This is a genomic window from Staphylococcus sp. GDY8P45P, from assembly GCF_017892745.1.
GTDB classification, from domain to species: Bacteria; Bacillota; Bacilli; order Staphylococcales; family Staphylococcaceae; genus Staphylococcus; species Staphylococcus cohnii.
In genome coordinates this window covers 119,979-177,649 of the sequence record NZ_JAESLS010000005.1, presented here as the reverse complement: position 1 = coordinate 177,649, position 57,671 = coordinate 119,979, and the positions used below count along the sequence as shown (strand labels likewise).

Sequence of the window (57,671 nt, the reverse complement as noted above, 5' to 3'; positions counted from 1 at the left end):
ATATTGAAGCTTTAAGCGCATCTGCCGATATTGACATACCTTGTTGTTCATATATTTGATTTAATGCTTCCTTGGATTCGGGAAAATTCAATAAAATTAGTCCCAAAATCATGAGTATTAAAAATAATAAACTAAGACCGTTTGCAATCCAAGCAAGGATTTTTTCTGCTTTCCGATTCATCATTTTTCCTCCTATTCATTCATTATCACTATCATAGCAAATTTAACAAAATTACAAAATTACAAAGTGTTATTTTCTATATTTCAAAATATTAATTTACTAATTAAAAAATAAAAACAGTAAAACTTTATCTAAGCAATTACCTGTTATTAGGTTGACCTAATATTTTTTTTGGAGTAACCTATAAAAAGTTAGTTAGAAGTATAGGAGGTATCATTATTGGCTAATAATATAAAAATGCATAATAAAAGTTTAGAAGAAATCAACAATACGGTTTCTATTAATAGTAATGGTAAATTTAGTCAAAAGTTATTATCTTATTTAGGTCCAGGGTTATTAGTAGCAGTTGGTTACATGGATCCAGGAAATTGGATTACTTCAATGCAAGGTGGTGCACAATTTGGATACATTTTGCTATTCGTAATTTTACTCTCTAGTTTATCTGCAATGTTACTACAAAGTATGACGGTAAGATTAGGAATAGCGACAGGTATGGATTTAGCACAAGCTACAAAATATTACTTAAACAAACCATTAGCTTTTGTTTTTTGTATAATTGCTGAATTAGCAATTATTGCAACTGATATCGCAGAAGTTATCGGGAGTGCGATAGCATTAGATTTATTGTTTGGCATTCCACTACTTGTCGGTGCACTTATCACGGTATTGGACGTATTTTTATTACTCTTTATCATGCGCTTTGGATTCCGAAAAATTGAGGCGATTGTAGGTACGTTAATTTTTACAGTACTTGTGATCTTTATATTTGAGGTGTTTATTGCCTCACCTCATGTTAATGAGGTTTTAACTGGTTTTGTACCAAGCAAAGAAATAATAACGAATAACAGCGCATTGTTTATTGCTCTAGGGATTATTGGGGCTACGATTATGCCACACAATCTATATCTACACTCTTCAATTGTTCAATCAAGAATGTATGATAGAAATAGTTTAAAATCAAAAGCACATGCAATTAAATATGCTACGATGGATTCTAATATTCAACTTTCAATTGCATTTATCATTAATTGCTTATTACTCGTTTTAGGTGCAGCTTTATTTTATGGTGTTAATACTGATCAATTGGGTGGTTTCTACGATTTATATCACGCTTTACAAAATCAACCTGTATTAGGAGCTTCTATGGGTGCAATTATGAGTACCTTATTCGCAGTTGCTTTATTGGCATCAGGCCAAAATTCTACAATTACTGGTACGATGGCTGGTCAAATTGTAATGGAAGGTTTTTTGCATCTTAAAATTCCAAACTGGTTACGTAGACTTGTTACGCGTCTACTTGCAATTTTACCTATCATATTCTGTATCATTATTTTCAAAAGTGATGAAGCAAAAATTGAACAATTGCTAGTGTTCTCACAAGTGTTTTTAAGTTTAGCTTTACCGTTCTCATTAATACCTTTACAACTGGCTACAAATAATCGTTATTTAATGGGACAATTTAAAAACAGAACCTGGGTTAATACTATTTCATGGCTATTAATCATTATTTTAAGCATATTAAATGTATACTTAATATTAGAAACATTTAAAGAGCTCATGTAGACATATTACTGAAACTCAAATATTTACAGAGAAACAAAATTGACGATTTCTTTGCGAAATTGCGATTTTGTAATGTGCTGACGCCCGGGGAAATGATATGAGCGAGAGACTACAGGCTCTAGCCATATCCCCAGGCAAGCATGCACGATCAAAATCTTAAGTTTTTTTATATAAAATGGACTCATCCATCATGTGTATTCATATTAAGTTATATCTTTTGGTTAATTAAAAATATGACTTTCTATTAGTTGTATAAGTTAAATAATATGAAGCTTTTTTCTATTGTATTAAAACACATCTTTTATAGAGATTTTGCATCGTGCTGACGCCCGGGGAAATGATATGAGTGAGAGACTACAGGCTCGAACCATACCCCAGGCAAGCATGCACGATCAAAATCGTAAGATTTTAAATATAAAGAGGACCAATCCATATTAAGGATTGGCCCTCTTATTTTGCGTATAGGATAGAGAAAATAAAATCTTTATTTTTCTTTATCTGAATCTACTGCTTCATTTTGTTTAGTTTTACTTGATTGACTTTTTTCTTCATCAATCTCTGATGATTCAGCAGTTTGACTTGTGATTTTCTTTCGTTCTTCAAAGTTCATTCTTCTCTGACTAACTGCACTTGGTTGTTGTTTACGTTTTTCTTTTTCACGCTGTTTACGTGCTTTCTTTTCTTGCTTAATTCTAGCTTTTTCTTCGGCTTTTTCTTGCTTCAATCTAGCAGCTTCCTCAGCCTTTTCTTGCTTGATTCGCTGTTGTTCTTCATAAGCTTCTTGTTGAAGTTGTTGTTCTTTTTCAAAAGCTTCTTGTCTTTGTCTAGCTTCTATTTCAGATTCTTCACTATCGATATTTGAGTCCTCTTGTTCATTTTGAAGATTTTCATCAAAATCATTTGGCTGCTTTCTTGATTTATAATTGTATTTAGCCTGTCGAGATAATACTTGAGGTTCTTCCTCTTTTGAATTAATATCCGAATTTACTTTGTCTGCAATTTCGGAACTGTACCCACCTCTTCTTAATTGTTGTTCTTGGTTTGAAGGTTGTTCTAAGTCAGAAGTATCTTGTTGTACATTATATTGAGGGTTTGGTTCAGATTTTGGCTCAGGTCTCGGTTCAGGTTTTGGCTCAGATTTTGGTTCTGCTTCTCTTTCTTGACCATAGTCATTATAACTACCTTGATAACCACCAGAATAATAAGCTGGTATCATTTCTACTTTATCTTTGCGTGCAAACATCATAATTGCAACTATTAAAAATAGAATCGGTATAATGAGTGGTACAAATAATAGAACTAAAGGTAAAGTGACGATGGTAGCTATTAAAAATAAAAATCCAGATAATATTCTAATATTCATTGAAATTAACGCTAAAAATGATATTAATAAACAAACAATGAAATATACAATAACTGCCCATATACCATTTTGTAACCAAATAACAAATTGAATCGTATTTAATCCATTATTCGCCAATATTTGCTGAATAAAATCATTACCATTTAACGACGTTTCTAAATTTTGAATAGAACTTTCACTACTAAAAGAAACTAATGCAATAAACATTGTGATGATTGTTAGTAATAGTAAGAATATCCAGCTCAACCAACCCAATACCTTTTCTGCTAGTCGACTCACTGGACGCCTAACTTGAGTATATTGTTCTCCTGACATTTCTATACAACTCCTTATACTACTTATCAAACTATTATATCGAATAAACGATAAAATAACTACTATACTACGCTTTAATTTAGCGACATTTTAAAATTTAAAAAGCGTTCATTATATTCACTAAGTGTATCTTTACCTAAATCTTTATAGACTTCTAAACGTGCTTGTGTACGCTTTGAAGGATAAAAACGTTCATCATCTTTGATGTCTTTTGGTAATTGTGCTCTTGCAGCCTTATTAGGTGTTGCATAAGCTACCCACTCCGTATTTTGTTTACTATTCTGTGCATCTAACATAAAATTGATAAACTTATGTGAACCTGCTTTATTTTGAGCTGTCTTTGGAATTACCATGTTATCAAACCATAAGTTTGATCCTTCTTTTGGAACGACGTAATCAAAATCACTATTATTTTGCACAATTGGCGCTGCTATACCACTCCACACAACCGCAATATTAGCTTCGTGTTGTTCAAGCATCATAGTTATTTCATCACCGACAACACCTTTAATATTAGGGCTTAATTGTTTTAAATCTTGTTCAACTTCTGCTAAATGTTTTGATTGCTTATCATTTAAACTGTAGCCTAATTTGTTTAAACTTAAACCCATAACTTCTCTTGCTCCGTCTACTAATAAAATATCATTTTGATATTTTTGATTATATAAACTTTCCCACGAATCAAAGTTATCTTGTGAATATACATTTTTATTATATAAAATACCTACTGTACCAAAAAAGTATGGCACTGAATAATGATTTTTCCTATCAAATGACATGTTCATATAATCTTTATCTAAATTTTTCATATTTGGTATTTTCTCATGATTTAAAGGTAATAACAAACCTTCCTTTTTCATTTTTTCTATCGTATATTCACTTGGAAAAGCAACATCATAATTTGTACCACCATTACGTATTTTTGCCTCCATAGCTTCGTTTGAATCGAATGTTTCGTACACAACTTCAATACCAGTTTCTTTTTGAAATTTTTTTACTAAACTCGGATCAATATATTCTCCCCAGTTATACACATAAATTTTTTCACCTGAAGCAGAATGCTCTTTTTCAGTGAGTTTTTGGCTTACCAATAAACATAGTAGTCCAACGAAAATTGAAAGCACGATTAATTGTAAAAATCGTTTCATTATTGTGTCACCTGCTTCAATGCTTTATTTCGTTTGATAAGTTTTTGTATCAAATAATAACCAAGAATACCTATTATGATCGTTATAAAAAGTATTGTCGATATCGCGTTAATTTCCATACTTATACCTTTTCTAGCCATAGCATAAACTTCTACTGATAATACACTAAATCCATTTCCTGTAACGAAAAAACTAACTGTAAAATCATCCAAAGAATAGGTTAGTGCCATAAAAAAACCGCCAAGTATTGCAGGAAACAAATGGGGTAACATCACTTTATTTAAAACTTGTAATTCACTGGCACCTAAATCTCTAGCAGCATCTAAAGTATGCTCATTCATTTCATATAACTTAGGTAACACAATAATCACTACAATTGGAATGCAAAAAGCAATATGTGAAATTAATACAGTGATAAAACCAAGCCCTAAACCTGTAAAATGACCTATTGCCGTAAACATAATCAAAAATGATGCACCAATAACTACATCGGAAGAAACCATTAGCACATTATTTAAAGTGAGTAACGAAATTTTTAATTTTTTGTTTCTTAAATGATATAAAGCAATGGCCCCCATTGTTCCAATTACCGTTGCAATTGCAGCAGCTAATAATGCCACCGCAATCGTATTAAAAATAACTGCTAATAATCTGTCATTGTTAAATAAGGATAGATAGTGCGCTAATGTAAAATGCTCAAAGTGAATCATATTACCTGCTGAATTAAATGAATAAAACATTAAAAACAGTATAGGGATATACAACACTGCAATTAATATACCGATATATAGTTTGCCATACCATTTCATATGATTCACCCTTTTCCATTTGTAGATTTTTTATTTGTAATGATTAGGACAAAAGCCATGAAGAGAATGAGAAACAACGCAATAGTTGAACCCATCCCATAGTTTTGAATTACAAGAAATTGTTCCTCAATCGCTGTTCCAATATTAATGACTTTATTACCAGCAATTAACCTTGTGATCATAAACAAAGAAAGCGCAGGAATAAATGTAACTTGCACCCCTGTTAATACGCCACGTTTTGTCAAAGGCATAATTACTTTTTTAAATGTCATTAGTCGACTAGCGCCTAAATCACTTGAGGCTTGTAATAAATTATTTGGTATGTCCTTCATATTATTAAAAATTGGTAAAATCATAAATGGTATATAAATATAACTGGCTACAATTATAAAGGCAGGACCTGTAAATAAAAGTTCCGCTTTAGGTAAATGCAAACTATATAATATTCGGTTGATAATACCATCATGACTGAACAAGCCAATAAATGCATAGGTCTTTAGAAGTAAATTAATCCAAGTGGGTATAATTAATACCAATAACCATAAATTCTGATATTTTGCTGTACGAATAAAGTATGCTGCTGGATAACTAATAAGCAACGTAGTCATCGTAATTAACACAGCGTACAATATAGAGTCCCATATCATCAAAAAATACTTTGGTGTCAGCATTTGTTTATAATTATCTAAACTAAAATGACCATGTATATCAATCATTGAGAAATAAATTAGCAAAATGACTGGCACAACGATAAATAAAACCATCCATAAGATATATGGTATAAATAAAAATCTGTTTATTTTACGCATTATCATTAACCTCATAGCTATTAATACGTTCATCAAACTCTGCTTCGGTTTCGCCCGGCACCATAATATGAATCGCTTCTGGTTCAAAAAACAAACCTACTTTGCTACCTACTTCAGTTTTCTTTGTAGAATGCACCATCCACTCATAACCTTTTCTATCTACACAATTGATTTCATAGTGTACACCTCTAAATAACATGGAATCAACAGTCACTTCAAATAATCCTTCATTAGGGGTTACTAACGCAATGTCTTCTGGTCTGATTACGACTTCAACTTGTTGTTGACTAGGAATTCCCATATCGACACACTTAAATGCTTGGTCGTAAATATTAACAATATAATCTTTGACCATTGTACCTTTCAAAATATTAGATTCTCCAATAAAATCAGCAACAAAACGATTTACTGGTTCATCATAAATATCAGTGGGTGTACCAAATTGTTGTATTTTCCCATCTTTCATAACAAATATATAATCACTCAGTGCCAATGCTTCTTCTTGATCATGAGTCACAAAAATAAAAGTAATACCTAATCTAGATTGAATCTCTCTTAATTCATATTGCATTTCAGTTCTTAATTTTAAATCTAATGCCGATAATGATTCATCTAAAAGTAAAATCTCAGGTTCATTTACGATAGCACGCGCAATCGCAATTCGTTGCTTTTGTCCACCACTCATGCCATCTATCATTCTATTTTCAAAACCAGTTAATTTCACTAATTTCAAAGCTTCTTGCACTTTAGCTTTAATTACTTCCTTATTTAATTTTTTTATTTTTAATCCAAATGCGATATTATCAAATACAGTCAAATGCGGAAATAAAGCATAATCTTGAAAAACAGTATTTACTTTTCTCTTATTAGCAGGAACTTGATTAATCGATTTTCCTTGATAAACGATTTGTCCATGATCAACTTGTTCAAAGCCTGCAATCAATTTCAGAATTGTAGTTTTCCCACAACCAGAAGGGCCTAATAATGTGTAAAAATGTCCAGACTCAATATTCAAATCTATATTATCTAATATTTGTGTTCCATCATAAGCTTTACTTACTGATTGGAATGTCAATAAAGGGTTCATGTATTGTCCTCCTATAAATATGATGCTGTAGCAACAACCAGAACTTTCACATCCTGTGACGTAAGGTTCTTTAATCTATGTATTTGGTTTGCTTTAAAATATAACGCATCCCCTTCTTCAGCGTGATAATAATCACTTCCTAATAAAAGCGAAACTTCACCTTGTAGACAATATATAAATGTATCGGAATCTGATGGATCAAAACTTTTATATGACGCATTAGGTTTTAAAGTAAGTATTAATGGTTCCATTTCAAAGTTATTCGATTGTGTGATTGGCCAGTTTAGTAAATATCCTTTATCAGATTCATCATAATGAATTTGTTCATTTTTCTTATATAACACCTTAGTATTTGCTGAATCGTAAAAAAATTCACGAGGGGTAGTACCTAATACTTCTAAAATATTAAAAAAAGTTTCCATGCTTGGCGAGGCATGTTCACTTTCAATTTGAGAAACATATCCTTTAGATAAATTTGTACGCTCTGCCAGCTCACCTTGAGTGAGTTGCTTAATATTTCTAAGATTCTTTAATTTTTTTCCAATCTTCATTCTGTCACCTTATTTTATAATTTCTTATTTTGCACATTAAAGGAACAATAGTTAACCAAAACGTGAGCATTATTTATACAAAAAAACTATATTTTGTTTACTTTTATCAAACATTTTGTTTAGTGCTTAATAAAAATATCAAAATATAGCTAAGATGACAATAGTTAAATTTGTTTTGAACTAAAATATTTTTGATTTGACGCATCTTTGACTGATTTTACTACTTTGTAACTATTGTAGCCGCTTTGTTTTTCAAATTCTTTAAATATTTGCTTTTCTTGAGCTTTACCTGGAACTATTTTTTTAAATTGATTGTAACGTTCTAACAGTACTTTACCTTCAACTTTTGATTCATAGTATTTTTCAATAGCATTAAAAAAAGCAACCACTTGCATCATTTCTTCATTTGTCCATTCAAGATCAATCGGATATGAATATTCCATATACTTATCCTCCCTTTAATTAACAAATAGTTACCAAAATTTTAAAAGATGTAAAAAAAGAGCGGGACAGAAATCAAAATATAATAAATTGATTCCTTATTCCCGCCCCTATATATTTGTTGTAAGCTTTAAACATTTATACAATGATTTGAAAACACTAGAACAGTAATATCGTTCATTACTTCCATAACCATTTAAGATAAAACATCTAAAGTGTAACTATTTATACTTATTAATTTATTACATTGTATGAATTGGTAATCCTAAAGCTTTTTCAGCAGCTTCCATAGACATTTCACCTAATGTTGGGTGAGCATGTACAGTTAATGCTAAATCTTCAGCATTCATACCAGCTTCTATTGCTAAGCCTAATTCAGAGATAATGTCAGAAGCACCAGTACCAACTACTTGTGCACCAACTAGTGTATTATCTTCTTTAAGTGTTAACAATTTAACGAAACCAGTTGTGTCATCTAATGATAATGCACGACCGTTTGCTGCGTAAGGGAATTTAGAAGCTGTAACTTCTAATCCTTCTTCTTTCGCTTGCGCTTCAGTGTAACCTACTTGTGCTAGTTCTGGTTCTGTGAAACATACAGCAGGCATACCAATGTAATCCACTTCTGATGCTTCTCCAGAAATAACCTCAGCAGCTACTTTTGCTTCATAGCTCGCTTTATGAGCTAATGGTAGCCCAGGAACGATATCACCAATTGCAAAAATGTTGTCGATAGAAGTACGGCTTTGTTTGTCTACTTCTAATAATCCACGATCTGCGAATTTAAGACCTAATTCTTCTAAGCCCAATTCATCAGTGTTTGGACGACGACCAACAGTAACTAATACATAATCAGCATCAATCGTTTGTTCTTCACCTTTAACTTCATAAGTTACTTTAACACCGTTATCTGTTTCTTCAGCAGATTTAGCCATTGCTTCAGTAACAATTTCAACGCCTTTTTCTTTCATGCCTTTTTTAACAGGTTGTGTCATTTGTTTTTCGAAGCCGCCTAAGATATCTTTAGCACCTTCTAAAATCGTAACTTCTGAACCAAAGTTTGCAAATGCAGTACCTAGTTCTGAACCGATATAACCGCCACCAACTACTACTAATTTACCAGGAACTTCTTGTAAATTTAAAGCACCAGTTGAATCAATAACACGGTTACCGAATTCGAAATTAGGAATTTCAATTGGTCTTGAACCAGTTGCAATGATTGCATGTTTGAAGTTATAAGTTTGAGCACTCTTCTCGTCCATAACACGTAAACTATTGTTATCTACGAAATAAGCTTCACCTTTAACGATTTCTACTTTATTTCCTTTTAATAATCCTTCAACACCACCTGTTAATTTCTTAACAACTGATTGTTTGAATTCTTGAACTTTGTCAAATTTAAGTGAAACACTTTCAGCAATAACACCTAAATTTTCAGAGTTTTTAGTTTCATCATAACGGTGAGATGCGTGTAATAATGCTTTTGATGGAATACATCCAACGTTAAGACATACACCGCCTAATTCGCCTTTTTCAACGATTGTTACTTTTTGACCTAATTGTGCTGCACGAATTGCTGCAACATATCCTCCAGGTCCTGCTCCGATTACAATAGTATCTGTTTCAATTGGGAAATCTCCAACTACCATGTTTTACCCCTCCATTAATAATAATTCTGGATTATTTAATAAACGCTTGATATGGTTCATTGCATTTTGTCCAGTAGCACCATCGATTTGTCTATGGTCAAAGCTTAATGATAATGATAATACTGGCGCAGCTACAATTTCTCCGTCTTTAACGATAGGTTTTTGAGCGATACGACCAATACCTAAGATAGCTACTTCTGGGTGATTTATAACTGGTGTGAACCATTGTCCACCTGCTGATCCAATATTACTAATAGTACAAGTAGCACCTTTCATTTCATCTGAAGTTAATTTGCCATCGCGTGCTTTTACAGCTAATTCATTAATTTCATCTGAAATTTGGAACATAGATTTACGGTCAGCATGTTTGACAACAGGTACTAATAAACCTCTGTCTGTATCAGCTGCAATACCAATATTCCAATAATGTTTGTGTACAATTTCTCCAGCTTCTTCATTAAATTCTGTGTTTAGTGCTGGATATTTCTTAAGTGCAGAAACAAGAGCTTTCACTACATAAGGTAGGAATGTTAATTTAGTACCTTGCTCAGCCGCAACTTCTTTGAATTTTTTACGATGATCCCATAATTCTTGAACATCAATTTCATCCATTAAAGTTACGTGAGGTGCAGTGTGTTTAGAATTAACCATTGCTTTTGCGATTGCTTTACGCATAGCAGGGATTTTTTCTGTTGTTTCTGGGAATTCACCTTCACTAGAAACTGGCGCTGATTGTGCTGTGCTCGCAGAAGTTTCTTCTGCAGTTTCACTTGCACTTTCAGTTGAAGCTGCACTTGCATCTCCATTTAAGTATGCATCAATATCTTCTTTAGTTGTACGTCCATTTTTACCTGAAGCTACAACTGCTTTAATGTTTACGCCATTTTCACGTGCATATTTACGCACTGAAGGCATAGCTTTAACACGTTTATTTTCATCTACATCTTCATCAGCTGATGATTGTGTAGTTGCCGCTGCTTCAGAACTTTCTTCTTTAGCAGGTTCTGCTTCAGCTTCATCTGTAGATTCACTACTATCGCTACCTTTAAATTCCATATCTTCTGCATCAGGCGCGTCAATTTTAACAATTGTATCTCCGACAACAGCAACTGTACCTTCATCTACAAGTACTTCTTCCACTGTACCTGACACAGGTGATGGAATTTCTACTACAGATTTGTCATTTTGAACTTCAGCTAAAACATCATCTTCTTCGATAGTATCTCCAGCTTTAACAAACCATTTTACAATTTCACCTTCGTGGATACCTTCACCAATATCGGGTAATTTAAATTCAAATGCCACGTTATTATCCTCCTAAAAATTCATATTTAGTCAAAAATTAGAAAATGAGAACGAAACTTATGATTCGCAATCTCATGCTGTTTTATTATTAATCAATGAAGTTGGGATAACATTTTAAAAGCTATCCCAAACTTATTAATATTTATTAGAATTCTAATGTTGCTTTTGCTTTTTCAACGATATCGTTTTTGTTTGGTAACCAAACATTTTCAGCTTGAGTAAACGGATAAACGGTATCAGCAGCAGCTACACGAGCAATTGGTGCTTCTAATGATAGAATTGCGCGCTCTGCTAATTCTGAAGCAACTGTAGCTCCAACACCAGCTTGACGTTGTGCTTCTTGAACTACGACTGCACGTCCAGTTTTTTCTACTGAAGCAACTAACGTTTCTAAGTCGATTGGTTGTACCGTACGTAAATCAATAACTTCCACTGAATGACCATCTTTTTCTAATTCTTCAGCAGCTTTTAATGATTCTTGTACCATGGCACCATAAGCGATTAATGTAATGTCATTACCTTCTTGTTTGACACTCGCTTTGCCGATTTCAATTGTATACTCTTCATCAGGCACTTCTTCACGGAAAGAACGATACAATTTCATGTGCTCTAAATATACAACTGGGTCGTTACTTCTAATTGCAGAAATTAATAATCCTTTTGCATCATAAGGACTAGATGGGATGACTACATTCAATCCTGGTGATTGAGCTAAGATACCTTCTAAATTATCTGCGTGTAATTCAGGTGTGTGTACACCACCACCAAATGGGGCGCGGATAGTTACTGGTGCTTGTTTTGAGTTACCAGAACGGAAACGTGTACGCGCAATTTGACCTGCAACAGAGTCAAATACTTCAAATACGAATCCTAAGAATTGGATTTCCATAACTGGACGGTAACCTTGTGTAGTTAAGCCTAGAGCTAAGCCACCAATTCCAGATTCTGCTAAAGGTGTATCAAATACTCGGTCTTCACCGAATTCTTTTTGTAATCCTTCAGTTACACGGAATACACCACCGTTAACACCGACGTCTTCACCGAAAAGTAAGACATTTTCATCATTTTGTAATTCGGTTTTAAGCGCATTATTAATCGCTTGAACCATTGTCATTTGTGCCATCGGTTACTTCGACTCCTTCTCTTTATAGATTTCATATTGTTCTGCTAAATGTTGAGGCATTTCTTCATACATATTTTCCATTAAGTCTGTAACTTTTTGTTTTTCTGTATTATCCGCTTCTTTAATAGCAGTTTTAATTTCAGCTTTCGCACGATCGATTACTTCGTTTTCTTTCTCTTCAGTCCATAGACCTTTATTTTCAAGATGTTTTCTGAAACGAACTAATGGATCTTTTTTCTCCCATTCAGAATCTTCGTCTGAAGTTCTGTATTTCGTTGGATCGTCTCCAGCCATTGTATGTGGACCGTAACGATAAGTGATTGTTTCAATAAGTGTTGGACCTTCACCGTTTACAGCACGATCACGCGCTTCTTTAGTCGCTTGATATACTGCAAGTGCATCCATTCCATCTACTTGTATACCAGGAATACCTACTGAGATAGCTTTTTGAGCTAAAGTTTCAGCAGCTGTTTGTTTACTACGTGGTGTAGAAATCGCATAGTTATTATTTTGAATTACAAAAATTGCTGGCGCCTTGTAAGCTGAAGCGAAGTTAATACCTTCATAGAAATCACCTTGTGAAGAACCACCATCACCAGTATATGTGATTGCTACAGCTTGTTTCCCACGTTTTTTAAGTCCAAGTGCAACACCAGCTGTTTGTACGTATTGTGCGCCGATAATAATTTGTGGGCTTAGTGCATTAACACCTTCAGGCATTCTATTTCCTTTAAAGTGACCTCTAGAGAATAAAAATGCTTCAGTTAATGGCAGACCTTGCCAAATTAATTGTGGAACATCACGATAACCAGGAAGAATAAAGTCTTCTTGTTCTAATGCATATTGAGAAGCTAATTGTGAAGCTTCTTGACCAGCAGTAGGTGCATAGAATCCTAATCTCCCTTGTCTATTTAGTGAAATAGAACGTTGATCAAGAATACGTGTCCAAACCATTCTTTCCATTAATTCTACTAATTGCTCGTCTGATAAATCAGGTACTAGATCTTTATTAACGATATTACCGTCTTCATCCAAAATTTGGATCATTTCAAATTGAGATTCAGTATCTTTCAATACTTTCTCTGCATCGAATTGGGCTTTCAATTTCGGAGCCATTCAATTCACCATACCTTTCCCGTATAATAGAAATTCATTTTATCCTTTAACATTGTATCACAAAACTGTTTCACTGTTAAACAAATATGAAAAGTTCTGTAATACAGTAAATAGGTACAGTTTTAAAACTGTATCACTATTTTCAAACATGCTGTACTATCTTTTTTACAAGGTTCAAAGTGTCCACTCCCAAAAGAATGTAAGCGTCCTCATTTAATATGCTATAGTTATTTACCTTAAATTTCAAATTAATAGCATTTTAAGTTAGTTTAAATTATCTACATCTTGTTTTTCTTTATTTACTTTTTCCATTGCATCTTTGTATTTATTAAAAGATTTGTCCATAGTTTTATATGATTTGGATACAGCTTCTGTCTTTTTATTCATTTCTTCTTGGTTAGCTTGATCACGAGTTCCATATTCAAATAAATCTTTTTCTTTGTTCATAATATTCTTGTATGCATTTGCATAGTTATCATGTGCTTTATATTTATCTTTTAAAGCATCATTTAATTCTTTCACTTCTTTTTTCTTATCTTCATCACTAATATTATCTAAATGTTTTTGTGCTTTTTTAAATTCTTTTTCTGAATTATCTAACGCATTTTCTTCTTTTTTAAATTCTTTTTGTCTTTCTTCAACATTATCTACAATTTTTTCAGAAGTTTGTTTGGCTTCTTGTTGGTCTTTCCCATTGATTTTTTTCACTAGCTTTTGTTTCTTTTGCTCTAGTTCATTAAGTTTTTTGCCTACTGATGAAACAGGCTTTTCTTCATCGAATGCTTGTTGTATTTTTTCATTATAATCTTTTATTTCACCTTTATCAGTTGTACATCCAGCTATAAGTACTGTGGAAGCTAGTATGGCACCAATACCATATTTAAATTTCATTTTGAGAAATCCTCCTTTTTCGTGTGCTATATTATATAATAAATTTTAATAAATCAAATTTATTACTGTATTTTATTTGGTAATCTTTGGTATATTTTATATTAAGGAAGGTGTATGAACAAATGTTAACAATGAAAGATATAATTAGAGATGGACATCCAACACTACGTGAAAAAGCTAAAGATGTCGAAGTCCCATTATCAGATGAAGATAGAGAGACATTAAAATCTATGAGAGCATTTTTAATAAATAGTCAAGATGAAGAAACTGCTAATAAATATGGTCTTCGTTCTGGCGTTGGACTTGCAGCGCCACAAATCAATATTTCTAAAAAAATGATTGCCGTCTATTTACCAGATGATGGAGAAGGTAAAAGTTATGACTTGATGTTAGTAAATCCTAAAATTATGAGTCATAGCATTCAAGAAGCCTATCTACCTACTGGTGAGGGTTGCTTAAGTGTAGACGAAAATGTACCAGGACTAGTACACCGTAAATATAGAGTTACAGTTAAAGCGAAAGATATAGATGGTAATGATGTTAAATTACGTTTAAAAGGTTATCCAGCTGTTGTAGTTCAACATGAAATAGACCATATTAATGGCATCATGTTTTATGATCACATAGATTCAGAACATCCACTGCAACCTCATGAAGATGCAGTAGAAGTATAAAAAAAGAACTGTTAGTAGATGTGGCAATTGCACACGTTTACTAACAGTTCTTTTTACATAAAATCGTCTCTTCTTTCATGGTACATGATGTTCAATTCTTGTAATTCTTTCTTCAAAGCATTTAATTCTTGAATATCAATAAATACCGGATCATGATTGTGCTTTACATAATTTTGATCTTCATTCACAGTATCAATGATTTCATTGTAATTGAAAAACATGATAACTTGTTCCGCACGTATTTCAAATGTGATATCTTGAAAGACCTTATCAGTTCGTTGTTTTTCATTTTTAATATCTTCAACAATACGCTTCACTTTATCCATAGCAACCACCTTCATTTCATCTCTATTACTTTTTCACTTTATATTATTAATTATTATATTTCCTTTTAATCATAATTAATTTTTATTATCGACTCAAGCTATTTGATAATTCATTTAATATTTCAAAATGATTTGTTTAAATTTACTAAGTTAAATACCTTATATATAGTGAATCACTTTTTTCTACATATTAAGTATAAGCAGAAAATAAAACTGCTTTATTTATTCTACTACATCATGTAAAATGAGAAATAACTGAAAACATACAAATGCTTTCTATTTGTATTTTTCTATACGAACGAATTTAAAATGACCCTAGAAACATACTGGGCAAATGCTCGTATGTTCTCTTTATATAAAACGTAGTTTCAATACACTTTTAGTAAATATCATTTTATTTAAAATTAAGAAGCTCACAAAATAATATACATTTCAGGGTTTATATAAATAATTTAACCAAAATTTAGGAGGAAATAGATATAATGGCAGTATTTAAAGTATTTTTTCAACATAACAAAGAAGAAGTAGTTGTTAGAGAACACACACAAACTATTTATGTTGAAGCTCAATCAGAAGAACAAGTAAGAAGATATTTGAAAGACCGTAATTACAATATCGAGTTTATTACTAAACTTGAGGGCGCACATTTAGAATATGAAAAACAATCCGATCACTTTAATGTGGAGCAAGCTGAGTAATGAAACAAATTCATAAAAATGAAGTTGCGGTTTATGCCCTTGGTGGCTTAGGTGAAATTGGAAAAAACACTTATGCCGTAGAATATCAGGATGAAATCGTAATTATAGATGCAGGTATCAAATTCCCTGATGATAACTTATTAGGTATTGATTACGTGATTCCTGACATTACTTATTTAGAACAGAACCAAGACAAAATAGTTGGTCTGTTTATAACACACGGCCACGAAGACCATATAGGTGGTGTGCCCTACCTATTAAAACAAATAAACGTGCCTATATATGGTGGACCATTAGCTTTAGGTTTAATCAGAAATAAGTTGGAAGAACATCACTTGTTAAGAACAACAAAACTTATTGAAATTGAAGAAAGTTCCGTTATCAAATCTAAACATTTCGAAGTTTCTTTCTATTTAACAACACATAGTATTCCAGAATCATATGGTGTTATTGTTAATACACCAGAAGGTAATATTGTTCACACTGGAGATTTCAAATTTGATTTTACGCCAGTTGGTGAACCAGCAAATATAGCGAAAATGGCGAAACTCGGAGAAGAAGGTGTACTTTGTTTACTTTCAGACTCTACTAACTCACTAGTTCCTGATTTTACATTAAGTGAACGTGAAGTGGGCCAAAATGTTGAAAAGATATTCCGTAATTGTAGTGGTAGAATTATCTTTGCAACTTTTGCTTCTAATATCTATCGTGTTCAGCAAGCAGTCGAAGCTGCAATTAAACACAACCGTAAAATTGTAACTTTTGGTCGTTCAATGGAAAACAATATTAAAATTGGTATGGAACTCGGTTATATAAAAGCACCACCTGAAACTTTTATAGAACCAAACAAAATTAATAGTGTTCCTAAACATGAGTTACTCATTTTATGTACAGGTTCACAAGGTGAACCAATGGCAGCTTTATCAAGAATTGCTAACGGTACACACAAACAAATAAAAATCATTCCAGAAGATACTGTAGTATTTAGTTCTTCCCCTATTCCAGGTAATACTAAAAGTATCAACCGCACCATAAATTCATTATATCGCGCTGGTGCTGAAGTAATACACAATAAGGTTTCAAACATTCACACATCTGGACACGGATCTAAAGGCGATCAACAATTGATGTTACGCTTACTACGTCCAAAATTCTTCCTGCCTATTCATGGCGAATATCGTATGTTAAAAGCACACGGTCAATCAGGAATTGAATGTGGCGTAGAACCAGACAACGTGTTTATCTTTGATATCGGTGACGTCTTAGCTTTAACTCATAATTCAGCTAGAAAAGCTGGAAGAATACCATCTGGCAATGTGCTAGTCGATGGTAGCGGTATTGGAGATATCGGAAATGTAGTTATTCGAGATAGAAAATTATTGTCTGAAGAAGGTTTAGTCATCGTCGTCGTTAGTATAGACTTTAAAACAAACAAACTACTTTCAGGCCCTGACATTATTTCTCGTGGTTTTGTTTACATGCGTGAATCTGGTCAATTAATTTATGATGCCCAAAGAAAAATCAAAACAGATGTTATTTCTAAACTGAACCAAAATCCAGAAATACAATGGCATCAAATTAAATCATCAATCATTGAAACGCTACAACCATATTTATTTGAGAAAACAGCACGTAAGCCAATGATTTTACCAGTGATAATGAAAGTAAATGAAGGTGATGCACCTTCTCAAAATAAAAAGCCACAAAATAAACCAAATCAAAAAAAAGACAGTACTAAAAAACACAATACTAAATCTCAAAACAAAAACACAAAAGTTTCTAACAATAAAGATAATAAAAACACAACTCAGAAACCAAAAAAAGATGATAATCAATCGGATCAATCATCAGAATCGTAATCATATCCAAAAATATAATCAACTTTTCAAAATAAAGCACTCATCCATTTGCTATGGATGAGTGCTTTTTATATTAAAATACTTGCTATTTTGAACGTATTGTTTTGCCTGTGGATGAGGATATAGTATACCTCTACAGTATCTCACATACATAATTCACATCGCGATCACCAGTTAACAAAATCAGTTAAGAATTAAAAAAGAAGGGTTTGGGCACCATTGATTTGTCCCTATCCCTTCTTTAATTTATATATTATTATTTATCTAACTACCTTTTTTTCAAATCGGTTTAAGTCATTGTCATGACCAATCATAATTAAAATATCTCCAATTTCAATATTTATGTTTGGATCTGGAGATACGATAATATCTCTGCCTCTTTTAATAGCGATAATACTTATACCATATTGAGCTCTAATATCTAATTCTATTATTGTTTGGCCTGCCATCTTTTCACTAACTTTAATTTCTACTATTGAATGTTCATCTGCTAATTCTAAATAATCTAAAACACTAGCACTAGCTACATTATGTGCAATTCTTCTGCCCATATCTCTTTCAGGATGAACAACAGTATCTGCACCAATTTTATTTAAAATTTTAGCATGATAATCATTTTGAGCCTTAGCCGTTACTTTCTTAACGCCCAACTCTTTTAAAATTAAAGTCGTTAACGTACTAGATTGAATATTTTCGCCTATTGCAACAATAACGTGATCAAAATTTCTAATGCCTAAACTTTTCATCACTGCTTCATCGGTTGTGTCAGCAATTACAGCATGTGTGGCAATATCACTATATTCATTCACACGTGCTTCATCCATATCAATCGCCATGACATCCATATCTAAGGCATTTAATTCTCTAACAATACTACCACCAAAACGACCTAAACCTATAACCACATATTCTTTATCCATATGCGTCCTCCAAAAATAAGATAATTGAAATATATCAAATATTAGTAGTTTAAACAATAAACATTACTACTGTATTTAAGTATATTTGTCTACTTTTTACCTTCAACATATTTTTTATCAAAAACAAATAATCTCAATAATAATATTAGCGATGGAATTAATAAAAGTAAACCTAAAATAAACGCGATGATTAAAGCAATAGCCATACCACTATTAACAACATGTTCATCTATGCGAATATATGGATATAAAATATATGGTAATTTACTTGCACCATAGCCGAAGAACGCAAAAGCCATTTGTAAAATTACTAAGATAAATGCAAAACCGTGCCACTTTTTCATCAATGTAAGTAACATTGCACCAGCAAAACATAGTAAGCTGAGTACAAACATCCACCAATAATCAAATACTGCTGTATAGAAATGCGTCTCATTTTGCAATCTTAATGATAGAAATACAAATAATGAAATAGCAATCATTGGCGGTCCCCAAAATAAGAACCAGTATCTTAATAAACCATAAGCAGGTTTATCATTTGCTTTAGAAGCATAATAAGTTAAAAATCCAGACGAAATATAAAGTACGGATATAATTGCAAGAAATACAACTGACCATGAATATGGACTTAACAATAATTCAAACCAATTTAAATCTAAATGGTTACTTGAGCCAGTAATATAACCACCTTCAGAAATCGTTAAAGTAGTGGCTAAGGCTGCAGGTATGAATAAACCTGCTAAACCATATAGTACAAGCCACGGTAGTTTTGTATCTGGTCCATAGTTTTCAAAGGCATAAAAGCCACCTCTAATGGACAACAATATCAACGCAATAGATGCTGGTAAAAGCAATACTGTACCGAAATACTTAGCTGTATCTGGGAAAAAACCAACCATTCCTACGAAAAAGAATACGAAGAAAACATTCGTCACTTCCCAAACTGGATTAAGGTAACGTGCAATCAAGTGATTAATTTTTTTATCTTGTTTTGTTATTTTAGCGTGTAGCGTAAAGAAACCAGCACCAAAATCAATTGATGCAACAATAATATAACAAAATAAGAATATCCATAGTACCGTGATACCTATATATGCGAATACCATCATGCATCACCTCTTTCCGATGAAGTTACTTCAAATTCTTCATATGCTGGTTTATCCTTAAACATTCTTATTAATACATAAGAAGAAGTAACAATTAATATTAAATATAATATACCAAATAATATTGTTACGAGTGTTAAGCCACCTGCTTGAGTAGCCGCTTCAGCCACTTTTAGATATCCACGTACAATCCAAGGTTGACGCCCTTGTTCCGTTAAGAACCAACCAAACTCTATCGCTAACATCGCTGCAGGTCCTGTTAATAAAGCACCGTATAGCATTGGTTTTGAATAAGTGAATTTCCGTAATTTTTTAAAGCATAATGTTAGTACAAATGCAGCTGAAACAATTAAACAGAAGACACCCATTGACACCATTAAGTCAAAGTAATAATGGACAATCATTGGAGGATGCAATTCTTTTGGAAATTCATCCAACCCTTTCACTTTAGTATTGACATTGTTGTCAGCCAAGAAACTAAGTAGACTCGGAATTTTAATTGCTCCAGTTACTTCTTGTGTCTCTTCATTTAAAGAACCAAAAAGTACTAAATCGGCATTGGATTCCGTATCAAAATGCCACTCATACGCAGCTAATTTTTCTGGTTGTTCTTGATGTAAAAATTTTGCAGATAAATCTCCTGCTAACATTGAACCTAAAGTAAAGATAATGCCAAGAATCATTGTTAATTTCAATGCTTTTTTATGATATTCTGCATCTTTTTTAAACTTATTTTTCACTAACTTGAAAGCAGCAATGGCAGCTAGTACAAAAGCCATCGTCATAAAAGCAGTCGTTACAACGTGAAAAGATCTTATTAAAAATGAATCGTTAAACATTGCTACCCAAGGTTCAACATTTATCATTTTACCATTCTTAATATCAAAACCAGCTGGTGTATTCATAAATGAATTGACAGCCGTAATAAAGAAGGCAGAGAAAGAACCTCCAATAATCACTGGTATACTAATTAAAAAATGTGTCCATTTACTCTTAAATCTATCCCAAGTGTATAAATATATACTTAAGAAAATTGCTTCAAAGAAAAACGCAAATGTTTCCATAAATAACGGTAATGCAATCACATGGCCACCCATTTGCATAAATGTCGGCCATAATAATGACAGTTGTAATCCTATAATCGTACCTGTTACAACCCCAACTGCCACAGTAATTGTATAACCTTTAGACCATCTTTTGGCTAATGTTATATAATGAGGATCATTCTTTTTAATCCCTAAAAACTCAGCAACTGCAAACATCAATGGGACACCTACACCAATTGTTGCAAATATGATATGCACTGCGAGTGTCATTGCAGTTAGAAAACGAGCTAATTCAACTGAATCCATAATATCACCTTTTTAATTTATTTGTGACAAAAATCACAACGTCCATTCATTATAAACCCAATGGCTATGTTTTAAAATTAGTTAAACTCAGAATTAAGTGACAAATTAATGACCAATTACATGCAATTTTATAACTTGAATTTTAATTAAAAGTCACTTACTATTATAGAAAACGACTTTGTAGAAAGGATTGATGTTGAATGACTGATATCATCATTTACACACAGAATGACTGCCCTCCTTGTACCTTTATTAAAAACTATTTAACTGATAAAGGCTTTAAATATATAGAAAAAAACATCGCTAATCAGCAATATCGAAATGAAATGATTGATTATGATGCTTTTGCAACACCTTTTATATTATTGAATGGTGAACCGATGTACCAAGTTGATATGGAAAAAATTAACCAAACCTTAAATATTGAAACAACACATTAAACCTCTCAAATACAAACACATTAACTAAATCAACTGAAATAATGCTAAATGTACTATTTTAAACGGGTTAACTAACCATAACCTAATTTCAACTGTAATAAACAATTTAGTGAGTTGTGAATTCTCCAAAACTACTCAACTTCGCATACATTTCCATACCATTCAAATAAATTTCAATATAACTATAAAAAGCGTCTAGGACATAAAGTTCTTGAACAAGTGAAAAAGACAATATCTATTGGATAATATAGAAATTGCCTTTTTCATTAAAAATCATTTCAACAATTTCATTAGCATGTCGTGACATATCATTTGTGGGAATAAGAATTGAAGTTCCATTGGTAGTGTAAGTTGAGTCACATTATAATCTTTATACATGAGGCACCTCGTTAATATAGTTCAATAGTGTTTATTAGATTATACATGATGACCTAATTTTTTAAGTATTTGAATGTAAAATCACATATGGATGCGACGTATTTCGGCGAGACTCTTGTGGGAATAGGACAAGCTGAAGACTATAGGCTGAAGCTGTCCCCTAAGAAAGCGAGCCAACAAAACGAAGCATTGAATAAAAAAGAAGCACTCAGATGAATTGATTTAAATCATCTGAGTGCTATTTTTCTGGGATTTGTGTCCCAATCTTTTTTATTTCGTATAATTACTTACTAAGTCTTGTACTTCTTCAGAAGTAGCACAGTTAATTGCTTTTTGTGCCAATTCTTCCATTTCATTTTTACTTAACCCTTTAATTTGACGGCGTGCTTTAAGAATTGATGTAGCACTCATAGAGAATTCATCTAATCCTAAACCTAATAGTAATGGAATAGCAGTTTCATCTCCGGCCATTTCTCCACACATTCCAGTCCATTTACCTTCATTATGAGAAGCATTAATCACTTGTTGCACTAAACGTAAAATTGCTGGATTGTATGGTTGATACAAGTATGACACTCGCTCTGACATACGATCTGCAGCCATTGTATATTGAATTAAATCATTCGTTCCAATACTGAAGAAATCTACTTCTTTAGCAAAAACATCTGCTAATGCAGCTGTTGAAGGTATTTCTACCATGATACCAACTTCTATATCATCAGATACTTCAATACCTTCATTTGTTAAATTTTCTTTTTCTTCTAATAATAATGCTTTAGCATCACGGAATTCTTTGATTGTCGCTACCATTGGGAACATAATATTTAATTTCCCATAAACTGACGCACGTAATAAGGCACGCAATTGTGGTCTGAAAATCTCAGGTTGATCTAGACATAAACGAATTGCACGATAGCCTAAGAACGGGTTCATTTCTTCTGGTAAATTTAAATATGGTAGTTCCTTATCTCCACCTATATCTAAAGTACGAACAACAACACGTTTATCTTCCATTGTTTCAAGCACTTTTTTATAAGCTTCAAACTGTTCGTCTTCAGTTGGCATTTCGTCTCTACCCATATATAAAAATTCAGTACGATATAATCCGACACCTTCAGCACCATTTTCAATTACACCTTTTAAATCATTTGGTGTACCGATATTAGCAGCAAGTTCAGCATGAACACCGTCAACAGTTGTTGTTTCTTCATCGCGTAATTTTTGAAGCTCTTTCTTATCTTCAAAGAAACGTTCGCGTTTGTTTTGGTATGCAATGACTTCGTCTTCTGTAGGATCAATTATCACTTCACCAGTCAAACCATCAACAATAATCATGTCACCTTGTTTAACTTCTTCCGTTATTGATTTCGTACCTACTACTGCAGCAATTTCAAGTGAGCGACTCATAATTGCTGAGTGAGAAGTTCTGCCTCCAATATTTGTAACAAAACCTTGTACAAATTCCTTGTTTAATTGAGCAGTATCTGAAGGCGTTAAATCATTACCTATAATAACAACGCTTTCATCAATCATACTAGGATTAGGTAACTCCACACCTAATATATGTGCTAAAGCTCGTTTCGACACATCGCGAATATCTGCAGCACGCTCTTTCATGTATTCATTATCCATTGCTTCAAAAATAGTAATGAATTGTCCAGTCACATCAGAAAGCGCAGTTGGTGCGTTAACTTGTTCATTTTTAATTTTGTCTTCAATCGGTTGAATTAACTCTGGATCATCCAAGACTAATAAATGTGCATCAAAAATAGCAGCTTTATCAGCGCCGAGATTTTTTTCGGCATTATTTCTGATTTTTGTTAATTCAACTTTAGATGTTTCAATAGCATTTTGAAACTTAGCAATTTCTGCGTCGACATCTTGAATCTTTTCACTATCGTATGAAAGATCAGGTTCAACTAATAAATATGCTTTAGCAATTGCTACGCCATCTGAAGCAGCAATGCCATTAATATAATTAGTCATATTATTTAGTTAATCCTTCTTTTGATAAGATATCAGTAATCGCTTCCATTGCATCTGTTTCATCACTACCGTCAGCATAGATTGTAATTTCAGCATCTTTACCTACGCCTAAACTCATAACACCCATGATTGATTTCAAGTTAACTTTTTTACCGTTATATTCTAATTGAATATCTGAATCAAACTTTGATGCAGTTTGAACAAGCATTGTAGCTGGACGTGCATGAATACCTGTTTCGTCAATAATTACATATGATTTTTGTTCCATAATATGATGTCTCCTTCGTATAGTTAGAATCGTTAGTTTATTATAAAACCTAGCATAGTTTTATATAATAACATTACCAAATTATACATATAAATTCAATTCGTTGCACCCATGATATGACAATATTCATTGAATATTGTTTCTTTTTATGAAAACGCTCCACTATTCCATTAAAGATTTAGCAACCTTTTCACATTTTTCAATATGATCATCGCCGATTTTTTTCATAAAGTAATAGCTGATAGAAGCTGAGATGGCTTGACCTACAAGTGGGAACCATTTCGTCTGTTTTGCAGCCATACGTTTTGCAACGTCTCTGATAACCACTTTTAATATGGCATTAGATACTTTTCTACCGACAAATTGACTGCCTTGTATTGCAGCTGCTGTAAAAATACGTTCTTTTACATCTTCTCTCATCGAATTAACTTGTTTGTGATCTAAGCCATAAATTTTATTAACATCTTCAATGATATCTCTCATTAGCTTGATATCTACACCAAAGTCAAGACCTGGTATTGGTACAATACTCACACTCGAAGATAACACTGATTTTTTTCTCACTATAGCTTGGGCACGTTGACGACGTTCATCCAATTCAATGTTCGTCGTTGGTATGCTACTTTTATTTTTTATATCTTCAATATTTAAAACTTTATTTCCGACTTTCTGTGTTACGTTATTAGTTATTTTATTCTTAAAACTCATGATATTCACTCCTTGATAAAATCTAGTACTGTAAAATGATTACCCTATTTCAAAGAAATTACTGTATATTTACAAAAATAGCTTTCAAATATTTTGAAGGTTTGTAATGTGGATGTGTTTTAAAATCTTTTGGTAATCCCATAACTTCTGATAATTCAAAATCAACTTCTGCACTATTTAGAGTGTCTTTAATCATCTTCTTAAATGCTTTTAATGAAAATGTACTATTGTTTGTACACAATAATAAAGTTCCACCTGGTGAAAGTACGTCCAAAGCACCTAAAATTAATTTATCGTAATCTTTCAATACTGAAAATGTTTTTTTCTTATTTCTAGCAAAACTAGGTGGATCAATCACAATTGTGTCATATAGTAAATCATGACGGCGTGCGTAATTAAAATAATCAAAGGTATCCATTACAAATATATATTGTGTTTTTGGATCAATTGCATTTAAACCAAAATTTTCTTCTGTTAAGGTACGTGATCTATTAGCTAAATCAACACTAGTCGTCACTTTGGCTTTTTCTGCTGAGATAACTGAAAAAGCGCCAGTATAACTAAACACATTTAACAAATATCTATCTTCGGCAAAGTGGTCTCGTAATTTCTTACGCACTTCTTTTTGGTCCAAGAAAATACCTGTCATAGGACCATCATTTAAATCAACATTATAAAACGTGAAATTTTCTTCGATTACAATAGGAAATTCCGGTGCCTCACCATCAACAAATCCACCAGCTATCTGAGCATCTTTAAATCGCATTTTTTCAAATAAAGAATTATATTTAAAGGTATTTTTTAAGGCACTTAAAATTTGATAACGATATTTATAAATACCTTTAGAATACCATTGTATTAAAAAGTGACCGTTATAGTTATCAATTGTCACGCCACCTACACCGTCACCTTCACCATTAAAAATTCTAAAAGCGTTGGTACCCTCAATGTTATAAAAATATGCTCTTTCTTGTTTAGCAATTTCAAAAAGTCTCTCAAAGAATTGAGTATTAATCACTTCGTTTTCGTCATAACTTAATACCCAGCCAAGACCTTTATGTTGTCTTCCGACATATGCTGTTGCAATATAGCTTTGTTCATCATTGATTAATGAGAATAAATCGCCCTCTTTCAAATGGTCATGCGCAAATACATCATCTTCGTCGATTAATGGGTATCCATTTAGATATTTCGTTTCTTTACCTTTATTTAATGTGGCAGTTTTCATAATTATATGTCAGCCTTTCTACTAATTTTATAATTTATGCTTTCTTATTCTATCATCTCAATAATCATAGTAACATCATTTATATGTAATTGAATGCTTTCTCAATTCACACATTGTATCGTTTTTCATTAAAATCATCAGGTGCTCTGCGCCATTACAATCATGAACAAAAAAAGAACTGGCGTATAGCTAAGGCCAGTTCTTTTAAAAATATATTTACTTGTTAATCTTTTGAAGGTTCACGTAATTTAATAATGAATGATACAATCACTGCTATTAACATCACAAACAATATAGGCGTAATGAAAATAGACAATAAAAGACCATGAACCATGATATTCACAAATTCTGTGAACAATTTGAAAAATAATATACTTACCATAAATAACTGCAGATAATAGAATTTATCTCTCAAGTAGTTTGTTAATGTCGTTAATATATAAGCAATGATAATCAGCATCAATAATAATAAAGTAATCCATTCAATCACATATTGTGTTTGAGAAATTTCCCAATTACCTGAAACAAATAATGCGTTTCTATTATTAAATTCTATGATTGTAAAGAATAATAATACAACACCACAAAATATTTCTACATAAGCTGATTTAACCCACTTTGGTATTTTCATCCAATTTGGTATATCATCCTCTTGTATATCAATAATATTCTTCCATTTTTCGATAAATTTGTCTTTTTTATCTCTTAATTTTTGAATATCAACACTTCTACGTGTTTTTCGAGTAAACTCAGTTGTCTTATCTTGTAAACTTTTCAAATGTTCTTTCGTTTGGTTTGTAACTGTACCTTTGCTTGTTCTCGATAATTCAGGTTCCTCTTCACCTAATTCTTGTTTTGTTAAAGGTAGTGCCCTTCTTAAAAACAAGAAGTTCCAAATCGACATTTGACCTAATAGCCACATCAATAAAAAGAATGAATTTACACTCAAAATATCAATTGGAATGATTTCGTCACTATCTATTCTTCCATATAACACGATTTGTGTAATTAAATAGCTTATGCCATAACTGAAAATAATTAATAAATAATGATATTTTCTATGATTTGGATTTAATTCATCTTTATATACAATATACCCAATATGAATCACAAATGGGATGATAAAAATGATGGCAAAAAAACTATAAACTTGTGTCATTAAAATAAGTGTTATAATGAAGAACAGTATTCCTATAACTAAGAAGAAGATTGAAACATCATAATCGTATCTTGTTGTTCTTAATAGAGTGAATCCAAGTAGGATAACTGCAATACCAAATAAAATAATTAACACTGCACTTATAACTGGGAAATTCCCTATATAATTACTCATAACTCTTATGATTTCTGCAAAAAATGCATTTATAAAATCCCAAACATTATGAATATGTAATTCGATTTTACCTTTATCCTTTAAATCATGGATCATAGATAAATTTATTAAAATGATGAGACCTGTGAAGAGCGAAACGATGCCTATTATATAACTATATAATATCTCAGCGTGTTTCTTTAAAAAAGACATACCATTCACCTCAAAGTTATTATATATTAACATTTAGTTCTTGTCTTTAATAAATCAATAAATAAGTCTATAGTATGATAGAAAATAGTTGTACAGTCAAGTTTCCACCAAACATAATCAATTAAACAAATATTTCAAATTCAAAGAAATACATACCGATAAATCTTTATGGTTTAGTTTTCAAATGAAGTGGTATATTGAAAATATAAGTAATTTGAATATTGAAGGAGTGTTTAACTATGAGTAAAGAAGAATTAAATAAAAAAGCAGCTGAAAAAGCAAAAGAAGCTGAAGATAAATTAAAAGATAAAAAAGAATCTGCTGAAGAGAGTACTGAAGAAACGAAAAAAAATATTCAAGATACTCTAGATTAAAATACACGCTTTTGATTTCTAAATGAGTATTGCTTTTTAACACAAAAGGACTAATCTGTGTAAAAATGGATTAGTCCTTTTTTTGATATCATGTCGTTTTTTACCGTGCATGTTTGACTGAAGATATGATCTATGATCCACATAATCCCAGTTACTAGTCACTCATAACATCTTACCTATGCGTCAAAACATACAACATCCTAGCAAAGATGTATTTGAACAACAGAAAAACTTCAGCATAAGTTAAACACCACATATCATTTATCGTGATATGTAATTGACCTTAAATATTTACTTTTATTATTACAAACGTTGAACGAAACAATTTTTAACTACCAAACACACACAGCCATATCACCAAATTTTTAAACTAATGCGCTCTATTTAACCTTACGTTATGTTGTACGATTTAGGTTATAAATATTAATTTCAACGTGAATACACCTTGACATAACTAATTAAAAGTCATACATTATAGTTAAAATTAAAAATTAATATTCGCACTAGGGGTGTTTTGTGACTGAGATGAGGTATACCCTCAAACCCTTTGAACCTGATCTAGATTAAACTAGCGTAGGAAAGTGTATCGTGATATGTTTTTGGTATCCGTATGCCTATATTTAACGCGCAACTTCTAGAGGGTTGTGCGTTTTTTTATTGGAGGAGAATTTATGTCAAAAGGTTTAAAACTATCAGAAATTTTAGTAACCGTACTTATAGCTGTTGTTTTTGCAATCGTTTATAATATTTGGACTTTAGTATATAAAGCAGTGCAGGTTTCTGGTCTTCATCTAGAAGAATTAACATACGGTGCGTGGTTTATGGCCGCAATTGTTGCATACCTGATCATACCAAAAGCTGGTATTGCCATTTTAGCTGAATTTGCAGCAGGTGCAGGTGAAACGATTGTTATGGGCAGATTTGATATTCCCACAATGGTCTATGCGTTACTTCAAGGATTAGCATGTGAAATTATTTTCGCTATTTTTAGATACAAATCACGTTCGGCAATGGTAGCTATGTTAGCAGGATTTTTAGCATCTGTTGCGACACTTCCCCTTGATTTTGCTTATGGTTATTTAGGAGAAATTGCGGGTTGGAACTTAACACTTTATATCGTATTTAGATTGATTAGTGGTATTGTTGTGGCTGGATTGTTGTCCTATTATATTGTGAAAATATTAGATCAAACTGGCGTCACTAAATTATTCAGACCTGCAACACAAAAAGATTATGACAATTTATAAGGAGCATAAAAGTTGATAGTCACTGAAAATCTACGTCTTAAATATCCAAATGGACAAAAGAAAATATTCGACAATTTATCACTTCATATTAAAGATAAAGAAAAAGTGCTTATACTCGGCCCTTCTGGTTCAGGTAAAAGCACGCTACTTAATGTTTTAAGTGGTATCGTACCAAATCTTATTGATTTACCTATGAAATACGATAAATTAGAGATTGATCATGATTGTGGTGTTATTTTTCAAGAGCCTGATAGTCAGTTCTGTATGCCAAAAGTATATGAAGAACTCGCTTTTGTCCTGGAAAACTTACAAACACCCCGACACAAAATGGATGCCATGATCGAAACAGCACTCGACTCTGTAGATTTAAACGTAAATAAAGACCAATATATCAATAATTTAAGTGGTGGTATGAAACAAAAATTAGCTATTGCAGAAACATTATTACAACAAGCCGACACTTTATTTTTAGATGAACCAACAGCGATGTTAGATGTACCATCAACGGAAGACTTATGGAATAAGATTAAAGCCCTATGGCAAGACCAAACTGTTATCATAGTTGAACATAAAGTAGAACATATATGGCAACATATTGATCGTGTTATATTATTAAACTATGATGGTGTCATTATTGGCGATGTCTCACCCGCTGACATATTAAAAAACTATGAACACCTTTTATCCGAATATGGTGTTTGGCATCCAAAAGCGTGGGACAACGCACCTTCACCTATCGATTTACAACCATCTAATGTACAAAACGCCGATAATCATCTATTGCTTTTTGAACAAGGTTCTGTAAAAAGAAGAAAACAAATACTTATTGATATACCAAAATTCAATGTTACTAGCGGGGAATGGATTACAATTACTGGTGCAAACGGTTCAGGTAAGACTTCCTTATTAGAATCGATCATGCAGCTCATTAAATATGATGGCACAATGTTTTTTGATGGCAAAAAACTCACTAAAATTAAAGAAGCTGCTAAAAATATGTATCTTGTATACCAAAATCCTGAACTTCAATTTATTGCAAATTCGGTTTACAAAGAAATCTTCATCCAAAACAAAGCCAATTACCCTTCCATATCAGAAGCTGATGATAAAACTGTACAAATGCTTAAAATGTTAAATTTAGAAGATGTACAATCACAACATCCGTACGAATTGTCAATCGGTCAAAAACGTAGACTGAGTGTCGCCATAGCTCTAAGCTCTTCATCAGACTATATTTTATTGGATGAGCCAACGTTCGGTTTAGATAGCCATAATACTTTTAATTTAATTAAATTATTCCAGCAACGCGTTAAAGATGGTCAAACTATCATTATGGTTACACATGACCCTGAGATTATTGCACGCTATCCTACACGTAAATTGTATGTAAGAAAAAAACAAATACTAGAGATAGCAGGTGATAATCATGTTTGAAATGTGGAAAAAGCGTTACTCCTTCATGGATGACGTGAATATCATTACGAAATTAACATTAGCTGTTATTTTGTTTTTCTTTGTTATATTTGTACATCAATTTGATTACATGATTTATATTTGCTTATTGATGTTCCTATTTTTATTACTATTCAATGGTATAAAATTTAAAATTACATTTGCTTTTATTTTCTTTACTATTACTTTCAGCTTAATTTCAGCTTTATTCATGATTTTTTATGGTGAAGGTACACATATTTTGTTTAAATTTGGATTTATTCAAATTAGCACTGAAAGTTTGGTTAGAGGGCTACATTTAGCATTACGTACAACAACCGTCTCATTTTTCGGTATCTTAATTGCTTTCACATCTGAAATTGTAATGGTCTTTTATAGTCTTATGCAACATTTAAAAGTTAAACCCAAAGTTGCTTATGCGTTTATGGCTGCTATACGAATGGTTCCATTAATGATTAGCTCTTTAGTTCAACTTAGGAAGTCTTTAAAAATGAGATATCAAATTATCTCTCAACAAAATTACAATATATTAAACAGAATCAAACATCTTATTATTCCACTTTTAAGCCAAAACATTAGAAAAGCACATCAACTTGCTGTTGCAATGGAGAAAAAAGGTTTTAAAGATGGTCCGCGCACCTATTATTATCATGCGCCTTTCTCGTATAAAGACATTCTATTAATCATCGTTTTTAGCATCATTTTGATAGTTGCTTATTTCCTAGCACTTCACTTACCGATTACGGGTATAAACGATGTTCGTATAAAAAATATATATTAACGATTACCTTATTTTATCCAAAATTCATTACTATCCAATTTATAGAGATAAGACAAAAACTAAACCACTTTGTCTTATCTTTTTGATATAATCATTTACATAAATTTGTATGTGATTGTATATCCTTTAATAAAAATGCTATGTTAAAAACTTAAAAATCGTAATTTCTATACACTGCTAATAGAAATTACGATTTTTTATGAATATTTATAGATGTTTTATTGCTTTATTGCTAATATCTTTTCGATAAAATAACGCGTCACTTTGAATCTTTTCTGCAGCTTTATAAGCATTTGCTTTAGCGCTTGCAATATCATTGCCCTCTCCCAATGCTAAGATGACACGTCCACCATTGGTTACAAATTTATCTTTATCTCGTTTCAAACCACTGACAAAATAATTACCATTTAAATCAAACCCTGAAACTGCTTTGCCTTTTTCGTAATTACCAGGGTACCCTTTAGAAGCAAGCATTACACCAACAATCGAAGCATCTTTCCACTTAAAGGTTATTTTATTTTTAGCTTCTAAGTCTATGATATGTTGCATTAAATCGCTTTCCAATCTTGTCAGTAATACTTGTGCTTCAGGGTCACCAAATCTTGCATTAAATTCTATTACTTTCGGGCCATCTGCTGTTAAAATCACGCCAATATAAAGAACACCAAAAAATTCATAACCTTCTTTATACAAAGCTTTGGCTATAGGTTGTGCAATTACTTCATTAGTAAGCTGAAGGACTTCTTTATTTATGTGAGGTACGGGGCAATACGCCCCCATCCCTCCAGTATTAGGCCCTTTATCATCGTCATATGCACGTTTGTGATCTTGTGCAATACAATCAAACGGCACAGCGTAATCACCATTTACAAATGTCATCAATGAGAATTCTTCACCTTCTAAGAATTGTTCAAAGACAACCGTACCAAGCTCTTGTGGATACAATGAGTGAACTGCTTCTTCAGCTTCATCATAATTCTCGGCTATAATAACACCTTTACCAGCTGCCAAACCATCTTTCTTTAACACGATAGGATATTGGCATGTTTTAATATAACGTAACGCATCTGTTTTATTTGATATTTCTTTGTATTCTGCAGTAGGAATATGGTATTTCTGCATTAATTGCTTTGCGAATAATTTCGATCCTTCAATCTGAGCAGCTGCTTGATTAGGACCAAATACTTTGATCTTTTTTGCGATTAGTTTGTCTGCTAAACCTTCAGTAAGTGGCTGTTCCGGTCCAATAATGACCCACGAAATATTATGCGCAACAGCAAATTCAACAATTTGATTATGGTCTGTTTCTGCTATTTCACAATGTACATTTGCAATGTCTGACATTGCATCATTTCCTGGAATTGCAAAAATTTCATTTACGAGTGAAGACTGTTTTAACTTATGTGCTAAAATATGTTCTCTTCCGCCTGTGCCAATGACTAGTACTTTCATAAATAATTTTGCCTCCAATATTTTAATGTTTAAAGTGTCTAATGCCAGTAGTTACCATTGCAATGCCATATTTATTCGCCATATCTATTGAATCTTGATCTTTAATTGAACCACCAGGTTGAATGATGGCTTTAATACCATGTTGCGCAGCAAGTTCTACTGTGTCATCCATTGGGAAGAAACCATCCGATACCATTACGACGTTATCATTAATTTCAACCGCACGTTCTATTGCAATTTTTGCTGATCCTACCCGATTCATTTGCCCCGCACCAATACCGACTGTTTGTTTATCGTTGCATAAGATAATTGCATTACTTTTAACAGAAGCGACCACTTTCCATCCAAGTAACATTGCATTCCATTGAGCTTCTGTAGGTACACTTTCTGTAACAATTGTTAAGTCATCACTTTTTATTAATACATTATCTTTATCTTGTATTAAATATCCACCTGAAACAGATACTATTTCTTGCTCATTATTATCGATTGTCATATCAATTTCTAATAATCTTATATTTTTCTTCTTACTTAAAATAGCTAACGCTTCCTCAGAAAATTTTGGTGCAATAATCACTTCCAAGAATATACTGTGCAGCGTTTCTGCCAAAGTGGCGTCAACGGTTCTATTTAATGCTACTATGCCTCCGAAAATAGATTGACTGTCTGCTTCAAATGCACGCTGATATGCTTCAGAAATGTTTGTACCAATACCTACACCACAAGGATTCATGTGCTTAACAGCAACTGCAGCTGGCGTTTCAAATTGTTTAACTAATGACAGCGCCGCGTCTGCATCTTTGATATTGTTATAACTCAATTGCTTACCATGCAATTGTTTCGCGCCACCTAACGTATGATTAGCATCTGATGTTCTTATAAATGAAGCTTGTTGTTGTGGATTTTCACCATATCTTAAACTTTCTTTATTTTCCTTAAAGAAATCAACAATTGCTTGATCATATTGATTCGTATGTTCAAATACTTTAATCATCAATGATTTTCTATAAGATTCATCTAATTGATTTGATTTTAGTTTTTCAATAACTTCATTATAGTCTGATGGATGTACGATTGTAGTAACGTGTTTGAAGTTTTTAGCTGCTGCACGTAACATTGTAGGTCCACCAATATCTATATTTTCAATCGCGTCATTTTCTGTAACATCTGGATTTGCAACAGTCTCTTTGAATGGATATAAATTTACGACTACCATGTCTATTAAATCAATTTGCTGTTCTTTTAATTGTGCTAAATGTTCTGGTTTATTGCGATCAGCTAAAATACCGCCATGAACAGCTGGGTGTAATGTCTTGACTCTCCCATCCATAATTTCATCAAAATGTGTGAGTTCTGATATAGATTTAACTGCAATATTTGCTTCAACTAACGCTCGCATCGTACCACCAGTTGAATACAACTCGTATCCTAATTGTTGGAGTGATTGTGCAAAAGGTACAATACCTGTTTTATTAGATACACTTATAATTGCCTTTTTCATGTTTATTGGCACCTCTTATTGAATAATTTTTGAAATAACTTCTGGATATAATTCATGTTCAATCGCTTTTATTCTTTCTTCTAATCGTTCTTTCGTATCGTCCGGTTTTATTTCACATGTACGTTGTTCAATAATTTCTCCTGTATCCATCCCACTATCTACGAAATGTACTGTTGTACCTGTAATGTTGTCACCACTATTTAATGCTTGACCAATCGCATCTTTACCTCGATATTTTGGCAATAACGAAGGATGAATATTAATGATGCGTTTTTGATATGCATTTAATATATTTTCACCGATTAATTTCATATAACCAGCTAAAATAATCCATTCAACTTTTTCTGTAGTTAACCATTCAATGATTTTCCGCTCATAGTCTGCTTTAGAATCAAAATTTTTAAGCTCATTAATATGTACATCTAATTGATACTTTCTTGCGCGCTCAATACAATAAGCATTTACTTGATCCGTATATAATGCAGTCACTTCAATTTGAGGTAAATTACCTGCTTCTATATGTGACATGATACTTTCAAAGTTACTTCCAGATCCTGAAGCAAAGATAGCAATTTTCGTCACTTTTATACCCCCGTCAAATGAATTGGTTCTTCACTTTTAACAATTTCACCAATTCTATATGCATTTACTTGTGCTTCTTTTAGTGTGTTTAATACTTTAGCTTCATCATTAGCATCAACAACTATGGTAAAACCAATGCCCATATTGAATACATTGTACATTTCTTTGGTTGAAATGCTGCCTTGCTTTTGTAACCATTCAAATATTTTTGGTGTTGGAAATTGTGTTACATCAATTGTTGCACCCACGCCTTCAGGCAGCACTCTTGGAATATTTTCAATAAATCCGCCGCCAGTGATATGTGTCATCGCATGTATATGTACGTGTTCTTTTACAGCTAATACAGGCTTGACATATAATCGAGTAGGTTCTAAAAAGATATCCAAAAATGTGTGATTTTGATCAAATTTATTTTGTAGATCAATACCTGATTTTTTTATTAAATTTCTCACTAAGCTATAACCGTTGGAATGTATACCACTTGATTCAAGTCCTATAATTACATCACCTGATTTTACGGCAGAGCCATCTATATATGCTTCTTTTTCAACTGCTCCTACAGCGAATCCAGCCAAATCATATTCACCTTCATGATACATCTCACCCATTTCAGCTGTTTCACCACCTATAAGTGCTGTATTCGTAGCTTCACAACCGTCACTAACCCCTTTGACAATCTGTTCAATAACTTCTGGAACTACTTTGTTAGTAGCAATATAATCTAAGAAATATAATGGTTCTGCACCAGTTGTTAAAATATCATTGACACACATCGCTACTGCATCAATACCTATCGTATCGTGTTTGTTGTTATCAATCGCTAACTTTAATTTAGTGCCAACGCCATCTGTACCAGATACGAGCAATGGTGCTTTCATATTTAACTGTGATAAATCAAATGTTGCACCAAATCCTCCTAATCCACCTAAAACTTCTTTACGCATTGTTCGTTGAACATGGCTTGACATACGTTCAACCGCTTCGTAACCTGCACTAATATCAACGCCTGCTTGTTGGTATGCTTTAGACATTTAAATTACCCTCTCTATCAAAGTATTGTTTATGATTTGCTAAATATTCTTTTTGACGTTCGCTTAAATGTTCAAAATAATCTTTTTCATAATCATAAAGACCAGCAGGATAATCACCTGTAAAACTTTCTACACATAACCCTTTATATGGTGCATCTACTTCAAGGCCAATTGAATCTATCAAACCAGCTACAGTTAGATAGGCCAAAGAATCAGAGCCAATATGTTCGCTGATTTCTGAAGGTGATTTATTCGCTGATATTAGTTCAGCAGTTGTAGAAACATCTATGCCATAAAAGCTTGGAAACATAAATTCTGGAGAGGCAATACGTACATGCACTTCATTAGCTCCAGCATCTTTTAGCATTTGGACAATGCGTTTGCTTGTCGTTCCTCTAACAATAGAATCATCCACTAAGACGATATTTTTGCCTTGTACGATATCTTTTACTGCCGATAATTTGACCCTTACACCTTGCTCTCGTAATTCTTGTGTCGGTTGAATAAATGTACGTGCTACATATTGGTTTTTGACCAAGCCCATTTCATATGGCAAACCACTTTGTTCAGCATAACCAGATGCTGCTGAAAGTGATGAATTAGGTACGCCAATAACCATATCCGCATTATCAACAGGACTTTCTAATGCTAATTGTTTACCAGATTGTTTACGAATAGCATGAACATTTTTTCCTGCAATAGTAGAATCTGGTCTAGCAAAATAAATGTACTCCATAGCTGATATTGCTGTATTCGTGTGTCTCGTATAAGATTCTATTCGAATTCCTTCATCATTGATAACCACATATTCACCTGCATGAATGTCTCTAACGAACTCTGCACCTAAAACATCTACGGCACAAGTTTCACTTGCAATGATATAGGCACCTGTTTTCATTTTTCCTACAACTAATGGTCTAATTGCATTTGGATCAACAGCACCATATAACGCATCCTTTGTTAATAGTGCAAATGTAAAACCACCTTTTATTTTACGTAAACTTTCCTGTAATGCTTCCTCAAAGGTTGGTGCTTTACTTTTACGAATTAAATGCATAATTACTTCTGTATCTGAAGAAGAATGAAAAATAGAACCTTGATGTTCTAAAGACTTTCTTAAACTTTGTGCATTAATAAGATTTCCGTTATGACAAACTGCAACGCTCATATCATAAAAATGGTACAAAAATGGTTGTATATTTTCTATACCTTTATTGCCTGACGTAGCATATCGTACATGACCAATCGCATGTTGATAAGATTTAAATGCTTCCAACTGAGTATCTGTAATAGCTTCAGTCAAAAGACCAAGTCCTCTTTCTCCAGTAAGTTTTTGGCCGTCAGAACACACCATACCTGCGCCTTCTTGACCTCTATGTTGTAAACTGTGTAACCCCATATACGTCAATTGTGCTGCCTCGTGATGATTCCAAATACCAAAAACGCCACACTCTTCATTTAATCCGTTGTAGTCATACATTTAGGAATTGCTCCTTCCCACTGTTCATTCAATTGTTTCACATCACGTGAAATTATAGTGTCGCCATTTGAAACTACAAATTTTTCATTTTCTGTTAATGTACCAACTTGAATGGCATCTGCTATTTCTAAAGGTTGATCGCCTTTTACAGCCACAATATAACGCCCTTGTGTTTCGCTGAATAATTGCTCATGCTTAAGATTTAAAGTTACATCTAAGCCCATTTGATAATGTGCACTAATACGAGCTAATGTCATTAACAGTCCACCTTTACCAACTGTTTGGACGTGAGAAGCAATGCCACTACGGATTGCTTTTTTAATTGACTCCCCTCTTTTGACTTCATTTGATAAATCAATGGTTTCAACCTCGTGATTCACTTTACCGTAAAGTAATTTTTCAATTTGGCTCCCACCAAAATCGCTATGTGTATCGCCTACAATATAAAGCGTATCACCTGCTTTGGGCGTGAAATCATTGAAATAATCAATTTCTTCAATCAAACCAACCATGCCTACAACGGGTGTAGGGAATATTGAAGTCTCTTTTGTTTCGTTATACAGAGAAACATTACCCGAAACTACTGGCGTCTTTAATATTTCACAAGCTTCTGCCATACCTTTCGTAGAATCTGCTAATTGTTGATAAATTTCTTTTTTCTCTGGTGATCCATAGTTCAAACAATCAGTCATCGCTAAAGGCGTAGCACCAACAGAGATCAAATTACGGTATGCTTCTGCTACTACCATCTTTCCACCTTCATATGGATTATTAAAGACAAATCGTGCTTCACCATCTATCGTAGAAGCAATTGCTTTATTTGAACCTTCGACACGAACAACGGAAGATTGTAATCCTGGTTTGACAATAGTATTCGCACCAACTTGTTGATCATACTGTTCATATAAATAGCGTTTGGAAGCAATTGTTGGATGAACAAGTAAACGATTAAATATATCTTCAACATCAATATCACTATAGTCATTTTGTGGTTCATTATATAGCGGTGTTTCACCTTCAAGTATATATACAGGCGCTTCATCAGATAATGGCTGTACTGGTATATCAGCGAAAATTTCATCTTCATATGTAAGGACAAAACGATTTGTATCTGTAACTTCACCGATAACTGCACTATCCAATTCGTGTTTATCAAATAAATTCAAAAATTTAGCTTCAGATCCTTTTTCTACTACTAATAGCATACGTTCTTGGGTTTCAGAGAGCATCATTTCATAAGGAGAAATACCTTTTTCTCTTGTTGGTACTTTTTCTAATTGTAGATGTAAGCCACTGCCACCTTTAGCAGCCATTTCTGACGAGGATGATGTTAGACCAGCAGCTCCCATATCTTGGATGCCAACAAGTTCATCAAACGTAATTGCTTCTAACGTCGCTTCCATAAGTTTTTTACCTACAAATGGGTCACCAATTTGTACTGATGGACGTTTACTTTCACTATCTTCGCTTAGTTCTTCTGAAGCAAAAGTAGCGCCATGAATACCATCACGACCTGTTTTCAACCCTACATATATAACCGAATTACCCGAACCTTTAGCAGTACCTTTTTGAATTTTATCGTGATCAATAATACCCACACACATTGCATTCACCAGTGGATTGCCATCATATCTATCATCAAACTCTATCTCACCCGCTGTAGTTGGAATTCCAATACAATTACCATAGCCACCAATACCGGCTACTACACCACGTAATAAACGACGATTTTGTTTTTCTGTCAATTCACCAAAGCGTAAACTATTCAATAAATTTATCGGTCTAGCACCAATGGAAACAATATCTCGTATAATGCCTCCGACACCTGTTGCCGCACCTTGATAAGGTTCAACAGCTGAAGGATGATTATGTGATTCAACTTTAAATACCACTGCTTGATTGTCACCAATATCTACCACACCCGCACCTTCACCAGGCCCCATCAATACATGTTCGCCTGAAGTTGGAAACTGAGTTAAAAATGGTTTTGAATGCTTATAAGAACAATGTTCACTCCACATTACAGAGAAAATGCCAATTTCAGTAAAATTGGGTTCACGACCTAGAATTTCACATACTTTATCGTATTCTGACTCTGATAATCCCATATCTTTATATAGTTTTTCTAATTTGATTTCTTCCACACTTGGTTCAATAAACTTAGACATTTTGTTCCCTCCAACTATTTACCATTGCTTCAAATAATTTAACGCCACTATCAGTTCCTAATAAAGAGTCCATTGCGCGTTCGGGGTGCGGCATCATGCCACAAACATTTCCATTTTCATTGACAATACCTGCAATATCATTGTACGAACCATTGGGATTATCCTTATACTTTAAAATGATTTGATTGTTTTCTGCTAATCTGTCATACATTTCTGATGTACAATAGTAATGACCTTCACCATGCGCTACAGGATATATTACTGTTTCATTTTCTTCATATAATTTGGTATAGGGCGTTTGGTTATTTACAACTTTTAATAGCTCATTTCGGCTTACAAATAAATGTGAATCATTATGCAATAAAGCGCCTGGAAGCAAACCTATCTCAGTAAGAATTTGAAATCCGTTACAAACACCTAATACTGGTTTCCCTTCATTCGCGAAACGTTTAACTTCTTCAGTGATAGGTGCAACACTTGCCATCGCACCTGAACGTAAGTAGTCACCAAATGAAAACCCACCGGGTATTAACACACCATCAAAACCTTCTAATGATGTATTTCTATAGTCCACATATTCTGCTTCTACACCGGATTTCAATGCTGCATTATACATGTCCCTATCACAATTAGATCCTGGGAATTTTAGCACTGCAAATTTCATTATGCTTTCTCCCCTTCTTCCAATACTTTATAGCTATATTCTTCAATAACTGTATTTGCAAAAAGTTTTTCGCTTAAAGTAGTAACGACATTGTGAACAGCAGCATCAGTAGCTTCATCAACTGTCATGTACAATAATTTACCAACACGTATATCATTAACTTGTGTGTATCCTAGATCATGTACTGCGCGATTTAAAGCTTGTCCTTGTGTATCTAATACTTGTGGTTGTAATGTGATATGCAATTCAATTGTTTTCATTTTATAGTTCCTCCAATTTATTAAGAAAAGTTTGATAAGTTTCTATGATTGAACCCGTTTCTTCACGATAAACATCTTTATCAAAATTTGTATCACTATATTTATCCCAAATACGACATGTATCGGGTGAAATTTCATCTGCTAATAGAATTTGACCATCCTTGCTGCGCCCAAATTCTATTTTGAAATCTACAAGTCGTAAATCCATACCATCCATTAATTCAATTAACACTGCATTAATTGTTTTTGCTGCCTCTTTTAACTTTTCAATTTCTTCTTTACTAGCTAAATGTAATAACTGTATGTGATCTTCAGTAATTAAAGGATCATTTAAATCATCGTTTTTATAGAAGAATTCAACTAAAGGATTTTCAAACGTATGTCCTTTATCAAAGCCTAATCTCTTTGTTATAGAACCCGCAGCGATGTTTCTCACTACGACTTCTAATGGTATAATTTCCACAGATTTCACGAGTTGTTCAGTTTCTGATAGTTGCTCGATAAAGTGACTATCAATATCACGTTCTTGAATAAAACTAAAAATTCTAGAAGTAATTTGATTATTTAAACGACCTTTACCTTCTATAAAATCTTTTTTCGCTCCATTGCCGGCTGTGACTTCATCCTTATATTCAATTCGAAGCACATCCGATTGCGCCGTAGAAAAAATTCTTTTTGCTTTTCCTTCATATAACAAAGACATTAGCTATGTCTCCCTTCAAAATGATTTAGTAAAGTTTGTTCTGTTTGTTCTACATGATTTGTCAGCATAGTAAGGTGACCCATTTTTCGGTCAGGCTTGCGGCTTATTTTGCCATAAATATGTACATGCCATTCAGGATGAACATCGAATTTATGTTCCAATAAATCTAAATCTCTTCCTAATAAATTCATCATTACACTAGGTTTTAATAATTCAATTTTTTCTGGTAACCGGTGACCAGTAACTGCTAATATATGTGTATCAAATTGCGAATAATCGCATGCTTCTATTGAATAATGTCCAGAATTATGAGGCCTAGGTGCAATTTCGTTCACAAACAATTGATTGCTTGTATCGATGAAAAACTCCACCGTGAACGTACCCACAAAATGAATATGTTTGATAATTTTCTCAACTTCTTTTCGTGCCATTTGTTCAATTTGTGGTTGTACACGAGCAGGTACAACTGTCTTAAATAATATTTGGTTTTGATGTTCATTCTCTTGTAATGGAAAATACGTGATTTGATTATCGTTACCGATGGTTACTGTTAAAGAAACTTCTTTTTGTAGTTCTAAAAATTTTTCAGCAACACATTCTTGTTTATTAATTAATGTTTTAGCATTATCCAAATCTGCTTCATTTGTAATAAGCGCTTGCCCTTTTCCGTCGTATCCACCAAATCTTGTTTTTACCATAAACGGAAAACCAATATTTTCTACAGCTTGAGATAAACTGTCTGCATCGGATAACTTCATAAATGGTGCTACTTGAGTTCCGGCATTTTGCAATGTTTGTTTTTCAATCAATCTATCTTGTAATAGTTGTATAGCTTGATAACCTTGAGGAATATTATATTGGGAAACTAATGTTTGTAATTGATTCGCAGAAATATTTTCAAATTCATATGTGATAACGTCGGATAATTCACCTAGTTGAACAAGCGATTGTTCGTCATCATAGTTTGCATTTATAAACTGATGTGCTACATGTTGGCATGGACAATTTTCATCGGGATCTAACACAATAACTTTAAAACCCATTTTCTGAGCAGATTGTGCCATCATTTTACCTAATTGCCCACCACCAATAATTCCAATCGTTGATCCAAATGATAGTTTATTGAAGTTCATGTTGCATCTCACTCACTTTCTCAACCAATGATTTTTCATAATTTTCCAAATTCTTTTGGACTACTTTATTACCAATGCTGAGCATTCTGGCAGCAAGTATTCCCGCATTTTTTGCCCCAGATTTCCCTATAGCTGTTGTAGCCACAGGAATACCACCTGGCATTTGGACAATAGATAGGAGAGAGTCTAATCCTTTTAAGCTTTTAGATTCTATAGGTACACCAATTACTGGTAACGTCGTCATCGAGGCAACCATACCTGGTAAGTGTGCTGCACCACCAGCACCAGCAATAATGACATCATAGCCATCATCTCTGGCTCCTTTAGCAAATTCATACATTAATTGAGGCGTACGATGTGCAGAAACAACTTTCTTTTCATACGGTATATCTAGTTGCTCTAACATTTGACAACTTTCTTTCATAGTCTCCCAATCGGAAGAACTACCCATTATGACTACCACTTTCAAAATGAACACCCTTTCAGAAATTTGAAATGTTATGACTATTAGATGTATATTACAGATATAGCATAACAACTAAAAATCGCTTTTTCAATCAAAAATCGAACTTTAACACAAAAAAATCGTTAAATTTTCGTCTTTTGGTTGAAAAACATGATGGTAATTATGTTAAAGTTAAGTAAAGTTCATACATTGGAGGAGGATTTTTTCATGGTCGCAAAAATTTTAGACGGTAAACAAATCGCAAAGGATTATAGACAAGGTCTAAAAGATCAAGTCGAGGCTTTACAAACTAAGGGTTACACACCAAAATTATCAGTAATATTAGTAGGTAACGATGGTGCAAGTAAAAGTTATGTGAATTCAAAAAAGAAAGCTGCAGAAAAAATCGGTATGATTTCTGAAATCGTACATTTAGATGAAAGTGCTAGTGAAGATAAAGTATTAAGCGAACTTCAACGCTTAAATGAAGATGATAGTGTGAGTGGTATATTAGTTCAAGTTCCGCTACCAGATCAAGTAAGTGAACAAAAAGTATTAGAATCGATTAATCCTGCTAAAGATGTTGATGGATTTCATCCTGAAAATATAGGTAAATTATATATTGACCAACAAACATTTGTACCTTGTACACCACTTGGTATCATGGAGTTACTAAATCATGCTGACATTGATTTAGAAGGTAAAGATGCTGTTGTTATAGGTAGAAGTCATATTGTAGGTCAACCAGTTTCAAAACTATTATTACAAAAAAACGCTTCAGTTACGATTTTGCATTCAAGAACTAAAGATATGCATCAACATTTAAAAAATGCTGACATTATCGTTAGTGCTGTCGGACGTCCTGGTCTTGTTACTAAAGATGATGTTAAAGAAGGCGCAGTTGTAATTGATGTAGGTAATACACCTGACGAAAACGGCAAATTAAAAGGTGATATTGCCTATGATGAAGTTAAAGAAATTGCTGGAGCTATTACACCTGTGCCTGGTGGTGTAGGCCCAATGACAATTACAATGGTATTAAACAATACACTTATGGCAGAAAAAATGCGTAGAGGCATCGAATAACACTATTGTTTTAAGAAACATATTTCAAAAACTGAACAAAGTTGAGATACCTTATCTTTAACTACTAATAAATAAACGTCAATTTCTAGATTGTTACAATAGAAGTTGACGTTTATTTTTTATGTAATGCTGCAACGCTTTTACTCATTGACCAATATGCCTTGTATCATTTAAAGATTGTTTTAACCTTAATTAATCCTTTCAAATCACTTAGTTTAATTGTAAAAGATGCCTATTATTTCAATGAGATTTCTGCCCCACCACATATCTGCTTTTAAATAATGTTCTAAAATAATCCATCCATTTTAAAACAAACATTAATGACGTTTTCTTCGAATATCACTCAATTTTGTTTAATTGCTATTATGTTAATCAAAAAATATTACGATTAACTGAATTTTTTCAAAAAATTATCACTCAATTTACACTATTGCGTTATATTAAGACTATAGTACGATGTAATTTCATTCAAAATAACATATAGTGTATTTAAGATAAAAAATAAATGACGCTCATACGGAGGTTTACGTTATGAATAAATTAATGCAGTCATTATCAGCACTCGGTGTATCTGCAACACTTGTTTCACCTAATTTAAGTGCAGAAGCTACAGAAAATTCTATACCTGAATTAAAAGGAACAAACGATGTAATCATTGATAAAGGAAATAACTATAATTTATTAAATGGTGTACGTGCCTATGACAAAGAAGATGGTGACTTGACGCACAAAATTTCAGTAAATGGAAATATTAATACAGAAAAAGAAGGAAAATATAAAGTTGAATATACTGTAGAAGATTCAGAAGGTGCAATGAATAAATCAGTAAGATATATCGAAGTAAAATAATTTATGAATACATATGTCACTATGAAATTTACATCAAATCATTAATATTTGGTGTGAATTTATCCTATCGTCTAAAATATGACACTTTTCACAAAATGTACACATAATTTTAACAAATCTTTGAAAGCCCGTCAGACGTTGAGTTTGTTGGGTTTCTTTTAATTTTACAATATTTTTTTTTACACAAACACTTGTAAATATTGCGTAATATCTTAAAATTGATGGTAAGCCCTACAATTGTAGTATTAGGAGGTCAAAAAAGTGTCAAAATTTAAGTCTTTGCTTCTACTCTTTGGCTCACTAATTATACTTAGTGGTTGTTCAAATGTAGAAGTTTTAAACCCAAAAGGGCCGGTAGCAAGTGACTCGAAGTTCTTGATTATGTATTCAATCATCTTCATGCTTGTTATTATTGCCGCCGTACTTATCATGTTTACTCTGTTTCTATTTAAATATAGATTACACAAAACAGAAGAAGCAGGTAAGATGCATCACAGTGCTTTAATGGAAACAATTTGGTTTATCATTCCGGTGATCATCGTTATCGCTTTAGCTATCCCTACAGTAAAATCACTTTACATGTACGAAGCTAAACCAGATAAACAAGACGATCCACTTGTTGTTTATGCGACAAGCGCTGGTTATAAGTGGTTCTTCAGTTATCCTGATGAAAAAATTGAAACTGTTAATCACTTAACAATACCTAAAGATCGCCCTGTTGTCTTCAAACTCCAATCAATGGATATGATGACAAGTTTCTGGATTCCACAATTAGGTGGTCAAAAATATGCGATGACTGGTATGACAATGGATTGGACATTAACGGCTAGTGAAGAAGGTACGTTCCGAGGACGTAACTCAAACTTCAACGGTGAAGGATTCGCTCGCCAAACATTTGATGTTAATTCAGTAAGCCAAAGTAAATTCAAGGATTGGGTAAAAGATGCTCAAAGTCAAAAGGAATTAGATCAAGATACTTTTGATAAACAACTTTTACCAACTACTGAAAATAAAAACTTAACTTTCAGTGGTACGCACATGGCGTTTGTTGATCCAGCAGCTGATCCTGAGTATATTTTCCATGCTTATGATCGTTTCAATTACGTACAGAAAGATCCTAACTTTAACACACCTAAAGAAATTAAAGAGGACGTATTAGATAAACCTAATAAACCTGCACGTAAACCACAAATCACAAACGCTAACTATGAACGTCATGGTATGAAAGCTATGATTCTAGGCAATAATGAACCATATAATAGTGAATTCAAAGATGAAGAATCACATAATATGGATGAAATGGAAAAAATCTCAGAAGGTGCTAAAGATGAAGAAGCATCTAAAGCTGAGAAAAAAGACCATGAACATGGAGGTGGACATTAATGAGTTTCCCATGGGATCAATTACTCGTTCAAGGTAACTGGATGATTACAATGGCACAAATTGGTGCACCGTTTGCTATCATCGCAGTGATCGCAGTAATTACTTATTTTAAATTGTGGAAATATCTATACAGAGAATGGTTCACATCTATTGACCATAAAAAAATTGGTGCTATGTATTTAATCTGTGCTGTATTAATGTTCGTACGTGGTGGTATTGATGCCCTAATGATGCGTACACAATTAGCAATTCCAGATAATACATTCTTAGAAGGAAACCACTATAATGAAGTCTTTAGTACGCACGGCGTAATAATGATTATCTTTATGGCGATGCCTTTCATTTTTGGTTTATGGAATGTTATTGTACCTCTTCAAATTGGTGCAAGAGACGTTGCATTCCCTGTATTAAATAACGTAAGTTTCTGGTTATTCTTCTCTGGTATGTTGTTATTCAACCTATCATTTATAATCGGAGGCTCACCTGCAGCTGGTTGGACTAACTATGCACCACTTGCAGGGGAATTCAGCCCAGGACCTGGGGTTAACTACTACCTTATCGCGATACAGATTTCTGGTATAGGTACCCTAATGACTGGTATTAACTTCTTTGTAACAATACTTAGATGTAAATCACCTACGATGAAATTTATGGAAATGCCAATGTTCACGGTTACTACTTTCATTACAGCATTAATCGTTATTTTGGCTTTCCCAGTATTGACAGTAGCTTTAGCACTGTTTACAACAGATAGAATCTTCGATACTGCATTCTTTACAGTCGCAAATGGCGGTATGCCAATGTTATGGGCTAACTTCTTCTGGGTATGGGGGCACCCCGAAGTTTATATCGTTATCCTACCGGCATTCGGTATTTATTCAGAAATCATTCCAACATTTGCACGTAAACGTCTGTTTGGTCACCAAAGTATGGTGTGGGCAACAGCAGGAATCGCATTCTTAAGTTTCTTAGTTTGGGTTCACCATTTCTTCACTATGGGTAATGGTGCATTAATTAACTCATTCTTCTCGATTACAACTATGCTGATTGGTATACCAACAGGTGTTAAAATCTTTAACTGGTTGTTTACGCTTTATCAAGGCCGTATCACCTTTGAATCACCTATGTTATTCGCATTAGGTTTCATACCTAACTTCTTAATTGGTGGTGTAACAGGTGTCATGCTTTCTATGGCAGCAGCCGACTATCAGTATCATAATACGTACTTCTTAGTTGCTCACTTCCACTACACATTAGTGGCTGGTGTTGTATTTGCTTGTCTAGGTGCTTTAATTTTCTGGTGGCCTAAGATGACTGGATTTAAATTGAACGAGACATTAAACAAATGGTGTTTCTGGTTATTCATAATCGGATTTAACGTTTGTTTCATACCACAATTCATTCTTGGTTTAGATGGTATGCCTCGTCGTTTATACACTTATATGCCAGAAGATGGATGGTGGATGTTAAACGCAATCTCTACTGTCGGAGCATTAATGATGGCATTAGGCTTTATGTTCTTAGTTGCTAGTATCGTATACAGCTTCTTCAAAGCACCACGTGAAGCTACTGGTGATAACTGGTATGGCTTAGGACGTACATTAGAGTGGTCAACTGCTTCAGCAATGCCACCTAAATACAACTTTGCTGTTACGCCAGATTGGAATGACTACGATACATTTGTGAATATGAAAGAACACGGTAGACACTACTTAGATAATCACAATTATTCTGATATCCATATGCCAAATAATACGCCAGTTGGTTTCTGGATGGGAATTTTCTTCACAATCGGAGGATTCTTCCTTGTCTTCGAAACAATACTCCCTGCAGTTATTTGCTTAATAGGTATCTTTGGTACTATGATTTACCGCAGTTTCCAAGTAGACCACGGTTATCATATCCCAGCTTCTGAAGTAGCAGAAACCGAAAAACGTTTACGTGAAGCACGTATAAAAGAAAGGGAGGCTGTAAGTCATGAGTCATGATGCAAACACTATTGATCAACGTTCGCATGAAGGTAATTTAAATAGACTTGGCTTTTGGATATTCCTTACAGCAGAAGTCTCATTATTCGGTACGCTATTCGCAACCCTATTAACGCTTCAACACGGTGGCGACTATGGCGGTAAAATGACAACTGAGATGTTCGAATTACCCCTAGTTTTAATAATGACATTTGCGTTATTAATTAGTTCATATACTTGTGGTATTTCTATTTACTATATGAGACAAGAAAAAGCAAAATTAATGACAATATGGATGGTTATCACTTTACTATTCGGACTTGTGTTCGTAGGCTTTGAAATTTATGAGTTTGCTCACTATGTTTCAGAAGGTGTTAACTTAACTATTGGTTCTTATTGGTCTAGTTTCTTTATTCTATTAGGAACTCACGGTGCCCACGTATCATTAGGTATTGTTTGGATTACATGTTTATTAATTCAAGTTGCAATGCGTGGATTAAATAAAGATAATGCTCCTAAGTTATTTATAGTAAGCTTATACTGGCACTTCTTAGATGTTGTTTGGATCTTCATCTTTACTGCCGTATATATGATAGGGATGGTGTTTAGCGGATGAATACAATTGTAAAACACACAGTCGGTTTTATTGGCTCAATCGTATTGACTATTTTAGCAGTATTCGTAACCTTATACACATCAATGGCACTTAATGCTAAGATTACAATCATCTTTGGCTTTGCCTTTATCCAAGCTGCAGTACAATTATTAATGTTCATGCACTTAACTGAAGGTAAAGATGGAAACTTACAAGGATTTAAAGTTATATTTGCGGTTATCATTACTCTAATTACAGTTATTGGTACGTATTGGGTAATGCAAGGTGGACACTCAAGCCACTTATAAACCCAAAAAAGACTTCTCGAAAGAGAAGTCTTTTTTTTATAGTTTTATTTATTAACCTCCCCTATGCTTTCAATCTATAATTTACTTTGTAACATTTCTTTCCACAAAAGATGTAGAATATAATTGATAATGTTATTTTTGCAATAGGAGGATTAAATAAATTATGAAACAACCAATTATTATTGATACAGACCCAGGCATTGATGATGCAGCAGCGATTAGCTTTGCAATAAACCATCCAGAATTTGATTTGAAAATGATTTCTACAGTCAATGGTAACGTTGGTATCGAAAAAACGACTGCTAATGCTTTAAAACTCAAACGTTTCTTTAATAGTGACATACCTGTACATAGAGGTGCTTCACAACCACTATTATCAGATATAGTAGATGCAAGTGATGTACACGGTGAATCAGGAATGGAAGGATATACTTTCCCAGAAATCAATGAAAGTGATCTCGATTCTACTCATGCCGTTGAGGCCATGAGAGACGTTTTAGTCAAAAGTGAAACACCCATCACACTTATCCCCATTGGCCCGTTGACGAATATTGCATTATTATTAATGACTTATCCTGAAGTAAAGAAATTTATTAAAGAAATTGTGTTAATGGGCGGCTCAGCAACTCGAGGTAATGTAACACCATTAGCTGAATTTAACATTTATTGTGATCCCGAAGCTGCTCAAATCGTGTTTAATTCTGGTCTGCCCTTAACAATGGTAGGATTAGACGTTGCTAGAAGTTCTAGTTTAACGCATGACACAATCAATGAGCTAAGCTTAATCAACGAAACAGGAAAGATGTTACATCAGTTATTCAAACATTATAGAGGAGACGATTTTGAAAAAGGTATTAATGTATATGATGCCTACACATTGCTTTACCTACTACATCCAGAACATTTTGATGTACAAGAAGCTGATGTGCAAATTGAAACAGATGGCAAATTAACCAAGGGTGCTTCAGTAGTTGATTTCAAATCTCAATTTCCTAATACAACCGTAGTAATGTCAGTACAAGCAAATATCTTTAAGCAGATGTTTATTGATGCTTTAAAGTATTGTAAGTAAATTTTAAATACACAAAACGGTTGTAACAAAAATATACGTTTTCAATAAAAAAGAAGTAAGACAGAAATTTAATTTTATTAAAAAGATTTCTCCTTACCACCCCAACAAAGATGACTAGAATTGGTAAAAATATAAAATGATTACCTGAGCTAAAGCTCATGCATAAGTCCCACTAACTCAATAATTGAGAAGTGGGCGTTTCTATTTTCAGTTCAGTCATACGCTAACAATATAATTGTGTCTGAGATGAATCAATGGTGCCCTAGAATCTTTTTGAATCTTGACCGTTTTAATCATGGGTATAAGTTCGAATCTGGACTTTTTCTCACATACGATTATCCAGTCAGCACCTTACAAATCATAAAAATAACTATTTTGTAGATAAACAAAGATATTTTCATCTTATTAAATTCATAGATAAACTAATTTAATGAGAAATCTTAAATATATGAATTTAACATTAATCTCAGATTCACTCTTAGAAACATTAATTTTATTGAATTTGAAGCATTTTTATAAAAAGTAAAAAACCGTCAATTTCTATAAAAAAACGATAGAAATTGGCGGTTATGTTTTTATAAGAGATATTTATACACCTATCACCTAATTTTTCAATATAGCTGTTTCACTCTGTTATAGTGACCACCTTGATGTAATAACTTAAAGTAAATATGTTTCATTTTATATTCGTTATTAATTTTACTGTTGTCATAATTTGTTGCTAATACAATTACATAATTATCATTAAAATATACTGTGAATATATTACCAAAAAAGATACCATTAATTCTATTTTTATCAGCAAATGAATAAAATCCATATCGATATGGTTTAGGATATTGTGTAGTTAAACTTTCATGAATAAAGGGCATGGTAGTTGTTGAATCAAAAATTCTATTATCTTGCAAATTTAATACTACTTTCCCCATATCATAAGGAGACATATAAATGTTACCTGCCCCATCATATTGATTTAAAATATTAGGTTTTTGACGGATACGTTTTCCAGTTAATTTATCATTTTTATAACCAACAGCCATATATTTTTTGAAATTCACATTATTATATCGCGCTGTATATTCTAAATTATATGGCTTTATTAATCTATCATTTAAATTTTGCGTATAAGATTTATGTGTTACTTCTTCTATAACTTTTGACAATATTAAATAATTAGCATCGTTATATTGATATTTATTATATTCTAAGGGATTGATACCTCTCTGTTGTATTGCATGTGTTGCATCATTTAAATCTTTAAATTTTGGATTAGCTTTATATTTATATAATCCACTTTGATGTAACATCAGTTGTTTTATAGATAGTGGATAATTTGAGTCAAACCATTCTAAATAATGCTTCACAGGCGTCATCATATGAATCTCGTCTTCAATTTCTAACTGTTTTAACATGATGCCTGTCATAAATTTTTGTGCTGAACCTATTAAAAACATCGTATTGGCATTATTTTCTTCATTCTTTTCAAAATCTTGATAACCATAGCCTTTATTCAGTTTGAGTTTACCTCTTTCAAAAAGCGCAATGGTTCCATTAAAATGAGTTTGTTCTAAATACTCATCAATTTTATTAATTTGTGGATGTTTGTGATCAACAACCGTTTTTAACTTTTTTTGTTTTTTCGATGATTGCTTTTCATTTTCTTTGGTCAAAATCTTTGAAGGACTGATATAATCTTTCATTTGTTTATAGTGTCTGTATCCAGTAAATCCTAAAATCAAAAATATGAAAATGATCAAAACAATAAATATTTTAAATTTGTTGACTTTCATGTTGTTGCCTCTTTGTTGTTATTTTATATGATTGATATATTCATCTTTAAATTGGTTTGTTAAGGCATCAATATCCTCTATATTTAACGAGAAGTACAATTTAATTTTAGGTTCAGTACCAGAAGGTCTCAATGCAATGAAACCTTCATCAAAAATAAAGCGAATTAAATTTGTCTCAGGTAAAGACAAAGCTTCGGTACTACCCTCTGTTACATTTTTAATGGTACCTAGTTGATAATCTTCAATTTGTTTTACTTCAAGACCACAAATTGTTGAAACATCTTCATTTCTAAATTGGTCCATTATTTTAGTGATCTTTTCAATACCTTCTGCACCTTCAAAAGTCGGTGATAAAGTTTTATCTTTATATGCACCGATATGAGCATATATATCATCTATCGTATCTTTAAATGTCATTCCATTATTCGCTAATAAATTTTTATATTTGATTAATAAAGGTACCATTTGGATTGCATCTTTATCTCTCGAAAATGGTTTTGCTAAATAGCCATGACTTTCTTCAAAAGCAATTAGTAATTGTTTATCTTGATGTGTGCTTTCTTTTTCCAATAAATTTGAAATATATTTAAATCCTGTTAATACATTATTTACTTCAACATCTAATGCTAAAGCTAGTCTTTCCGCAAGTTCACTTGTGACTATAGATTTAATCATGTAAAGTTGCTTACCCTCTTCTACTAAATCTTGAAACCTTAATTTAGTAAGTAATATACCAATTTCATTTCCATTAAAATACCTATATGTTTCGTCATCATAACGTTCAATTAAACCTAATCTATCAGCATCAGGATCAGTTGCTATAATTAATTGTGCATCAGTATCATTTGCCAGCTTTATACCACGTTCGAACACAGCTTCATCTTCAGGATTAGCTATCGCAACAGTTGGAAAATTACCGTCTGGTGTGGATTGCTCTTTTTCAATAACAAAATTATCATAATCTAATTCTGATAATATTGTAGAAGTTAAAGGTAAACTTGTACCATGTAAACTCGTCAGTACTACTTTTGCATCTTTTTCAGGAATGTCCCCCACTAAATCTTTCACTTCACTTTTATAAGCTTCAGTAACTTCATGTGACATATATGTGATTTTTTTATCATTTAGTAATGAATTAAAATTGCCTCCATCAATTTGTAATGGACGTTCAATAGCGTTAATATATTGACTTAAATCTTCTGATTCATCTGGCAATAATTGGCCACCATTTTGATCGTATATTTTAATACCGTTATAGTTTTTAGGATTATGACTGGCAGTGATCATCACACCTGCACTTGATTTTAAATACCTAACCGCAAATGATAATTCTGGTGTAGATTTATAATTTTCTGATAAAATCGTAATAATATTATTTTGAGCTAAAACAGACGCCATTTCTTCTGAAAATGCCTTAGATAATAATCTTGTATCAAAATGGATTACGATAGATGGATTATCATATTTTTCTTTCAAATATTGTGATAAGCCTAATGCTACTTTACGGACTGTAAATGCATTCAATCGACCTGGTCCTAAACCAAAGGTACTACGTATACCAGCAGTGCCAAACGTTAAGTTCCCACTAAACCCTTCTTCTATTTCTTTGTCGGTTTGCGCTTCATAAAATGTTTTTACTAAACTTTCATCTAATTTATCCAACCATTCTGATTTCATGGTTATATCCTCCTTGAAACTCCAATATATTAAACAATTATTCACAAGGTATTATCTCATCGTCGAATTGATTTAATAAATACCAAAAATCGTTTTGAATTTAAAATCTCTGTTTAAAAATTTCACTTTAATAAAAATATTAATGTTATCAATGAACAATAACATTTAACATATGTTAATTATATCGTATGTTCATAAATAAATCATTTTTAGCTATGTTGATTTTCTTATAATTATTTCTTTTATTTTCATTAAGAATATTTTAATGGTCAACTGTACGCCAATTTATAATTCAAACTTTAGTAGGATAAATTCTTAGTTGATATTTTTTAATGTTAGTTATAAAATTATAAGTTATAGTACAAATTTCTCTTTACAATATTTTAATCAAACAATCAAAAACTTAACATTAGATCAATATTGTAATATACAAAAAAATCACATACGATGGGGAGCTTCATACATGAATAAATTTTTAAAATACTTTTTAATATTTCTATCTTTAATTCTTGTAGTTGTTCCAGTTATATTTGCCGTTTTATTACTTAAATCGTCACAAGGTGCATTTGAACATTCATTGAATACGAGCGATACATCAAGAGAATCAAGTATTCGTGAATCGAAAATAAACCCGTCTAAAGATCCAATTTCTATTTTATTTTTAGGTATCGATGATAATAGTGGTCGTCAAAAAAATGGTCAAAGTACTGAACAATCAAGAACTGATGCAATGATATTATCTACTTTTAATGCAGATAAAGAACAAATTCGAATGCTAAGTATTCCACGCGATACGATTAGTTACATTCCAGAAGTTGGCTATTATGATAAAATCACACATGCACATGCATACGATGGACCTACAGCTTCTATGGATGCTGTAGAAGCTACATTGAATGTTCCTGTTGATTATTATGTAAGAATTAACATGGAAGCATTCGTGGATGCCGTTGATGAACTCGGTGGCATTGAATATGATGTGCCATATAATATTTCTGAACCAAATACAAACGATACTGGGAAAATTAAAGTGAAAAAAGGACATCAAAAGCTAAATGGAGATGAAGCTTTAGCAGTTGCTAGAACACGTCATCAAGATTCAGATTTAAAACGTGGTCAAAGACAGATGGATTTAATCAAAAAGCTATTTATTAAAGCTCAAAAGGCAGATTCTTTCAGTAAATTAGATGATGTAATTGAAATAGTAGGAAAAAATGCTAAACATAATTTAAGTTATAAAGAAGTAAAAGCATTAGCCACTTCTTACTTAAAAGATGATGTTGAAATTAAAAGTAAACAACTAGAAGGTCAAGATGATTATTTGAATGGTGTTTATTACTATAATCCTAATATTAAAAATATAAAAGATACTGCAAACCTTTTGCGCAGCGATTTAAATTTACCTAAAATTAAGGATACAGACGATTTCTTGAATAAACGTGTTATCGACTTTTATGGTACACTCGTACCACAAACTGAAATTGACAGTAGCTTATTACGTAAAAATCAAAAAGATAGCTCTGAACAAGATGAAGACAATTCAAATTCACAATCAGAACAAAATAATTCAAATTCACAAGGCACAAATTCAACAAATGAAAACCAACAAGATAATATGAATCGACAAGATAATAATCAAACGACACAGCAACCAAACGATTCATATCAACAACCTGATTCAAACCAACAAATAGATCCTAATCAACAGCAACAGGATCCAAACCAACAACAAAACACGCAAGAATTACAAACAAATTTATATTAGGCTGTAGAGAGGAGATCGCGACATGTCACGAAAAACATATGAAAAATTAGCAAATATAAACGGTATGTTTAACGTTTTAGAACAGCAATTAATCCATAGTAAAGATATGGCACTTTTTAGAAATGAATTTTTCTATGTTAATCACGCACATCGTGAAAACTATGAAGCTTTACGAATCTACTACAAGGATAGTGAAACCAATCCTGTTGTAGATGGCGCATGTTATATCGTAGCCCTACCTGAAATTTTTGATAAAGTTGATGTTTTTGAATCAGAACTACCTTTTTCTTGGGTTTATGATCAAAATGGTATAACTGAAACAATGAAAGAACTCAGTGTACCGCTACAATATTTAATTGCAGCAGCGCTTGAAGTAACAGATGTTAATTTATTTAGACCATCCGGTTTTACCATGGGCATGAACAATTGGAATATTGCACAAATGAGAATTTTTTGGCAATATACTGCATTAGTACGTCAAGAAGCTCAATAATTCATTAAATAACTACCCTATTACATTATAATTGTGATAGGGTAGTTTTATTATATTTAAAAAAGTGAGGTTTTATCATGTTCGAAGTAGTTACTACATCCGAAATGTTAGATGACGCATATGAAATTAGAAAAGCAGTTTTTGTTCGTGAACAAGGTGTGCCAGTTGAAAATGAAATAGACCAATTTGAATCATCCGCCACTCATGTTATTGGTTATGATGAACAGCACTCCCCATTTGCTACTGGAAGATTTAGACCCTATCAAAATGGAGCGAAAATTGAGCGTGTAGCAATTTTACCGACACACAGAAAGTCAGGTTATGGCAAAGCATTAATGCTTTTTATTGAAGAAGCAGCTAAAAATCGTGGATATCAAACGTTATCGCTTAATGCCCAATGTCATGCGCAACGCTTTTATGAATCCTTAGGTTATAAAGCTTCAGGTGATATTTTTTTAGAGGAAAATATTGAACATATTTTAATGAATAAAACAATTTAAGCTAAAGGATTTAATAAAGTTGTATTTAATGTACATCTTTACAATGTAATATTCTAAAGAGTGTAATATTTTAATATATTTAAAATTAGGCGTATTTCCGCCTTTTTTTAAATTATATCTTCTTTTATAGTGTCTTAATAAGATTAATTTTATATTACAAATCTATGAAATCAATTCAATTAAACTATCTTCGTATTATAATGGTATTAAATATTAATAATAAAAGGGGCAGTTAAATGACTAATAAAAAGTTGAATTATAAGGTACCTTCAATAGTTGCATTGACATTAGCAGGTACAGCTTTGACAACCCATTATGCACATGCAGCTGATAGTACACAAGATCAGAAATCAAATAAAAATGTGTTAAATGATGAAAATACCTTAAAACAAAGCGAAGAAATAAAATCTGAAGTAAGTAAACCAACGACAAATATTTCAGGAACACAAACATACAATGATCCAAGTCAAGTGCAAGAGCTTAAATCTGATGAACCTGAAAATTATGATGCACAGTTAGATGAACTTAATAAAGACACATCAAGTCAAAATACATATCTTACTCAGAATCAAGAAGACCAAAATAATTCTGACGTCAATAATTACACAGAGACTCATACTGAACAATTAGCAACTGACGCTCAAAATGAAAGTGCTCAAGATGAAAGTAATGATGCTTCTAGCGTTACAGGTAATACAGATGATAATGCTAATGTTGTTCAAAATGACGATACTTCAGATGTTTCTAATACAGAGGTACCTTCTTCTAATTCCGAAAATGAAAATCATGTTGCGTCTAACAGTTCTGAAGATACAGACGACACTAACGTTGCTCAAAACGATAATGATTCAGAAGTTTCTAATACAGAGATAAATTCTGAACAACCAACTTCTGATTCGCAAAATATAAATAATGATGCTTCTAACGTTGCAGATGATAAAGATGATAGCACTAATGTTGCTCAAAATGATAATGATTCAGAAGTTTCTAATACAGAGGTAAGCTCTGACGATTCAACTTCTGATACTGAAAATGAAACTCATAATGCTTCTAACGAGACTGAAGACAAAGACAATAACACTAACGTTGCAGAT

54 protein-coding genes and 1 riboswitch (1 of these 55 only partly in view) are annotated in these 57,671 nt (G+C 32.7%); of the genes, 19 read left to right on the top strand and 35 right to left on the bottom strand.

Annotation, left to right across the window (positions count from 1 at the left end; translation table 11 throughout):
• Positions 1-181, bottom strand: the start of a protein-coding gene (locus KA873_RS04345) for a DUF4064 domain-containing protein (protein WP_107386105.1). The gene continues 332 nt to the left of window position 1, outside the view; only the first 181 of its 513 coding nucleotides appear in the window; the start codon lies at positions 179-181; its stop codon lies beyond the left edge, outside the window.
• 237 nt (positions 182-418) lie between these two features.
• Between KA873_RS04345 and KA873_RS04340 the strand changes: the two genes are divergently transcribed.
• Positions 419-1,744 carry an Nramp family divalent metal transporter gene (locus KA873_RS04340; RefSeq protein ID WP_210140176.1) on the top strand — a complete coding sequence of 442 codons (1,326 nt, stop codon included), beginning with the start codon at positions 419-421 and terminating at the stop codon, positions 1,742-1,744.
• 484 nt (positions 1,745-2,228) lie between these two features.
• On the opposite strand, the gene auxB is transcribed toward KA873_RS04340, so the two are convergent.
• From auxB to KA873_RS04280, 12 genes are all read right to left on the bottom strand, one after another.
• Complete coding sequence (gene auxB, locus KA873_RS04335) at positions 2,229-3,422, bottom strand: lipoteichoic acid stability factor AuxB (RefSeq protein ID WP_107505342.1); 1,194 nt, start codon at positions 3,420-3,422, stop codon at positions 2,229-2,231.
• A 74-nt stretch (positions 3,423-3,496) separates the two neighbouring features.
• The gene (locus KA873_RS04330; RefSeq protein WP_210140173.1) at positions 3,497-4,570 is read right to left on the bottom strand and encodes an ABC transporter substrate-binding protein; all 1,074 of its coding nucleotides are present in this window, start codon (positions 4,568-4,570) and stop codon (positions 3,497-3,499) included.
• On the bottom strand, positions 4,570-5,379 hold the full coding sequence (locus KA873_RS04325; RefSeq protein WP_107384410.1) for an ABC transporter permease: 810 nt from the start codon (positions 5,377-5,379) through the stop codon (positions 4,570-4,572). Before KA873_RS04325 ends, KA873_RS04330 begins: the two co-directional genes overlap by 1 nt.
• A 5-nt stretch (positions 5,380-5,384) precedes the next feature.
• Entirely contained in the window at positions 5,385-6,188 is an 804-nt protein-coding gene (locus KA873_RS04320; protein ID WP_107384411.1) for an ABC transporter permease, read from the bottom strand.
• Positions 6,181-7,275, bottom strand: a complete 1,095-nt coding sequence (locus tag KA873_RS04315) for an ABC transporter ATP-binding protein (protein ID WP_107521389.1) — start codon at positions 7,273-7,275, stop codon at positions 6,181-6,183. Before KA873_RS04315 ends, KA873_RS04320 begins: the two co-directional genes overlap by 8 nt.
• 11 nt (positions 7,276-7,286) lie before the next feature.
• Positions 7,287-7,826: a helix-turn-helix domain-containing protein gene (locus tag KA873_RS04310; protein WP_107384413.1), complete on the bottom strand. Its 540-nt coding sequence runs from the start codon at positions 7,824-7,826 to the stop codon at positions 7,287-7,289.
• Positions 7,827-7,990: 164 nt separating this feature from the next.
• On the bottom strand, positions 7,991-8,269 hold the full coding sequence (locus KA873_RS04305; protein WP_019467844.1) for a UPF0223 family protein: 279 nt from the start codon (positions 8,267-8,269) through the stop codon (positions 7,991-7,993).
• Positions 8,270-8,509: 240 nt separating this feature from the next.
• Positions 8,510-9,916, bottom strand: coding sequence for a dihydrolipoyl dehydrogenase (gene lpdA, locus KA873_RS04300; RefSeq protein ID WP_019467845.1), 1,407 nt, complete (start codon positions 9,914-9,916; stop codon positions 8,510-8,512).
• 3 nt (positions 9,917-9,919) lie between these two features.
• A complete protein-coding gene (locus KA873_RS04295; RefSeq protein WP_107504728.1) occupies positions 9,920-11,221 on the bottom strand; it encodes a dihydrolipoamide acetyltransferase family protein in 1,302 nt (433 codons plus the stop codon).
• Positions 11,222-11,366: 145 nt separating this feature from the next.
• The gene (locus tag KA873_RS04290) at positions 11,367-12,344 is read right to left on the bottom strand and encodes an alpha-ketoacid dehydrogenase subunit beta (RefSeq protein ID WP_107384415.1); all 978 of its coding nucleotides are present in this window, start codon (positions 12,342-12,344) and stop codon (positions 11,367-11,369) included.
• Between the two features lie 3 nt (positions 12,345-12,347).
• A complete protein-coding gene (gene pdhA, locus KA873_RS04285; RefSeq protein ID WP_019467848.1) occupies positions 12,348-13,460 on the bottom strand; it encodes a pyruvate dehydrogenase (acetyl-transferring) E1 component subunit alpha in 1,113 nt (370 codons plus the stop codon).
• Positions 13,461-13,724: 264 nt separating this feature from the next.
• Positions 13,725-14,351 (bottom strand): YkyA family protein, encoded by a 627-nt coding sequence (locus tag KA873_RS04280; RefSeq protein ID WP_107386106.1) that lies wholly within the window; start codon positions 14,349-14,351, stop codon positions 13,725-13,727.
• Positions 14,352-14,473: 122 nt separating this feature from the next.
• On the opposite strand from KA873_RS04280, the gene def reads away from it, so the two are divergent.
• Positions 14,474-15,025, top strand: a complete 552-nt coding sequence (gene def, locus KA873_RS04275; RefSeq protein ID WP_107384417.1) for a peptide deformylase — start codon at positions 14,474-14,476, stop codon at positions 15,023-15,025.
• Positions 15,026-15,078: 53 nt separating this feature from the next.
• Here def and KA873_RS04270 read toward each other — a convergent pair whose 3' ends face one another.
• Complete coding sequence (locus tag KA873_RS04270) at positions 15,079-15,351, bottom strand: hypothetical protein (RefSeq protein WP_107505180.1); 273 nt, start codon at positions 15,349-15,351, stop codon at positions 15,079-15,081.
• Between the two features lie 482 nt (positions 15,352-15,833).
• Between KA873_RS04270 and KA873_RS04265 the strand changes: the two genes are divergently transcribed.
• Complete coding sequence (locus KA873_RS04265; RefSeq protein WP_019467852.1) at positions 15,834-16,049, top strand: DNA-dependent RNA polymerase subunit epsilon; 216 nt, start codon at positions 15,834-15,836, stop codon at positions 16,047-16,049.
• The gene (rnjA, locus tag KA873_RS04260; RefSeq protein ID WP_107384419.1) at positions 16,049-17,908 is read left to right on the top strand and encodes a ribonuclease J1; all 1,860 of its coding nucleotides are present in this window, start codon (positions 16,049-16,051) and stop codon (positions 17,906-17,908) included. Before KA873_RS04265 ends, rnjA begins: the two co-directional genes overlap by 1 nt.
• Positions 17,909-18,168: 260 nt before the next feature.
• Here rnjA and KA873_RS04255 read toward each other — a convergent pair whose 3' ends face one another.
• From KA873_RS04255 to KA873_RS04245, 3 genes are all read right to left on the bottom strand, one after another.
• Positions 18,169-18,828, bottom strand: coding sequence for a potassium channel family protein (locus tag KA873_RS04255; RefSeq protein WP_019467854.1), 660 nt, complete (start codon positions 18,826-18,828; stop codon positions 18,169-18,171).
• Between the two features lie 89 nt (positions 18,829-18,917).
• Positions 18,918-19,934, bottom strand: a complete 1,017-nt coding sequence (locus KA873_RS04250; RefSeq protein WP_107384425.1) for a cytochrome d ubiquinol oxidase subunit II — start codon at positions 19,932-19,934, stop codon at positions 18,918-18,920.
• Positions 19,934-21,286 carry a cytochrome ubiquinol oxidase subunit I gene (locus tag KA873_RS04245; RefSeq protein ID WP_019467856.1) on the bottom strand — a complete coding sequence of 451 codons (1,353 nt, stop codon included), beginning with the start codon at positions 21,284-21,286 and terminating at the stop codon, positions 19,934-19,936. Before KA873_RS04245 ends, KA873_RS04250 begins: the two co-directional genes overlap by 1 nt.
• A 200-nt stretch (positions 21,287-21,486) precedes the next feature.
• Between KA873_RS04245 and KA873_RS04240 the strand changes: the two genes are divergently transcribed.
• Positions 21,487-21,726: a glutaredoxin family protein gene (locus tag KA873_RS04240; protein ID WP_107384420.1), complete on the top strand. Its 240-nt coding sequence runs from the start codon at positions 21,487-21,489 to the stop codon at positions 21,724-21,726.
• A gap of 648 nt (positions 21,727-22,374) precedes the next feature.
• Here the strand turns inward: KA873_RS04240 and ptsP are convergent.
• From ptsP to auxA, 5 genes are all read right to left on the bottom strand, one after another.
• Entirely contained in the window at positions 22,375-24,090 is a 1,716-nt protein-coding gene (gene ptsP, locus KA873_RS04235; protein WP_107505179.1) for a phosphoenolpyruvate--protein phosphotransferase, read from the bottom strand.
• Between the two features lies 1 nt (position 24,091).
• Positions 24,092-24,358 carry a phosphocarrier protein HPr gene (locus KA873_RS04230; protein ID WP_019467646.1) on the bottom strand — a complete coding sequence of 89 codons (267 nt, stop codon included), beginning with the start codon at positions 24,356-24,358 and terminating at the stop codon, positions 24,092-24,094.
• Between the two features lie 162 nt (positions 24,359-24,520).
• Positions 24,521-25,066: a DUF697 domain-containing protein gene (locus KA873_RS04225; protein ID WP_107505182.1), complete on the bottom strand. Its 546-nt coding sequence runs from the start codon at positions 25,064-25,066 to the stop codon at positions 24,521-24,523.
• 58 nt (positions 25,067-25,124) lie between these two features.
• Positions 25,125-26,294: a class I SAM-dependent rRNA methyltransferase gene (locus KA873_RS04220; RefSeq protein WP_210140172.1), complete on the bottom strand. Its 1,170-nt coding sequence runs from the start codon at positions 26,292-26,294 to the stop codon at positions 25,125-25,127.
• A 223-nt stretch (positions 26,295-26,517) separates the two neighbouring features.
• On the bottom strand, positions 26,518-27,819 hold the full coding sequence (auxA, locus tag KA873_RS04215; RefSeq protein WP_107505400.1) for a lipoteichoic acid stability factor AuxA: 1,302 nt from the start codon (positions 27,817-27,819) through the stop codon (positions 26,518-26,520).
• A 239-nt stretch (positions 27,820-28,058) separates the two neighbouring features.
• Here auxA and graF point away from each other — a divergent pair, with 239 nt between their 5' ends.
• The 4 genes from graF to KA873_RS04195 all read left to right on the top strand — a co-directional run bounded on the left by graF (position 28,059) and on the right by KA873_RS04195 (position 31,673).
• Positions 28,059-28,193, top strand: coding sequence for a glycopeptide resistance-associated protein GraF (gene graF, locus KA873_RS04210; RefSeq protein WP_019467642.1), 135 nt, complete (start codon positions 28,059-28,061; stop codon positions 28,191-28,193).
• Between the two features lie 495 nt (positions 28,194-28,688).
• Positions 28,689-28,790: riboswitch (TPP riboswitch) on the top strand.
• A 74-nt stretch (positions 28,791-28,864) separates the two neighbouring features.
• Positions 28,865-29,440, top strand: coding sequence for an ECF transporter S component (locus KA873_RS04205; protein ID WP_019468131.1), 576 nt, complete (start codon positions 28,865-28,867; stop codon positions 29,438-29,440).
• A 12-nt stretch (positions 29,441-29,452) separates the two neighbouring features.
• Entirely contained in the window at positions 29,453-30,874 is a 1,422-nt protein-coding gene (locus KA873_RS04200; RefSeq protein WP_210140171.1) for an ABC transporter ATP-binding protein, read from the top strand.
• On the top strand, positions 30,867-31,673 hold the full coding sequence (locus tag KA873_RS04195) for an energy-coupling factor transporter transmembrane component T family protein (RefSeq protein ID WP_107384855.1): 807 nt from the start codon (positions 30,867-30,869) through the stop codon (positions 31,671-31,673). Before KA873_RS04200 ends, KA873_RS04195 begins: the two co-directional genes overlap by 8 nt.
• Positions 31,674-31,880: 207 nt before the next feature.
• Here KA873_RS04195 and purD read toward each other — a convergent pair whose 3' ends face one another.
• The 11 genes from purD to purE are packed head-to-tail and all read right to left on the bottom strand — an operon-like array spanning position 31,881 to position 43,116.
• Positions 31,881-33,125, bottom strand: coding sequence for a phosphoribosylamine--glycine ligase (gene purD, locus KA873_RS04190; protein WP_107504841.1), 1,245 nt, complete (start codon positions 33,123-33,125; stop codon positions 31,881-31,883).
• Between the two features lie 22 nt (positions 33,126-33,147).
• A complete protein-coding gene (gene purH, locus KA873_RS04185; protein ID WP_107384857.1) occupies positions 33,148-34,626 on the bottom strand; it encodes a bifunctional phosphoribosylaminoimidazolecarboxamide formyltransferase/IMP cyclohydrolase in 1,479 nt (492 codons plus the stop codon).
• A gap of 15 nt (positions 34,627-34,641) precedes the next feature.
• A complete protein-coding gene (gene purN / locus KA873_RS04180) occupies positions 34,642-35,208 on the bottom strand; it encodes a phosphoribosylglycinamide formyltransferase (RefSeq protein ID WP_107384858.1) in 567 nt (188 codons plus the stop codon).
• Between the two features lie 2 nt (positions 35,209-35,210).
• The gene (gene purM / locus KA873_RS04175) at positions 35,211-36,239 is read right to left on the bottom strand and encodes a phosphoribosylformylglycinamidine cyclo-ligase (protein ID WP_107384859.1); all 1,029 of its coding nucleotides are present in this window, start codon (positions 36,237-36,239) and stop codon (positions 35,211-35,213) included.
• Entirely contained in the window at positions 36,232-37,719 is a 1,488-nt protein-coding gene (gene purF / locus KA873_RS04170) for an amidophosphoribosyltransferase (protein WP_107504842.1), read from the bottom strand. Before purF ends, purM begins: the two co-directional genes overlap by 8 nt.
• Complete coding sequence (gene purL / locus KA873_RS04165; protein ID WP_107384861.1) at positions 37,698-39,887, bottom strand: phosphoribosylformylglycinamidine synthase subunit PurL; 2,190 nt, start codon at positions 39,885-39,887, stop codon at positions 37,698-37,700. The genes purF and purL overlap by 22 nt, the downstream gene beginning before the upstream one ends.
• Complete coding sequence (purQ, locus tag KA873_RS04160) at positions 39,880-40,551, bottom strand: phosphoribosylformylglycinamidine synthase I (protein ID WP_107504843.1); 672 nt, start codon at positions 40,549-40,551, stop codon at positions 39,880-39,882. Before purQ ends, purL begins: the two co-directional genes overlap by 8 nt.
• Positions 40,551-40,811, bottom strand: a complete 261-nt coding sequence (gene purS, locus KA873_RS04155) for a phosphoribosylformylglycinamidine synthase subunit PurS (protein WP_019468141.1) — start codon at positions 40,809-40,811, stop codon at positions 40,551-40,553. The genes purQ and purS overlap by 1 nt, the downstream gene beginning before the upstream one ends.
• Position 40,812: 1 nt before the next feature.
• The gene (gene purC, locus KA873_RS04150) at positions 40,813-41,514 is read right to left on the bottom strand and encodes a phosphoribosylaminoimidazolesuccinocarboxamide synthase (RefSeq protein ID WP_107384863.1); all 702 of its coding nucleotides are present in this window, start codon (positions 41,512-41,514) and stop codon (positions 40,813-40,815) included.
• Positions 41,514-42,647, bottom strand: coding sequence for a 5-(carboxyamino)imidazole ribonucleotide synthase (gene purK / locus KA873_RS04145; RefSeq protein ID WP_107384864.1), 1,134 nt, complete (start codon positions 42,645-42,647; stop codon positions 41,514-41,516). Before purK ends, purC begins: the two co-directional genes overlap by 1 nt.
• The gene (purE, locus tag KA873_RS04140; protein ID WP_107384865.1) at positions 42,634-43,116 is read right to left on the bottom strand and encodes a 5-(carboxyamino)imidazole ribonucleotide mutase; all 483 of its coding nucleotides are present in this window, start codon (positions 43,114-43,116) and stop codon (positions 42,634-42,636) included. Before purE ends, purK begins: the two co-directional genes overlap by 14 nt.
• A 204-nt stretch (positions 43,117-43,320) precedes the next feature.
• On the opposite strand from purE, the gene folD reads away from it, so the two are divergent.
• The 7 genes from folD (at position 43,321) to rihC (ending at position 50,352) form a co-directional block, all read left to right on the top strand.
• The gene (gene folD, locus KA873_RS04135; protein ID WP_019468145.1) at positions 43,321-44,178 is read left to right on the top strand and encodes a bifunctional methylenetetrahydrofolate dehydrogenase/methenyltetrahydrofolate cyclohydrolase FolD; all 858 of its coding nucleotides are present in this window, start codon (positions 43,321-43,323) and stop codon (positions 44,176-44,178) included.
• A 531-nt stretch (positions 44,179-44,709) separates the two neighbouring features.
• Positions 44,710-45,027 (top strand): immunoglobulin-like domain-containing protein, encoded by a 318-nt coding sequence (locus KA873_RS04130; RefSeq protein ID WP_107385241.1) that lies wholly within the window; start codon positions 44,710-44,712, stop codon positions 45,025-45,027.
• A 261-nt stretch (positions 45,028-45,288) separates the two neighbouring features.
• Positions 45,289-46,410 carry a cytochrome aa3 quinol oxidase subunit II gene (gene qoxA, locus KA873_RS04125; protein WP_107385240.1) on the top strand — a complete coding sequence of 374 codons (1,122 nt, stop codon included), beginning with the start codon at positions 45,289-45,291 and terminating at the stop codon, positions 46,408-46,410.
• The gene (gene qoxB, locus KA873_RS04120) at positions 46,410-48,398 is read left to right on the top strand and encodes a cytochrome aa3 quinol oxidase subunit I (protein WP_019468148.1); all 1,989 of its coding nucleotides are present in this window, start codon (positions 46,410-46,412) and stop codon (positions 48,396-48,398) included. Before qoxA ends, qoxB begins: the two co-directional genes overlap by 1 nt.
• Positions 48,388-48,993 carry a cytochrome aa3 quinol oxidase subunit III gene (gene qoxC, locus KA873_RS04115; RefSeq protein WP_107385238.1) on the top strand — a complete coding sequence of 202 codons (606 nt, stop codon included), beginning with the start codon at positions 48,388-48,390 and terminating at the stop codon, positions 48,991-48,993. The genes qoxB and qoxC overlap by 11 nt, the downstream gene beginning before the upstream one ends.
• A complete protein-coding gene (gene qoxD / locus KA873_RS04110) occupies positions 48,990-49,280 on the top strand; it encodes a cytochrome aa3 quinol oxidase subunit IV (protein ID WP_107385237.1) in 291 nt (96 codons plus the stop codon). Before qoxC ends, qoxD begins: the two co-directional genes overlap by 4 nt.
• 163 nt (positions 49,281-49,443) lie before the next feature.
• Positions 49,444-50,352: a ribonucleoside hydrolase RihC gene (gene rihC / locus KA873_RS04105; RefSeq protein ID WP_107504844.1), complete on the top strand. Its 909-nt coding sequence runs from the start codon at positions 49,444-49,446 to the stop codon at positions 50,350-50,352.
• Positions 50,353-50,963: 611 nt separating this feature from the next.
• Here rihC and KA873_RS04100 read toward each other — a convergent pair.
• Positions 50,964-52,142, bottom strand: a complete 1,179-nt coding sequence (locus KA873_RS04100; protein ID WP_107504845.1) for a serine hydrolase domain-containing protein — start codon at positions 52,140-52,142, stop codon at positions 50,964-50,966.
• 18 nt (positions 52,143-52,160) lie between these two features.
• Entirely contained in the window at positions 52,161-53,819 is a 1,659-nt protein-coding gene (locus tag KA873_RS04095) for a phospho-sugar mutase (protein ID WP_107504846.1), read from the bottom strand.
• A 463-nt stretch (positions 53,820-54,282) separates the two neighbouring features.
• Between KA873_RS04095 and KA873_RS04090 the strand changes: the two genes are divergently transcribed.
• From KA873_RS04090 to KA873_RS04080, 3 genes are all read left to right on the top strand, one after another.
• Complete coding sequence (locus KA873_RS04090; protein ID WP_210140170.1) at positions 54,283-55,584, top strand: LCP family protein; 1,302 nt, start codon at positions 54,283-54,285, stop codon at positions 55,582-55,584.
• 22 nt (positions 55,585-55,606) lie between these two features.
• Positions 55,607-56,077 (top strand): DUF2538 family protein, encoded by a 471-nt coding sequence (locus KA873_RS04085; RefSeq protein WP_019468155.1) that lies wholly within the window; start codon positions 55,607-55,609, stop codon positions 56,075-56,077.
• Positions 56,078-56,154: 77 nt separating this feature from the next.
• Complete coding sequence (locus tag KA873_RS04080) at positions 56,155-56,577, top strand: GNAT family N-acetyltransferase (RefSeq protein ID WP_107505321.1); 423 nt, start codon at positions 56,155-56,157, stop codon at positions 56,575-56,577.
• Positions 56,578-57,671 lie beyond the last annotated feature (1,094 nt).

Bases quoted from the DNA above. Each gene is read 5' to 3' on its own strand.
- KA873_RS04240 (WP_107384420.1), top strand. From the start codon at position 21,487: ATGACTGATATCATCATTTACACACAGAATGACTGCCCTCCTTGTACC.
- purS (WP_019468141.1), bottom strand. From the start codon at position 40,811: ATGAAAACAATTGAATTGCATATCACATTACAACCACAAGTATTAGAT.
- KA873_RS04195 (WP_107384855.1), top strand. From the start codon at position 30,867: ATGTTTGAAATGTGGAAAAAGCGTTACTCCTTCATGGATGACGTGAAT.
- qoxC (WP_107385238.1), top strand. From the start codon at position 48,388: ATGAGTCATGATGCAAACACTATTGATCAACGTTCGCATGAAGGTAAT.
- graF (WP_019467642.1), top strand. From the start codon at position 28,059: ATGAGTAAAGAAGAATTAAATAAAAAAGCAGCTGAAAAAGCAAAAGAA.
- KA873_RS04320 (WP_107384411.1), bottom strand. From the start codon at position 6,188: ATGCGTAAAATAAACAGATTTTTATTTATACCATATATCTTATGGATG.
- KA873_RS04255 (WP_019467854.1), bottom strand. From the start codon at position 18,828: ATGGATAAAGAATATGTGGTTATAGGTTTAGGTCGTTTTGGTGGTAGT.
- KA873_RS04250 (WP_107384425.1), bottom strand. From the start codon at position 19,934: ATGGTATTCGCATATATAGGTATCACGGTACTATGGATATTCTTATTT.
- KA873_RS04310 (WP_107384413.1), bottom strand. From the start codon at position 7,826: ATGAAGATTGGAAAAAAATTAAAGAATCTTAGAAATATTAAGCAACTC.
- KA873_RS04100 (WP_107504845.1), bottom strand. From the start codon at position 52,142: ATGAAAGTCAACAAATTTAAAATATTTATTGTTTTGATCATTTTCATA.
- folD (WP_019468145.1), top strand. From the start codon at position 43,321: ATGGTCGCAAAAATTTTAGACGGTAAACAAATCGCAAAGGATTATAGA.
- auxB (WP_107505342.1), bottom strand. From the start codon at position 3,422: ATGTCAGGAGAACAATATACTCAAGTTAGGCGTCCAGTGAGTCGACTA.
- KA873_RS04130 (WP_107385241.1), top strand. From the start codon at position 44,710: ATGAATAAATTAATGCAGTCATTATCAGCACTCGGTGTATCTGCAACA.
- pdhA (WP_019467848.1), bottom strand. From the start codon at position 13,460: ATGGCTCCGAAATTGAAAGCCCAATTCGATGCAGAGAAAGTATTGAAA.
- rnjA (WP_107384419.1), top strand. From the start codon at position 16,049: ATGAAACAAATTCATAAAAATGAAGTTGCGGTTTATGCCCTTGGTGGC.
- KA873_RS04265 (WP_019467852.1), top strand. From the start codon at position 15,834: ATGGCAGTATTTAAAGTATTTTTTCAACATAACAAAGAAGAAGTAGTT.
- qoxD (WP_107385237.1), top strand. From the start codon at position 48,990: ATGAATACAATTGTAAAACACACAGTCGGTTTTATTGGCTCAATCGTA.
- KA873_RS04095 (WP_107504846.1), bottom strand. From the start codon at position 53,819: ATGAAATCAGAATGGTTGGATAAATTAGATGAAAGTTTAGTAAAAACA.
- purD (WP_107504841.1), bottom strand. From the start codon at position 33,125: ATGAAAGTACTAGTCATTGGCACAGGCGGAAGAGAACATATTTTAGCA.
- ptsP (WP_107505179.1), bottom strand. From the start codon at position 24,090: ATGACTAATTATATTAATGGCATTGCTGCTTCAGATGGCGTAGCAATT.
- KA873_RS04085 (WP_019468155.1), top strand. From the start codon at position 55,607: ATGTCACGAAAAACATATGAAAAATTAGCAAATATAAACGGTATGTTT.
- KA873_RS04205 (WP_019468131.1), top strand. From the start codon at position 28,865: ATGTCAAAAGGTTTAAAACTATCAGAAATTTTAGTAACCGTACTTATA.
- purQ (WP_107504843.1), bottom strand. From the start codon at position 40,551: ATGAAATTTGCAGTGCTAAAATTCCCAGGATCTAATTGTGATAGGGAC.
- KA873_RS04090 (WP_210140170.1), top strand. From the start codon at position 54,283: ATGAATAAATTTTTAAAATACTTTTTAATATTTCTATCTTTAATTCTT.
- purC (WP_107384863.1), bottom strand. From the start codon at position 41,514: ATGTCTTTGTTATATGAAGGAAAAGCAAAAAGAATTTTTTCTACGGCG.
- KA873_RS04340 (WP_210140176.1), top strand. From the start codon at position 419: ATGCATAATAAAAGTTTAGAAGAAATCAACAATACGGTTTCTATTAAT.
- KA873_RS04325 (WP_107384410.1), bottom strand. From the start codon at position 5,379: ATGAAATGGTATGGCAAACTATATATCGGTATATTAATTGCAGTGTTG.
- KA873_RS04305 (WP_019467844.1), bottom strand. From the start codon at position 8,269: ATGGAATATTCATATCCGATTGATCTTGAATGGACAAATGAAGAAATG.
- purK (WP_107384864.1), bottom strand. From the start codon at position 42,647: ATGAACTTCAATAAACTATCATTTGGATCAACGATTGGAATTATTGGT.
- def (WP_107384417.1), top strand. From the start codon at position 14,474: ATGTTAACAATGAAAGATATAATTAGAGATGGACATCCAACACTACGT.
- KA873_RS04230 (WP_019467646.1), bottom strand. From the start codon at position 24,358: ATGGAACAAAAATCATATGTAATTATTGACGAAACAGGTATTCATGCA.
- KA873_RS04220 (WP_210140172.1), bottom strand. From the start codon at position 26,294: ATGAAAACTGCCACATTAAATAAAGGTAAAGAAACGAAATATCTAAAT.
- purL (WP_107384861.1), bottom strand. From the start codon at position 39,887: ATGTCTAAGTTTATTGAACCAAGTGTGGAAGAAATCAAATTAGAAAAA.
- lpdA (WP_019467845.1), bottom strand. From the start codon at position 9,916: ATGGTAGTTGGAGATTTCCCAATTGAAACAGATACTATTGTAATCGGA.
- KA873_RS04245 (WP_019467856.1), bottom strand. From the start codon at position 21,286: ATGGATTCAGTTGAATTAGCTCGTTTTCTAACTGCAATGACACTCGCA.
- KA873_RS04270 (WP_107505180.1), bottom strand. From the start codon at position 15,351: ATGGATAAAGTGAAGCGTATTGTTGAAGATATTAAAAATGAAAAACAA.
- KA873_RS04330 (WP_210140173.1), bottom strand. From the start codon at position 4,570: ATGAAACGATTTTTACAATTAATCGTGCTTTCAATTTTCGTTGGACTA.
- KA873_RS04290 (WP_107384415.1), bottom strand. From the start codon at position 12,344: ATGGCACAAATGACAATGGTTCAAGCGATTAATAATGCGCTTAAAACC.
- KA873_RS04080 (WP_107505321.1), top strand. From the start codon at position 56,155: ATGTTCGAAGTAGTTACTACATCCGAAATGTTAGATGACGCATATGAA.
- qoxB (WP_019468148.1), top strand. From the start codon at position 46,410: ATGAGTTTCCCATGGGATCAATTACTCGTTCAAGGTAACTGGATGATT.
- rihC (WP_107504844.1), top strand. From the start codon at position 49,444: ATGAAACAACCAATTATTATTGATACAGACCCAGGCATTGATGATGCA.
- KA873_RS04280 (WP_107386106.1), bottom strand. From the start codon at position 14,351: ATGAAATTTAAATATGGTATTGGTGCCATACTAGCTTCCACAGTACTT.
- KA873_RS04225 (WP_107505182.1), bottom strand. From the start codon at position 25,066: ATGAGTTTTAAGAATAAAATAACTAATAACGTAACACAGAAAGTCGGA.
- purH (WP_107384857.1), bottom strand. From the start codon at position 34,626: ATGAAAAAGGCAATTATAAGTGTATCTAATAAAACAGGTATTGTACCT.
- purM (WP_107384859.1), bottom strand. From the start codon at position 36,239: ATGTCTAAAGCATACCAACAAGCAGGCGTTGATATTAGTGCAGGTTAC.
- KA873_RS04315 (WP_107521389.1), bottom strand. From the start codon at position 7,275: ATGAACCCTTTATTGACATTCCAATCAGTAAGTAAAGCTTATGATGGA.
- purF (WP_107504842.1), bottom strand. From the start codon at position 37,719: ATGTATGACTACAACGGATTAAATGAAGAGTGTGGCGTTTTTGGTATT.
- auxA (WP_107505400.1), bottom strand. From the start codon at position 27,819: ATGTCTTTTTTAAAGAAACACGCTGAGATATTATATAGTTATATAATA.